38 protein-coding genes, 2 tRNA genes and 1 pseudogene (2 of these 41 cut by a window edge) are annotated in these 57,671 nt (G+C 58.5%); 27 read left to right on the top strand and 14 right to left on the bottom strand.

Annotated elements, in window-relative coordinates:
- From ACUZ9Q_RS07135 to ACUZ9Q_RS07125, 3 genes are all read left to right on the top strand, one after another.
- Positions 1 to 3,269 carry the 3' portion of a UvrD-helicase domain-containing protein gene (locus tag ACUZ9Q_RS07135; RefSeq protein ID WP_449247604.1) on the top strand. It extends 55 nt beyond the left edge of the window, so only the last 3,269 of its 3,324 coding nucleotides appear in the window; the start codon falls outside the window, past its left edge; it ends in the stop codon at positions 3,267 to 3,269.
- Positions 3,266 to 6,253 carry a PD-(D/E)XK nuclease family protein gene (locus ACUZ9Q_RS07130; RefSeq protein WP_449247603.1) on the top strand — a complete coding sequence of 996 codons (2,988 nt, stop codon included), beginning with the start codon at positions 3,266 to 3,268 and terminating at the stop codon, positions 6,251 to 6,253. Before ACUZ9Q_RS07135 ends, ACUZ9Q_RS07130 begins: the two co-directional genes overlap by 4 nt.
- A 142-nt stretch (positions 6,254 to 6,395) precedes the next feature.
- Positions 6,396 to 7,550: an NAD(P)H-dependent flavin oxidoreductase gene (locus ACUZ9Q_RS07125; RefSeq protein WP_192111766.1), complete on the top strand. Its 1,155-nt coding sequence runs from the start codon at positions 6,396 to 6,398 to the stop codon at positions 7,548 to 7,550.
- Between the two features lie 114 nt (positions 7,551 to 7,664).
- On the opposite strand, the gene ACUZ9Q_RS07120 is transcribed toward ACUZ9Q_RS07125, so the two are convergent.
- The 4 genes from ACUZ9Q_RS07120 to ACUZ9Q_RS07105 all read right to left on the bottom strand — a co-directional run bounded on the left by ACUZ9Q_RS07120 (position 7,665) and on the right by ACUZ9Q_RS07105 (position 16,481).
- Positions 7,665 to 8,042, bottom strand: a complete 378-nt coding sequence (locus tag ACUZ9Q_RS07120; RefSeq protein WP_449247602.1) for a pyrimidine dimer DNA glycosylase/endonuclease V — start codon at positions 8,040 to 8,042, stop codon at positions 7,665 to 7,667.
- A gap of 112 nt (positions 8,043 to 8,154) precedes the next feature.
- Positions 8,155 to 11,730 carry a PEP/pyruvate-binding domain-containing protein gene (locus tag ACUZ9Q_RS07115; protein WP_192111764.1) on the bottom strand — a complete coding sequence of 1,192 codons (3,576 nt, stop codon included), beginning with the start codon at positions 11,728 to 11,730 and terminating at the stop codon, positions 8,155 to 8,157.
- 97 nt (positions 11,731 to 11,827) lie between these two features.
- On the bottom strand, positions 11,828 to 15,529 hold the full coding sequence (locus ACUZ9Q_RS07110; protein ID WP_227118339.1) for a pyruvate carboxylase: 3,702 nt from the start codon (positions 15,527 to 15,529) through the stop codon (positions 11,828 to 11,830).
- A gap of 133 nt (positions 15,530 to 15,662) precedes the next feature.
- Positions 15,663 to 16,481 carry a biotin--[acetyl-CoA-carboxylase] ligase gene (locus ACUZ9Q_RS07105; RefSeq protein WP_192111762.1) on the bottom strand — a complete coding sequence of 273 codons (819 nt, stop codon included), beginning with the start codon at positions 16,479 to 16,481 and terminating at the stop codon, positions 15,663 to 15,665.
- On the opposite strand from ACUZ9Q_RS07105, the gene ACUZ9Q_RS07100 reads away from it, so the two are divergent.
- A complete protein-coding gene (locus tag ACUZ9Q_RS07100; protein WP_215647644.1) occupies positions 16,480 to 17,595 on the top strand; it encodes a polynucleotide adenylyltransferase in 1,116 nt (371 codons plus the stop codon). The genes ACUZ9Q_RS07105 and ACUZ9Q_RS07100 overlap by 2 nt on opposite strands.
- A gap of 35 nt (positions 17,596 to 17,630) precedes the next feature.
- Here the strand turns inward: ACUZ9Q_RS07100 and ybeY are convergent, their stop codons facing one another.
- The 3 genes from ybeY to ACUZ9Q_RS07085 are packed head-to-tail and all read right to left on the bottom strand — an operon-like array spanning position 17,631 to position 21,498.
- The gene (gene ybeY, locus ACUZ9Q_RS07095; RefSeq protein ID WP_192111760.1) at positions 17,631 to 18,092 is read right to left on the bottom strand and encodes an rRNA maturation RNase YbeY; all 462 of its coding nucleotides are present in this window, start codon (positions 18,090 to 18,092) and stop codon (positions 17,631 to 17,633) included.
- Positions 18,093 to 18,098: 6 nt separating this feature from the next.
- Positions 18,099 to 20,534: an HD family phosphohydrolase gene (locus ACUZ9Q_RS07090; protein WP_323390444.1), complete on the bottom strand. Its 2,436-nt coding sequence runs from the start codon at positions 20,532 to 20,534 to the stop codon at positions 18,099 to 18,101.
- A complete protein-coding gene (locus ACUZ9Q_RS07085; RefSeq protein WP_192111759.1) occupies positions 20,500 to 21,498 on the bottom strand; it encodes a PhoH family protein in 999 nt (332 codons plus the stop codon). The genes ACUZ9Q_RS07090 and ACUZ9Q_RS07085 overlap by 35 nt, the downstream gene beginning before the upstream one ends.
- Positions 21,499 to 21,681: 183 nt before the next feature.
- Between ACUZ9Q_RS07085 and ACUZ9Q_RS07080 the strand changes: the two genes are divergently transcribed.
- Positions 21,682 to 22,635: a hypothetical protein gene (locus tag ACUZ9Q_RS07080; protein WP_215647645.1), complete on the top strand. Its 954-nt coding sequence runs from the start codon at positions 21,682 to 21,684 to the stop codon at positions 22,633 to 22,635.
- Between the two features lie 159 nt (positions 22,636 to 22,794).
- Here ACUZ9Q_RS07080 and gatB read toward each other — a convergent pair whose 3' ends face one another.
- From gatB to ACUZ9Q_RS07065, 3 genes are all read right to left on the bottom strand, one after another.
- Positions 22,795 to 24,228 (bottom strand): Asp-tRNA(Asn)/Glu-tRNA(Gln) amidotransferase subunit GatB, encoded by a 1,434-nt coding sequence (gene gatB / locus ACUZ9Q_RS07075; RefSeq protein WP_449247601.1) that lies wholly within the window; start codon positions 24,226 to 24,228, stop codon positions 22,795 to 22,797.
- 125 nt (positions 24,229 to 24,353) lie between these two features.
- On the bottom strand, positions 24,354 to 26,096 hold the full coding sequence (locus ACUZ9Q_RS07070) for an ARMT1-like domain-containing protein (protein WP_192111756.1): 1,743 nt from the start codon (positions 26,094 to 26,096) through the stop codon (positions 24,354 to 24,356).
- Positions 26,093 to 26,968, bottom strand: coding sequence for an NAD(+)/NADH kinase (locus tag ACUZ9Q_RS07065; protein ID WP_215647647.1), 876 nt, complete (start codon positions 26,966 to 26,968; stop codon positions 26,093 to 26,095). Before ACUZ9Q_RS07065 ends, ACUZ9Q_RS07070 begins: the two co-directional genes overlap by 4 nt.
- 117 nt (positions 26,969 to 27,085) lie before the next feature.
- Between ACUZ9Q_RS07065 and ACUZ9Q_RS07060 the strand changes: the two genes are divergently transcribed.
- The 18 genes from ACUZ9Q_RS07060 to ACUZ9Q_RS06975 all read left to right on the top strand — a co-directional run bounded on the left by ACUZ9Q_RS07060 (position 27,086) and on the right by ACUZ9Q_RS06975 (position 52,039).
- Positions 27,086 to 27,715: an SIS domain-containing protein gene (locus ACUZ9Q_RS07060; protein ID WP_192111754.1), complete on the top strand. Its 630-nt coding sequence runs from the start codon at positions 27,086 to 27,088 to the stop codon at positions 27,713 to 27,715.
- 2 nt (positions 27,716 to 27,717) lie between these two features.
- Entirely contained in the window at positions 27,718 to 27,951 is a 234-nt protein-coding gene (locus ACUZ9Q_RS07055; protein WP_449247600.1) for an FmdB family zinc ribbon protein, read from the top strand.
- A gap of 9 nt (positions 27,952 to 27,960) precedes the next feature.
- Positions 27,961 to 28,890, top strand: a complete 930-nt coding sequence (hemC, locus tag ACUZ9Q_RS07050) for a hydroxymethylbilane synthase (protein WP_192111752.1) — start codon at positions 27,961 to 27,963, stop codon at positions 28,888 to 28,890.
- A gap of 9 nt (positions 28,891 to 28,899) precedes the next feature.
- Positions 28,900 to 31,332: a Lon protease family protein gene (locus ACUZ9Q_RS07045; RefSeq protein WP_192111751.1), complete on the top strand. Its 2,433-nt coding sequence runs from the start codon at positions 28,900 to 28,902 to the stop codon at positions 31,330 to 31,332.
- 269 nt (positions 31,333 to 31,601) lie between these two features.
- The gene (locus tag ACUZ9Q_RS07040; RefSeq protein WP_192112081.1) at positions 31,602 to 32,177 is read left to right on the top strand and encodes a TetR/AcrR family transcriptional regulator; all 576 of its coding nucleotides are present in this window, start codon (positions 31,602 to 31,604) and stop codon (positions 32,175 to 32,177) included.
- A 335-nt stretch (positions 32,178 to 32,512) separates the two neighbouring features.
- Positions 32,513 to 33,367 (top strand): hypothetical protein, encoded by an 855-nt coding sequence (locus ACUZ9Q_RS07035; RefSeq protein WP_192112080.1) that lies wholly within the window; start codon positions 32,513 to 32,515, stop codon positions 33,365 to 33,367.
- Positions 33,368 to 33,447: 80 nt separating this feature from the next.
- Complete coding sequence (locus tag ACUZ9Q_RS07030) at positions 33,448 to 34,584, top strand: S1C family serine protease (RefSeq protein WP_449247599.1); 1,137 nt, start codon at positions 33,448 to 33,450, stop codon at positions 34,582 to 34,584.
- Entirely contained in the window at positions 34,581 to 35,936 is a 1,356-nt protein-coding gene (locus ACUZ9Q_RS07025; RefSeq protein WP_449247598.1) for an SrfA family protein, read from the top strand. The genes ACUZ9Q_RS07030 and ACUZ9Q_RS07025 overlap by 4 nt, the downstream gene beginning before the upstream one ends.
- 2 nt (positions 35,937 to 35,938) lie before the next feature.
- Entirely contained in the window at positions 35,939 to 39,088 is a 3,150-nt protein-coding gene (locus ACUZ9Q_RS07020; protein ID WP_215647651.1) for a virulence factor SrfB, read from the top strand.
- A 27-nt stretch (positions 39,089 to 39,115) separates the two neighbouring features.
- Positions 39,116 to 41,725, top strand: coding sequence for a virulence factor SrfC family protein (locus tag ACUZ9Q_RS07015; protein WP_252209465.1), 2,610 nt, complete (start codon positions 39,116 to 39,118; stop codon positions 41,723 to 41,725).
- Positions 41,726 to 41,728: 3 nt separating this feature from the next.
- Positions 41,729 to 42,826: a sel1 repeat family protein gene (locus ACUZ9Q_RS07010; RefSeq protein WP_215647653.1), complete on the top strand. Its 1,098-nt coding sequence runs from the start codon at positions 41,729 to 41,731 to the stop codon at positions 42,824 to 42,826.
- A gap of 54 nt (positions 42,827 to 42,880) precedes the next feature.
- The gene (locus tag ACUZ9Q_RS07005) at positions 42,881 to 44,860 is read left to right on the top strand and encodes a vWA domain-containing protein (protein WP_252209466.1); all 1,980 of its coding nucleotides are present in this window, start codon (positions 42,881 to 42,883) and stop codon (positions 44,858 to 44,860) included.
- Positions 44,861 to 45,058: 198 nt separating this feature from the next.
- The gene (locus tag ACUZ9Q_RS07000) at positions 45,059 to 45,874 is read left to right on the top strand and encodes an ABC transporter ATP-binding protein (RefSeq protein ID WP_225529801.1); all 816 of its coding nucleotides are present in this window, start codon (positions 45,059 to 45,061) and stop codon (positions 45,872 to 45,874) included.
- Positions 45,875 to 45,876: 2 nt separating this feature from the next.
- Complete coding sequence (locus ACUZ9Q_RS06995) at positions 45,877 to 47,136, top strand: ABC transporter permease (RefSeq protein WP_449247597.1); 1,260 nt, start codon at positions 45,877 to 45,879, stop codon at positions 47,134 to 47,136.
- Positions 47,126 to 48,841 (top strand): SUMF1/EgtB/PvdO family nonheme iron enzyme, encoded by a 1,716-nt coding sequence (locus ACUZ9Q_RS06990; RefSeq protein ID WP_449247596.1) that lies wholly within the window; start codon positions 47,126 to 47,128, stop codon positions 48,839 to 48,841. The genes ACUZ9Q_RS06995 and ACUZ9Q_RS06990 overlap by 11 nt, the downstream gene beginning before the upstream one ends.
- A gap of 17 nt (positions 48,842 to 48,858) precedes the next feature.
- Complete coding sequence (locus ACUZ9Q_RS06985) at positions 48,859 to 49,764, top strand: NAD(P)-dependent oxidoreductase (protein WP_192111745.1); 906 nt, start codon at positions 48,859 to 48,861, stop codon at positions 49,762 to 49,764.
- A 116-nt stretch (positions 49,765 to 49,880) separates the two neighbouring features.
- Complete coding sequence (locus tag ACUZ9Q_RS06980; protein ID WP_449247595.1) at positions 49,881 to 51,908, top strand: alpha-amylase family glycosyl hydrolase; 2,028 nt, start codon at positions 49,881 to 49,883, stop codon at positions 51,906 to 51,908.
- A 54-nt stretch (positions 51,909 to 51,962) separates the two neighbouring features.
- A tRNA-Pro gene (locus tag ACUZ9Q_RS06975) sits at positions 51,963 to 52,039 on the top strand.
- A gap of 62 nt (positions 52,040 to 52,101) precedes the next feature.
- Here ACUZ9Q_RS06975 and ACUZ9Q_RS06970 read toward each other — a convergent pair.
- The 3 genes from ACUZ9Q_RS06970 to ACUZ9Q_RS06960 all read right to left on the bottom strand — a co-directional run bounded on the left by ACUZ9Q_RS06970 (position 52,102) and on the right by ACUZ9Q_RS06960 (position 54,027).
- Positions 52,102 to 52,569, bottom strand: coding sequence for a hypothetical protein (locus ACUZ9Q_RS06970; RefSeq protein WP_449247594.1), 468 nt, complete (start codon positions 52,567 to 52,569; stop codon positions 52,102 to 52,104).
- Between the two features lie 150 nt (positions 52,570 to 52,719).
- Positions 52,720 to 53,184, bottom strand: a complete 465-nt coding sequence (locus tag ACUZ9Q_RS06965; RefSeq protein WP_449247593.1) for a DinB family protein — start codon at positions 53,182 to 53,184, stop codon at positions 52,720 to 52,722.
- Between the two features lie 162 nt (positions 53,185 to 53,346).
- Entirely contained in the window at positions 53,347 to 54,027 is a 681-nt protein-coding gene (locus ACUZ9Q_RS06960; protein WP_192111742.1) for an outer membrane protein, read from the bottom strand.
- Here ACUZ9Q_RS06960 and ACUZ9Q_RS06955 point away from each other — a divergent pair.
- A complete protein-coding gene (locus ACUZ9Q_RS06955; RefSeq protein WP_192111741.1) occupies positions 54,026 to 54,220 on the top strand; it encodes a hypothetical protein in 195 nt (64 codons plus the stop codon). The genes ACUZ9Q_RS06960 and ACUZ9Q_RS06955 overlap by 2 nt on opposite strands.
- 47 nt (positions 54,221 to 54,267) lie before the next feature.
- On the opposite strand, the gene ACUZ9Q_RS06950 is transcribed toward ACUZ9Q_RS06955, so the two are convergent.
- A tRNA-Pro gene (locus ACUZ9Q_RS06950) sits at positions 54,268 to 54,344 on the bottom strand.
- Between the two features lie 281 nt (positions 54,345 to 54,625).
- Between ACUZ9Q_RS06950 and ACUZ9Q_RS06945 the strand changes: the two are divergent.
- The 3 genes and pseudogenes from ACUZ9Q_RS06945 to ACUZ9Q_RS06935 form a co-directional block, all read left to right on the top strand.
- Positions 54,626 to 54,987 (top strand): annotated as a pseudogene (locus ACUZ9Q_RS06945) (DUF488 domain-containing protein).
- Between the two features lie 277 nt (positions 54,988 to 55,264).
- Positions 55,265 to 55,576 carry an ASKHA domain-containing protein gene (locus ACUZ9Q_RS06940; protein WP_449247592.1) on the top strand — a complete coding sequence of 104 codons (312 nt, stop codon included), beginning with the start codon at positions 55,265 to 55,267 and terminating at the stop codon, positions 55,574 to 55,576.
- Between the two features lie 452 nt (positions 55,577 to 56,028).
- Positions 56,029 to 57,671, top strand: partial view of a methyl-accepting chemotaxis protein gene (locus tag ACUZ9Q_RS06935; RefSeq protein WP_449247591.1) — the 5' portion only. Its footprint extends 778 nt past the window's final position; only the first 1,643 of its 2,421 coding nucleotides appear in the window; the start codon lies at positions 56,029 to 56,031; its stop codon lies beyond the right edge, outside the window.

Raw genomic sequence — 57,671 nt, 5'->3', positions numbered from 1 at the left:
TGACGCATTGTTTTCTGCAAAGGCTGGTGCAGAGCGGGCCGCCCGCGAGCGCGTCCGCTTCCTCGGCCTGCGTGCTTTTGCCGGGCGGCCGCTGCGGCTGGGGCGACATCCTCGCCATCACCTTTACCAATGCCGCTGCAACCGAAATGCGCGACCGCGTCATCCGGCAACTCAAGAGCGCGGCCCTCGGGCAGCCCCTGGGCGGGCTTGCGCTTTCGCCCGAGCAGGCCTCCCGCTGGGTGGATGTGATCATGCGCGATATGGGCGCGCTGAACATCCGCACCATCGACAGCCTGCTGCACCTCATTGTGCGCGCGGCAGCGCTGGAACTTGATCTGCATCCGGATTTTCAGCCTGTCTTTGCCACCGAAGAAGTGCTCACCCCCTACCTTGATGTACTGCTTGAACGCGCATGGCAGGGCGATGAAACCATGCGATCCCTGCTGCGCGAGGTTTATCGGGCCATGGCCTGGCGGGAGAACAGCACGGGCTTTCTTGCGGGCGAAAAACTGCTCAACCAGTTGCGCGGCCTGCTGGATGACGTGCTACTCGGGCGCTTTGAAGATATTTCGTCCACAGAAACCCTGCACAAGCGGCTGAGCGAAGTGGAAAGCTTGGCCGTTACTCATGCCAATATCTTTCTGTCTGCTGCGGCTGCAAGCGGCCTTAGTTTCAGCAAAAACGCCCTCGCGGCTGTGGAGGCCATTGCCGCCGGGCAGTGCAAGACTTCGGCATACCTGAGCAAGGCCAGCGCGTCTGACCTGTTTTTGAAAAAGCCCGTTGTCAGCGACGAAGTGCAAAAAGCCTACGAGGCCTTTGCCCGCGCCGCCGGGGTTCTGGTAGATACCGCTCCCCTGCTGCGTCAGGCCGTGGGGCTTGCCCCTGTGCTCCTTCTGGCGCGTACACTTGTGCAGGCCTTTGTGCAAAACCAGCGGCAGGAAGGCAGCCTGCCGGGTCTGCTGATTCCGCACATGGCGCGGCAGGTGCTTGAAAGCGACAACGGCGTGCCCGAGGCCCTGTGCCGCATGGGCTCGCGCCTCACGCATTTTCTGGTGGATGAATTTCAGGACACCAGCAATGAGCAGTGGTACGCCCTGCGCCCCCTTGTGGAAGAAGCCCTCTCGCGCGGTGGTTCCCTCACATGGGTGGGCGACGTCAAGCAGTCCATTTACGGCTGGCGTGGGGGCGAACCGGAGCTTTTTGACGGCGTGTTTGACGATGCGGGCCTCACAGCCCTCGCACCCGATGGCCAGCGCGACAATCTGCCCTACAACTGGCGCAGCCGCCGCGAAATCGTGCAGCACAACAACGGCATTTTCGGCCCCCTGGCGCAGCCGGACATGGCCGCAAAGGTCATGGCCGCCCTTTTACCCACGGGCACCCCGCCGGAAATCTGCGGACAGGCTGCTCAGGGCCTTGTGCGCGCCTTTGCGGGCACGGAGCAGCAATGCCCTGAAAACGCCCGCGAGGGCGGCCTTGTGCGCGTGGAAACCATCCTTTCCGTGGATGCCGAGGCTCTGGGCGAAGATGTGCTTGAACGCCTCTGCACCCTGCTGCATGAGGATATTGAGCCGCACCATCCATGGGCCGACGTGCTCATTCTGGTGCGCAGCAACGGCAAGGCCACCCTTGTGGCAGACAGGCTGATTCGCGAAAATATCCCCGTGATTACAGAAAACAGCCTGCGGCTCGCCGCGCACCCGCTGGTGGTGCAGGCCGTGGCCCTGCTCTCCTTTCTTGATAATCCTGAGGACGACATCGCCTTTATGAGCCTTGTGTGCGGTAGCATCTTTCGGGAGCATCCAGAAGCTGCGGCCCTTGCGCACGAAGACATTGCGGGCTGGTGCGCGGCATCCAGAGGCGGGCCGCTGTTCCAGCGGTTCAAAAAGCGCTGGCCAGAAATCTGGCAGCGGCTGCTTGCCCCGTTCCACAGTCAGTCAGGCCTCATGACGCCCTATGACATGACGCTTGAATGGTTTGCCCGGCTGGATGTGGAGCGGCGCTACCCCGAGGCGGAGACCTTTTTGCGCCGATTTATGGAAGTGCTGCACAGCGCGGAAGAAAAGGGCCTTGCCACCCTGCCCACATTTCTGGAGCACTGGCGCGCCAAAAGCGGCGAAGAAAAGGTGCCCATGCCCGAAAACATGGATGCCGTGCGCGTTATGACCATCCACAAATCCAAGGGCTTGGAAGCCCCGGTGGTTATTGTGCCGTGGACAGACCTGCGCGCCCGTATGGGCAATGAAACCGTGATGGTCGAGCGCGAAGGCCTGCGCCTTGCCGTGGGCAACAGAAAGCATCTAGGCGCGCCCTATCATCAGGAGCTTGCCCGCCAGTGCCGTGAAAACGTCCACCTGCTTTACGTGGCCTTTACACGCGCACGCGATGCGCTCTATGTGCTGCGCACAAGCACCGTGGGCGGGCGCGGCTCTACCAGTGATGTGCTGGACATGCTTATGGAAGAGGCCGGGTTCACAGCCCCCTACACCGTGGGCGAGGAGCCAGCCACGCACGATGCCGCCCCGGCTGCTAAAGCCGCGAAGGCTTCTGCCGCAGCCCCCTGGGGCAGCAAGGCAGAGGCTGCGGAAAGCCTGGAAGGCGAGGAAGCCGCTGCTTCTGCGGATACCGCGCAGGGCAATGCAATGGCCCCGGATGCTGGGGATTCCGCTGGCTTTGCAGACCCCGCATGGCGGCCCATGCAGTGGCTGCCGCGCCTCAAGATTTTTCGTAATCCACTGGCAGGGTTCAGCTTTCGCGCAGAAGACAGGGGCAGCTTTCTGCACCTGTGCCTTGAGCATCTGCACATAACGGGCAATCCGCAGGCGGACGCGCAGGCTGCGCTGAACTTCGGCCTTGGGCATTTTTCGCTGCCTGTGCCGGACGAGGCCGCATTGCGGGAAAATGCCGCAGCGGCGCTGCAATGGTTCGCGTCGCAACCGCAGGCTGCCCGCTGGCTGCAGACGGGCTGGCCCGAACATTCGCTCATGGATGCCGAGGGCCGCTTGCTGCGCATGGATTTGCTGGTGCATGAGCCATGGGGGCCGCTGGTGCTTGATTATAAAAGCGGTCAGCCCGAAGCCGATCATGTGGCGCAGCTACAGACCTACCTTGCCTGCCTGGAAGCCGGGAACGACTGCGCCCCCGGCAGTGCGCGCGGTCTGCTGGTGTACCTTGATTTGCGGCGGTTTCAGCTTGTGGAAGCGCACGGCGTTTCGGCTCTTGCCGAGCGTTGCAGCGATCTTTTGCCCGCCACGGAGGCTCAGGCATGAGCGCATCGCCGATTCTTGTTTTTCCCTGGCAGCGGCCCTTTCTGCCCGACCTCAAAGCCTTTCTGACCAGCATCGGCAAGGGGCGGGCGGGCGCAACCCTGCTGATCGTGCCCCACAACCGACCCTGGCGTTACCTTACCAAGCTCTATGCGGAAGAAGGCTATCAGGGATTGCTGCCCAAGGTCATGACTCTGGCGGATGTGATCTCGGCCTGGCGGTCGCAAACCAGCGCAGACCCTCTGCACACGGCCAACGTGCTGGACAGGGTCGCCCTGCTGCACGAGTGTGTTATGGGTCTCGCGCAGGATGACGAAGGCCTTGCCGCGCGTTTTGCCCGTATGGACATGGCGCACTTTCTGCCCTGGGGCTTGCGGCTCTCAAACCTGCTGGAAGAAATGCTGGGCCAGCGCGTGGCTGCTGTGGATCTCAGCCATGTGGAGCAGGAGGTTTCCGGCCCTGCGGCTGCCCTGCTGGGCGCTCTGGGGCGCATAGGCAAGGCCTATGTGGCCGCGCTGGAGGCCCGCCGCTGGACGACGCCGGGATTGGACTCCTTTACCGTCAGCGAAGACGGACTTGCCCTGCCCCGCTTTTTTACGCCCGCAGATGACCGACCCGTTGTGATGGCCGGATTTTCATTGCTCACCGGCAGTGAGGAAGCCCTGCTGCACAGGCTGTGGCAGGCTGGCGGGCAGATTTGCCTGCATGCAGATCCGGCGCTGGCTTTTGGCGCCGCGCCGCACTGGGCGTGCGAGGCTCAGGCCGCGTGGCTGCGCCGCTGGAAGGCCACTGCGCGCCTTGCCGTGGAGCCTGCGGACGCCGAGGCCGCGCACAAACCGCGCATATCGTTTTTTGCCGGGTACGATTGCCATTCGCAGCTTAAAGCTTTGCATGAAGAACTGGCGGCACCGAGCGCCAGCAACGGCGGCAGCAATGATTTAGCCGCGCCTGACGGGCTTTCCACGGCGGTCGTGCTCACGGACAGCGCCCTGCTCATGCCAGTGCTGCACCATCTGCCCAACAAGGACGTCAACGTTTCCATGGGCTACCCATTGGAGCGCTCGCCCCTTAACCGCCTGCTTGAGGCTCTGCTGCAATTGCAGGAAAACAGGACGGAAGATGGCCGCTATTACTGGCGCAACCTGCTCCAGTGCCTGCGGCACCCCTATCTGAACCTGCTACGCGTGGATGATGGCAGCGCGACGCCCCTTTATTTGCGCGAGGTCTTGCGCCGCATTGAGGGCATGATCCGCGGCGGGGCGCGGTTTGTGGATATGAACGAGGTTGCGCGGGAGTGCGCCCCGGGCATGCATCCTGCGCTTTTTGAGCTTTTTGAAGCCACGCTCAATGTGCTGGTGCGCCAGCCAGGGCAGGTGGACACTACCGAGGGCATGGCCCTGTGCCTGCAAAACATCTGCGATTTTCTGCTGCGCAACGGCGGCGACATGTGGCGGCATTTTCCGCTGGATGCAGAGGCCATGTACCGGCTTGCCCGCCATGCGGCCCCTGTGTTGCGGCAAAACTGCCTTGCGCAGACGCCCTTTCCCACCAGCGTGTTGCACGGCATAGTGCGCGAAGTGCTGCAACAGGAGCGCGTGCCTTTTGAGGCGGAGCCGCTCACGGGCTTGCAGGTGCTCGGCATGCTTGAAACGCGCCTGCTGCACTTTGACAGGGTGCTTATTGTGGATGCCACGGACGACAAACTGCCCGGCAACCCTGCGCAGGATCCTCTGCTGCCCGATTCATTGCGGCAGGTGCTTGGCCTGCCCGATGCCCGCAGGCGCGAACGGGCGACAGCCCACACGTTGTACCGGCTCTGCGCCGGGGCGCAGGAGGTGCGCTTTTTCTGGCAGGAGGGCATCAGCCGCTCTGCGCTCTTTGACGGCAAAAAAAGCCGCAGCCGCTTTGTTGAGCAACTGCTGTGGGAAGAAGAACAACGCCGTGGCGAGCTGCTTGTGCCCGGTCAGGGGCCGTTGGGCATGGCCCGTTGCGTGGTGCGCAGCACCCCTGCCGCGCCCAAAAGCCTGCCCCGCACAGAGGCCTTGCACGAGGCCATGCTGGCCCTGCTGCAAAAACCGCTTTCGCCCACAAGGCTGGATGTTTACCAGCAGTGCCCTCTGCGCTTTGCCTGGCAATACCTCTGCAGGCTGCAACCGCCGCAGGAGGTCAACGAAGGGGACGACCCCGCAGCCGTGGGCATCTGCATTCACGATACGCTGCACGCGCTGTACGAACCGTATCTCAATAAAGAGGTGCGCCGGGGCGATATCAGCCGTGAGACCATGCTTGCGCGGTTTCATGAGGAGCTTGAAAAGGCCGACCTGCGCCGCATTTTGCCGCCGGACAGTTGCCTCATGCTGGAAGAAGCCGCCCCTGTACGCTTGCAACGATTTCTGGATAACCAGCCCGACAGCACAATCATTGTGGCGCTGGAGGAAGAACTCAAGGCCACGCTGTCGCTGGCAGGCGGCGAATATTCCTTTACGGGCATAATGGATCGCATTGACCGGCGGGATGACCTGCTGCACATCCTTGACTACAAGACCGGCAGCCTTAAATTACATGATGGAAGCCTGTGGGGCGACATTCTTTATTTCAGGCGTATTGAAAGCCTTTTTGCGGCCCTGCGCCAGACGCAAACTGGCGGGGGGTACGAGCCTGACGCCCAGATGCTTGAAGATATGGATGCCCTGTTTGAAGAGTTGCGGCCCCGGCTGCCCAGCCTGCAACTGCCCTGCTATGTGAGCATGGCTGTGGGCAGCGGCCTTGGCCCGGTCGGCGATGCAGCCTTGGTTGAGCTGCGCAACGCTGGCAGGGAGTATCCTCTTTTTGGAGGGCTGGTGGATGAAGACCTGGCGGAGGCCATTGGATACTGCCACGCGGCGCTTTCTCTTGTATTGCTGCACATGCGCCATGCGCCGTCCTTTACGGCGCGTCCGGACCGCCATTGCGACTGGTGCCCCTATGCGTCACTATGCGCAGGATAACGGGCCGGAATACATATATTAAAGATGATTGTTGCGTCTTGTGAAATTACCAGCTATGCTTCCCGGCAAACATAGGCATGTCGTTTGTAATCGAAACGATGCAAAGTGGCATGCTGCTTACGGACAGGACGGAGGTCTTGCAATGTCTTTCCCCGCACTCAAGATAGGTGATCTCACGGCTAAAATCCCTGTAGTTCAGGGTGGCATGGGCGTGGGTATTTCGCTTGCCGGGCTTGCGTCGGCTGTTGCCAATCAGGGTGGTATCGGCGTCATCGCCGGGGCCATGATCGGCATGAAAGAACCCGATGTGGCCAAGGATCCTCTTACAGCCAATCTGCGCGCCCTGCGCAATGAAATATTGAAAGCACGTGAACTCAGCAACGGTATTATCGGCGTCAACCTGATGGTGGCGCTTACCACGTTCAGCCAGATGGTGCGCACCGCCGTTGAAAACAAGGTGGACATCATCTTTTCCGGCGCTGGCCTTCCCCTCGACATGCCGCATCACCTCTTGCAGGTGTGCGAAGAAAAGAAGGAAGAATTCAAAACCAAGCTGGTTCCCATTGTTTCTTCGGCCCGAGCGGCCACGGTAATCGCCAAAAAATGGGCCTCGCGTTTTGGTTACACGCCTGACGCCTTTGTGGTTGAAGGCCCCAAGGCTGGCGGCCACCTCGGTTTCAAGGCCGAAGAATTGCAGGATCCCAACCATTCGCTTGAAGTTCTGGTGCCGCAGGTGGTTGAGGCCGCCAAGGCCATGGAAGACAAGTGCGGTCGCGCGGTGCCTGTTATCGCCGCCGGCGGGGTGTACTCCGGCGCGGACATCATGAAATTCCTCGATCTTGGCGCTTCCGGCGTGCAGATGGGCACCCGCTTTGTGGCTACCCACGAATGCGATGCCGATGACCGCTTCAAGCAGAGCTACCTTTCTGCGCGCGATGAAGACATCACCATTATCAAAAGCCCGGTGGGCATGCCTGGCCGCGCTCTTGGCAATGAATTCATCACGGCATCGCGCGAAGGCAAGAAAAAGCCTTTCAAATGCGTGTTCCACTGCGTACACACCTGCGAACAGGAAAAAACGCCCTACTGCATCGCCCAGGCGCTCATTAACGCCATGAAGGGTAATCTTGAACGCGGCTTTGCCTTTTGCGGCGCCAATGTGGCCCGTGTGAACAAGATTATCTCGGTGCATGAACTCATGGACAGCCTGCAAAAGGAATTTGACGATGCCATGAGCACATTGAGCAAGAGCGTGCAGAACATGCAGAGCAAGCTCAACTTCAGCATCAAGAGCTAACGCTCTACCCTGCCTGAACATGCAAAGCCGGGTCTGGATTTCCAGGCCCGGCTTTTTTTGTGCGCGATAGTCAAATATTGTGTTGATGCTGCGCATGTTATTGTCGCATGGGCATCAGTTTGCATTTGTGGTGCCTGATTGCGCTGTGGTGTTTTTCGCTAACATCAAGTGGGCGCAGTCTGGGCACCTGCGCTGCAATTCAGCAGCATTGGCGGCAATGTTGATGAATGTGCGGCCTGCATAACGGGCAGCCAAAGAAGCACACTCACTCGCATCAATGGGTGATGTGTGTTTGAATCTACGCCGGATCATCTCTGCCACAAGTTCCTCATGCCGGGCAAAGACAAGCTGCGGGTCAACCAATCCGCCGGAAAGAAAGCCATCTATATTTTTGCCGCGCCGCATGCTGCCAAGGAGCATATGCAGTTCCACATGTTCGCCCAGCAAATGTTTGCGGCACATGCCTTCCGGGGGCAACATCCACATGTGCATACGAGTCTCCTGTAAGCAGAAAAAGTTTTTTGCAGCTAACCCGCTCTGTATACGAAAAGGCCCGAATCCTGAGATCCGGGCCTTGGTGTATCAGTCGGTTGACCGGCTTGCGCTAGTCGTTGACCGTGCGGGAGTATTCCAGAGCCTTGGCCTGCTCCTCGAAGTTCTGGAAGCCGGAGTGATGCAGGGCATCCTCAACCGTTTCGTCCCAGTTCCAGGTGGCGTAGATCACAGGCTTGTGGAAGGTGGAGCGGAAGCTCTGCAATTCGGCGCGGTAGAAGGCTTCCTTGGGCGTGTCGAGGTGATCGCGGAACTGTTCGTGCCGACGCTGCAACTCGCCCTCGTACCATTCCTGAATATCCTGCGGTTCCTTGTACTTCTTGAGGATATGACCGTAGCCGGTCTTTTCCATCAGGTCGGCAAGGCGCTTGTGGTGTTGCGCGGCAAGCCATTTGCCGAGGTCAGCGGCAGAATGGTTTTCCCCTTCCACAGAGGCGATATCAAACACGGTCTGGTAGTAGGTATCCGGCACCACAGAGGCGGAGGTGATGCCCGCGATGGCAACCAGCCCGCGCAGGATGATGCTGTTTGACACGCCCTGACCGCAGAAGCCCACCTTTTTGGCGTACTTCTGGCCGGTGAAGATGCTGACAAGGATAGCCCAGACAACCGCCGGATCTTCCTCGTCATAGATATGGGACAGGCGCGAATTGTCGCGGTCTGTCGCCAGCACCATCTGGGTCATGTCGTTGGAGCCGATGGAGAAGCCGTCAAACTCAGTGATGAACTGCTTGGCCAGAATGGCGTTGGAAGGCAGCTCGGACATGAGGATGATCTTCAGGCCGTCCTGACCGCTCTTGAGCTTGTGAACCTGCTCAAGGTAGCTGCGCATGGAGCGGGCTTCTTCCAGAGTGCGCACAAAGGGCAGCATCATGCGCAGGTTGGAGCCGCCGTATACGCCGCGGGCCAGCTTGAAGGCTTCAACTTCCCAGTCATGGATATTACGGGAAACGCCGCGATAGCCAAGCATGGGGTTGTCTTCGGTATGTTCAAAGAGGCTGCCGCCCAGCAGGTTGCGGTATTCGTTGCTCTTGAAGTCGGTTGTGCGGTACGTGATGGGCTTGCCGTAGAAGGCCATGGCAAAGAGGGCAAGGTTCTGGGCCAGGGTCTGAACGTAGTGCTCCTTGCCGGTACGGAAACCGCGGGCCTTGATGATGCCGCGAATTTTGTCCGTCAGGTTGCGCAGGTCGTCCATTTCCTTTTTCAGGCCGGAACGCAGGCTCACTTCTTCACGCAGATGGTTGATGTTGTCCATCAGCTTGGTGACTGCGGGCAGATCCTTGATGCGGCGCACATGTTCTTCAACTGTGGCTTCAATTTCGGCAACGCGCTTGGCGGATTCTGGGTCAGCCGGATTCAGCAACGCCAGAGCGTCGTCATAGCCCATGATGATGCGCACATGATCGGACAGATCATTGGAGGTCTTGAGCACTTCAATGCGGCGCGAGGCCATTTCGAGGTGCTGGTCAACCTTGTGATCCAGTTCGCGCATCTTGCGGTGCTGCATCAGCACTTCTTCCGCATTCAGGCTCTTGCTCGCTTCGGCAAAGGCTTCAACCTCTGCGGCAAGGCCGGTCACTTCGCCCACGTATTCGCGCAGGTTGAAGTTGAATACGATCAGCCCGGCTGCCATCTGCTCGCGCAGCACCTTGGAAAGGCGGTTCTCAAGCTCTTTCAGCTTGCTGTGCACCACATTTTCAAGCTCGCCGTTGTCAAAGGCTTCCAGTGCCTGCGGATGGATGCTGATGTTGCCAAGCATGAATTCCGCACGCAGCAGGCCCACTTCAAACTGGGGGAAGTTGCGCAAACGGGAGAGGAACAGCGCCTGACCCACGTCGGCCAGCACAAGGCCGACCTTGGTTTTGGTAAGGGGCAGCTTGGAGAGATCCATTTCGCCGCCCACAAGGTGCAGGGGCAAAAGGCCGCGGTAGACCTTGCCGCGCGTGCCGTCAACGGTCACTTCCGCGCCATCGAGCGCACGCAGGATGTCGAGACGCTGAATGCCGATAACAGCGGCAATGCCAAGCTCGCGGGAGGTAATGGCCGCGTGGCTCGTGTCGCCGCCCACGTCGGCCATGATGGCCGAGGCTACGCGCATGCCCGGCACCATGTCCGGGTCTGTGCGTTCGGCGGCAAGCACATCGCCCTTGGCGATCTTGTTCAGTTCAAGGGCGGAGCGCAAAAAGCGCACCGTGCCCTGGCCAGCACCGCGTGAAGCGCCGTTGCCTTCCACCAGCACTTCGGCTTCGGCGGCGGCTTTGGCGTCCACCTCGCGGCGGCGCATGAAGATGGTATGGGGGTGCAGCTCAAGGTCGTCGTTCCAGCGGGTTTCGGGCCGTGCCTGGACGAACCAGAGCTTGTCGTTGGCGTCAATGCAGAATTCTGTGTCCATGATGATGCCGCCGTACGCCTTGCTGACGGCGCGTACGCCCTGGGCAACGCGTTCGGCCTGGCTGAGCGAAAGCGCCCAGCGCAGAGCCTCAAGCTCGGACACTTCCACTTCGCGGGTGCCGCCACGTTCGTCATAGACGATCTTCATGTCCTTGCAGCCCATCTGACGGATGACTACTTCGCCACCGTCGTCGCGCTGGAAGACATAAAGTTTGTCAGGCGTCACCTTGCCGCCCACCACAGCCTCGCCGAGGCCGTAGCTGGCATCGATGCTGACCAGTTCGCGGCGGTCCGTGCCGCGGCAACCCGTGGCGGTATCGGCAGAAAAGGCCGTACCGGAAATCACGGGATTGATCATCTGCATCATGCAGACAGAAAGCGAGGTGTGCTCGATGGCCCACTCAAGCTTGGCGTTTTCAGCAATGCTCTCGTCGCCGGTTTCTTCGGCCTTGGCCAGAGCGTCAAGGATGGCCTCGCGGCGGTAGGTCATGGAGCGCAGATTGTAGGCGGAGGAGCAGTCCCAATGGTAGGCCTCCACCACTCTGTCTTCACCCACCATGTTCAGGTAGGTATCCTGCAGACCGGCAAAGGCCTTCTTGCGCGAGTCTTCGCCCGCAGCGGAAGAACGCACGGCCACAGGGGTCATGTCGTCTTCGTTTTCGCGGCAGATGTCGCGGTATGCGCCGCGCACGGCTTCCGCAACGTCGTGCGGCACTTCAACAGACAAAATGGCCGCCTGCACCATGACCGAGCGCTTGCGCAACTGGTCGATGCCCTCGGGGGAGGTGGCGAACCCTTCGACTATATTGTTGATAAAGGTGCGCAGCTTGGTATTGGTCTGCTCGCCTTCCGCCAGCGCGGCCTGATGAATCTGCTTGCCGAGTTGACGCACGAACTTCTGCAAGAAGTCCGGATCCTGGTTGATTTCGGGGTCGTTCCAGTCAATGCGCCCGTATTCACGGTCCACCACGCTGCGTACCACACGCCCATTAACCTTTGTTTCATCAAGCAGATGATGAAAGGCAATGGATGAGATGGCGCGAAAATGGGGCGCCTGAATGCCCTGAATCTGACTGATCAGGGCAGTGTTGTAGTTCTTACCACCAACAAGCAACTCCGCTTCGGGACCAATCTGCACAATTTCGGCGCCATCAAGCACCAGTTTTTTCTGAACTGCCTCGGGCGCTGCGCCCTTGGGTTTGTTCTGCGCAGGTTTGGCGGCGGGAATCTTAGCCATGTCTTCCTCCGGTTTGGGAAACAGAAGCTTAACAACCTTGGAAATTGTATATCGCCATTAAGGAACTGTCCACAAATTCCAGTAGTGAGCGTAGTAATTAACTTACGCGCACACCGCAATAGGGGCAGAATGCGATGTTATCCATAGGAATGGGCTGGCCGCAGGCCTCATTGCCGCACACGCGCGGCACAGGCCCCAGCTCCACAATAAGCTCACCTTCTCTGACCGAAACCATTTGCTTGTTTTCTTTGAAGTCTGCGGTTTTGAGCACACGCTTCACCATGCCGTCAATGGGGGCCAGAACGGCCTTTTCCTGCTTCATGATGGAAACGTTAAAGAGCTCTTCGCCCGCTTTAACCACATCACCGGGATGCACATACATGACCCACAAGTCGCCGTTGCTCGGCGCGGCCACATGATACTTGTTGGCCGTGTCGGCCATAAGCGTGCTCTTTGCGCCGTTGCCCGAAGGCTGCCGAACCTGAACCTCGCAGCTCATGAATTCGGAGTCGAGCACATAACGGCAGATGGAGATGCCCGCATCGTTGGGGGTGGAGATGCTGAGCAGCAAGAGATGATGGGGCTTGCCGCTGCTGTCGTTGAAGTACAGATCCTGGCCGACTTTCAGACCCTCGAACCATACATGCAAAGGCAGGTTGTTGGGATCGCCGAACTTGGACTTGAACTGGATGGTCTTGAGCGCGTCTGCCGGATGGTTAAGGTACAGCACGAACTCTTCATCGTTGGGCTTGCGCTTCAGAATTTCGGCGCAGGCCTTTTCTTCGGCTGCAAGGTTCACTTCTGCCAGCGATTCAAGGGGCGAAGCCTCGGTGCGGGCCGCCATGGCGCTCTTCCAGTCAGAGCCAAAGGCGCTCTGGTAGACCCAGTCAGCAGGGAAGCCGAGCGGCAGTTTGCCGAACTTGCCCTGAAGCAGGTTACGGAAGGCGTCGTTGCAGTCCTGATAGATGTTCAGGCGCGCGCGGCGCATTTCGTCCGTAAGCTCTTTTTCGGGGGTGCGGGTGACCTGACCCAGCACTTCCAGCAGGTAGCGCACTTCGTCTTCGCCGCCCCGCTTCCATGCGCCTGTAACGGCCAGAAACGCCGTGTTCCAGGTGATCTGCGAGCCGGGGGTAACATCGTGATAGCGCACGATCTGGCGGGTGCCTTCAAGGAACTTGAGCATGTAGGGCAGCAGGTGAATGTACCCCTGCTTCATGGCGCCTTCCTGCGAGGAGGAAGTGGCCCCGCCGGGCATGCCGTGGCGCGTAACGTCATAGTCGATGCCCTGGAAGTACGGCGCACAGTAGCGGTCGTAATAAGGCATGATCTGCTTGCAGACGAAGTTGGCGTCGCGGATGGCGTTTTTATCAAGGTTGCACTTGAGGCCCAGTTCGTCTTCAATATAGGCCATGGTGGCAAGCACATCGCCCTGACCATAAGAACGTACCGATGAGCCGAGGCCCACGTCGATGATGTGCGCACCGGCCTTGGCCGCAGCACCGCAGGAGGGCACGAACAGGCCGTCGGTATAGTGCCTGTGGTAGTGCAGCACAAGTTCGGGCCAGGCTTTGCGCAGGGCTTTGACCAGCTCGTCCATGAAGCGCGGCGGGCAAACGCCGGCCATGTCCTTGAGGCCCAGAATGATGTGGCGCGAGGCTTCCTTGGGGCTTGCGCCCATGATGTCGCCCACCATGCGCAGCATGGCTTCGGTAACGCCCAGGTAGTGCTTGACGTCAAAGCCCTTGGCCCACGACATGGAAATGGCGGGCTGGAAGATAACGTCCTTGCGGTCCATGACCACTTCGGCAATGGGGCGCATGTTTTCCACATGGTTTAAAAAGTCGAAGCAACGTACGACCTGGTAGTGGTCGCAAATCATTTCGCCCGTTTTGAGCATGAGGTTGCGCGGCTGCGGCGTATACCCAAGCACGTTGGTGGAGCGCACCAGCAGCTGCTTGAGGGTTTTGGGCGCAAAGCGGTTCCATTCCTTGGCTTCGGTGAAGGGGTAGGTCATGTTGGCCAGCATGGCCACATGGAAGTGCGCCCCGCCGCCGTTTTCGAGCGAGAAAAAGCCCGCATTGTCAAGGTAGGGCCCCATGAGCCTGTCTTCGGCAAGGCGCAGGCGGTTGCCGGAGTTGGACTGCGTGAGGTCTCGGGTTGTGGTGTCGGTAAAGTGCACCAGCCCGGAATCACGGATATAGTCCAGCGTGGACATGCGGTCGCCCTGCGGATAGGGCGAAGGCTGGCGGCGCGCAGCCGTGCTTATGGGCGGCAGCACAGGTTCAAAGGGTCCAAGACAGGGGGTGGAGCTTGAACGGTATTCGCCAAGCTGCACGTAGGGGTTGAAGCCCTTGGCCGAAATTTCGGCCACCAGCTTGGCAAGGCGCTCGCCTTCGGGCGCAAGGTCGGTATAGACCATGAGCTCGGGATGCGTGGCGATGAAGTTGGTATTGATGCCGCCCTGCTTGAACAGGGGGTGCTTGATGACCTGACGGAAGAAAGGAATGGTGGTCTTGATGCCGCCGATCACATATTCGCTCAGGGCGCGTTCCGTGATGCCAAGCACCTTTTCCCAGTCAGTGGCGTACGAAATGAGCAGAGCGCCAGCAGAGTCGTAGTTGGCGGGGAATTCGTAGCCTGCGCTGATATTGGAATCAAGGCGCACGCCGGGGCCGCCGGGCGACACATAACGCGAAATGAGGCCGGAATTGGGGGCGAAGTTGTCCTGCGGGTTTTCGCAGTTGATGCGCACCTGCATGGCCCAGTACGAAGGACGCTGGCTTTCTTCGCGGTAGCGCAGTTCCGCGCCAAAGGCCACGGCGATCTGCTCTTCCACAAGGTCAATGCCGTAGCGGCATTCGGTGATGCCGTGTTCAACCTGCAAACGGGTATTAACTTCAATAAGATACGGCGTACCGTCGGGTGTAACGAGGAATTCGACCGTGGCAAGCGAATGGTAGCCCACGGCGCGCACCAGGCGGCGGGAATAATCCTTGAGCCTGTCGCGCAGGTTCTTGGTCATGCCCGGCCAGGGCGAAGGCGTGATTTCAATGAGCTTCTGGTGGTTGCGCTGCACGGTGCAATCGCGTTCGTCAAAGGCGAACACGTTGCCGTACATGTCGGCAATGACCTGAATTTCAATGTGGCGCACATCGGCAAGGAACTTTTCCACAAACAGGCGCGGATTGCCAAAAGAAGCCTGAGCCATGGTGGAAGCCTTGAAAAAGGCGTCTTCCAGGTCAGCCTCGTTATGGATGGCAAAAATACCGCGTCCGCCGCCGCCGCCTTCTGCCTTGAGCATGATGGGCAGCCCGATCTCGTTGATAAGCTGGCGGGCGGTAGGAATATCCACGGCTCCTTCAGAGCCGGGCACAACAGGAATGCCCAATTTGCGAGCCACTTCTCGAGCCTGAACCTTGTTGCCCAACAGGTTCATGGCCTCGGCTGTCGCGCCGATAAAGGTGATGCCCGCCTCTTTGCAGCGCTGCGGAAAGCGCGTGTCCTCGGAAGCAAACCCCCAGCCGGGGTGAATGCCGACTACGCCACGTTGTTTGGCTTTGTCGATAATGCGGTCAATATCCAGATACGCGCGGGGGTCTGTCCCGAGCAGCATCAGTTCCTGCGCCGTTGAGGCCGCAGGGGCCGTTTTGTCCACATCAGTCGCAGTCATTGCCGCTACCGCGTCAAAACGTTCGCGGATGGAACGACAAATGCGACGGGCCGGAATACCGCGGTTAGCTACCAGTATTACCTTGCCCTTCAAAAAATCCTGAACTTCCGAGAATGTCTTGTTGGCCATGCCTTTCAGCCCTTTTCTACCGGCGCATTTCTGCCCACGCACCGGCGTTAGACGGCGAAAACACGCTTACGTGCTTCGCATTGGGCGGCGATGCCCCCAGGCCCAACCATGCCGGAATGACCATAATCCCGCGTCATTCCCGCGCAGGGCTCAGCCGGAGACTACCGCAAATGAATTCCTCAAGCCGTCCGTTGATGTTAAGACACAGGCCGCCTGACGTTCCTAGGCCCGCCAGCCAGCCGCGTACGATGCGGTCATCGTCACGCAGCTCCACGTTCTCGCCGCGCCAGAGCAAAAGAGACTCCGCACGGGCTCTCCACCCCTCGGGAAAAGAGTGGCAGTTAATATAAGCTGAAAACATGCGCTTTACAAGGGTTTGCCACAAGGCTTCGGCCATTGGAGGTGCAAAAGTGGCGGATTTATACTGGGCGGCAAGGCTGGTTGCCTCCAGAGCGGCATCTGCCCTCATCTGCTCCGCCGGTGGCGACCAGCGAACATTTATGCCAATGCCAGCCAGCAGCACCCCGCCACGCTCCTCCAGCAGGATGCCTGCCAGTTTTCTCGGTTCGGCTTCCGACGTGCACAGCACAAGGTCATTGGGCCATTTCAAACGCACCTGCCAACCGTCCACTGCCAGTGCTTCGGCCAGCAGGGCACCCACTGCCGGTGCCGCCGCCGTACCGTCAAACGGGGGCACAAGCGGCAGGCGCAAGGCCGCGTACACATTGCCCGCAGGCGAATGCCACTGACGCCGCAACTGCCCGCGCCCCGCTGTCTGGCTGACAACCTGAACGCTGTCCCACGGGGCAAGCCAGGCGCGCGCCGCAAGGTTTGCTGCTGTATCAAGGCAGGAGCCTACCTCGCCAAAGCGCCAGATACGCGGAACAAAATTTTTGTCAGCGCCAGTGGGGGAGCTTCCCTCAAACGGTTGGCTGTGACATACTGGGGGCATGGAACTCTACCTCGTCGGCGGCGCAATGCGCGACCTTTTGCTTGGGCGTATGCCCACGGAGCTGGATTTTTCCTTTTCAGGAAGCATGGACGACTTTTTGGCCGCGCACCCAGATGCGGTCTGCGTGGGTAAAAGCGTCAATGTCTGCCTGTGGCACGGGCGCGAATGCATGCCCCTCCGGGGCGGCACCCTGGCGTCTGACCTTGCAGCGCGGGATCTCACCATCAATGCCCTTGCGCTCGACAGCGCAGGGCGACTGCACATGCACCCCAAGGCGGTTGACGACCTGCGCAACAAAATGATGCGCCCGGCTTCGCCCACGGCCTTTGCGGATGATCCCACAAGAATTTTTCGTCTGGCGCGCTTTGCCTCCCGCTGGCCCGACTGGCGCATAGCCCGCGAGGCTTTTGAGCAGATGCGCGCCACGCCCAAGACTTTGCTGGCGGCCATTCCGGCGGAGCGTGTGGCCAAGGAAATGCTCAAGGCTCTGGCCTTGCCGCGCCCGGCGCGATTTTTTCGCGTTCTGGCGCAGGGGGACTGTTTGTCGCCCTGGTTTGAAGAACACGAGCGCGCGCGTTACATCCCGGCAGGCCCGGTAAAGTGGCATGCCAACAGCGTGTTGGGGCACAGCCTGCGACTGATGGACGAACTCGCGGGCGATGCCATGGCCGTGTGGATGGCCTTGTGCCATGACCTCGGGAAAATTGGCACTGACCCTGCCCTGCTGCCCCATCATTATGGGCACGAAGTACGCGGCGTGCCGCTTGCACTGACCCTTGCCAAAAGGCTGCGGCTGCCGGCTGTCTATGCCAGGGCTGGGGCGCTTGCTGCAGAAGAACACATGAAGGCGGGCATGTTTGCTACCCTGCGCACCGGTACACGCCGTGACCTGCTGTGGCGGGTCAACCAGCTCGGGCTTTCGCGCCCTTTCTGGAAGCTGGCGGATGCCGACAGCAATTCACCTGTGAGCAGCATGGCCTACCCCGGCCTGAAGGCCATAAACGCCGTGCGTCTGCCTGAAGAGTGGCACAACCGGGGTGAAGAATCAGCCCGCAAGCTGCGTGAAATGCAATGCATGGCCCTGGCGGCGCTGAGCAGAAAGCGGGCCGCCTAGCCGATTTTGTACAATCAGACCGCGACTTCGGCGCATCAAGCCACTGCTTCGGCGGCGACTACCATAAAATAGTCGCTCACCGCATCCATCTGCTCGCTGTGGTCAAGCCCGCACAGGTGGGCCATTCCGTGGGCCAGCAGGCGTAGCGCGTGTTCGCCCGGCTCCTGCCCGTACAGCAGGCATTCCCTGCGCAGCGTATCCAGTGAAAACAGAAGAGTGCCGGGGCTGTCGCAGCCACCGGGGAAGGAAAGCACATTGGTAGGCCCCTGACAGCCCATACTGCGCCTGTTGGCTGCGCTCATGACGGCATCATCGACCAGATGCAGTTCCACAGCCGGGGGCACAACAGGCACGTTGGCCTGCTCTGCAGCGGCAAGCATGGCCGCAAGGGCAGCGCGCTGCTGCCTGCGGTCAAGCGGCAGAATCCATGCTGTGGCCGGATAGCGGCAGAAAATGCGCACGGTTGCCTGTGGCTGATTACCCCTGACTGCGCCCATGATTTCTTATGCCTGCCCCTTTTCTTCAGGGATGGCAGGTATGCCAGCCTGTTTGGCGCTCTCAGGCTGGCTCGTCAGGGCTTTGACTTCGGGCGATTGCGCCGCAGCGGGTTTGTCTCCGTTGCAAGGCTTGTCGCCGCACGGTTTGCCCTGCCCGGTAGGAGTAAGGGCAGTTGCGCCATGTGTTGCGGGGGCAGAGCCGTTTTTGCCGTTGGGCTTGTTTTCAGCCCGGGCGGCGTCATTGATTCTGGCGTCAGGATAGGCAATGCGCTGATGGAAAATACCCGTCAGAATGCGCTGGAAGTTTTCGCTCAGGAAGTGCAGATCCTTAAATGTCAGTTCCGATTCGTCCAGCTGCCCTTCCGAGAAGATGCCCTTGATGATGGTGTCAATGTGCGACTTGATGCGCGCGGGCGTAGGATCGTTGAGCGTGCGGCTGGATGCCTCAACGGAGTCGGCCAGCATGAGGATGGCGGCTTCCTTGGTTTGCGGGCGCGGTCCCACATAGCTGAAATCGGATTCACGCGGCTTTTCGCCCTGATTCAGGGCCTTCTGGTAGAAAAAGCGTATGAGCCTTGTGCCGTGGTGCTGGCTGATAATGTCGGCAATATCCTGCCCGAGCTTGTACCGCTCGGCCAGTTCCGTGCCTTTTTTGACATGCGAAAGCAGGATGAGCGCACTCATGGACGGGGCCAGCTTGTCGTGCTTGTTGGGCCCGCCAAACTGATTTTCAATGAAATATTCGGGATACGAGAGCTTGCCCACGTCATGATACAGTGCCGCCACCTTGCACAACAGGCTGTTGGCGCCAATGGCCTTGGCCCCGGCTTCAACCATGTTGGCGACCACAAGGGAGTGATGGTAGGTGCCGGGCACAGTTACCATGAGCTCCTGCATGAGGGGTTGCTCAAGGCTCATAAGTTCCATGAGGCGGAAGCGCGTACTGTACCCAAAACTGATTTCAAGCACAGGGCTCACGGCAAAGAGCAGAATGAGCGAAAGCACGCTGTTGATAAAGACGGCCAGCAACTGCGTGGGCATGACGCCGGGGGCGCTTTGGGCCAGCAGGGTTGCGCCAAACCAGATGATGGACTGGCCGATGGTCAGCGGCACAATGCTCCATACCACGTCCTGCCGGCTCTGGGCATTGGTTACAAGCCATGTGGCCAGCATGCCGCCGAGAAAATGGAGCAGGAACAGCGAAAACTGCGCCTGAAACATGAGCATGGTAAAGAACGAGATCAGCAGGGCCATGGTGCAATAGCGCCGGGCCGCAAAAACCATGGCGACCAGCCCCACTGCCCCGGCCACAGGGTAGCCCACGGCAAGCGTATTGATGAACGAATGACTGTCGATGCGCATGCCAAGCACGTACACAGCCTTTGCCCCGGCGCTGAATAGCAGCAGAAGCAAGGAAATGAGCAGCATGTCCTTGCAGCGCAGGGGGGTGCCGGGTTTGCCGCTGGGGGCTACAAAAAAGCCGATGGAGAGCACCAGCGAGCACAAAAAGGCGCCAGCGGCAATATCCCAGTGCATGGGGTCGGAAGCGGATTTATAAAGCGTTTGCAGCTTGATCTGCTGCTCGCGGCTGACCCTCTCGCCCTTGCGCAACACAATTTCGCCCTTCTGTATCTGATAATACACGGGCTCAACCATGGACATGACGGCAGAGCTGCGCTTTTGGGTAGATTCCCGGTTCAGCGTCAGCGAGGAAGGCATGGTTGCGGAAAGTAGAATGTTGATGGCGCGCCGCGACTGCGGGTTCAGGGTGGAAACCTGCCGTATCTGGGCAGAAATTTCCGCCAGATACGATTGCACATCGGGCAGATTGACCACATCCGGGCGCAATATTTCTGTATTCGTATCCAGATTGCGCACAATAACGCCAGAGCGGTCAACCCTGGCCGAGCGTATGTCGCCCACAAGGCCTTCTGCCATATGGTCGCGAATCTGGGGCAGCAGAACCTTGAGCAGATATGTCTGCGCCTCGGGCTGGGCGAGTTCCGGCAAGATTTCGTCAGCAACAGTGGGTGTCAGTTCTTCCACCAGCCTGTGCAGCGGGCCTTCGACCCCAACATGGTAATCAATACCGTTGTTCAGGCTGCGCATGATCTCCACAATACGGTTCTGAAAAGCCGTAAAGGGTTCAAGACTCAGATCATAGACCGGCGGTTGCAGAAGCTGCACCTGTTTGCGCCGGGCCTTGGTGGCCTGCACATCTTCAACAAGGATGTCGCGGTCGGCAATGACGTCAGAATCCGCCACTTGCCCGGCAACGTACACGCGAGGCACAGCCTCAAAATTGGCCCCTGCAAGCAGGCTGATGAAAAGCAGGGTGAGCACAAGTACCGAAAGCCCCAGACCACAATGGTGGCGGGCCCGCAACATGCGAAAGAGTGCGAGGATGCTAGCTGGACGTGTCGCTTTTTTCTGCATTATCATAGGCGTTTACGATTGCTCCCACCAAGGGGTGCCGCACTACGTCGGCCTTGGTGAAGTGATGCACTGCGATGGTTGGAACTTTGGCAAGGATATTCAGCGCGTGGATAAGGCCCGAGCGTGGGCGCTGGCCGCCGGGCTGCATGGGCAGGTCGATCTGGGTGGTGTCGCCCGTTACAACCATGCGCGAGCCAAAGCCCATGCGGGTGAGGAACATCTTCATCTGTTCCTGCGTGGTATTCTGCGCTTCGTCAAGAATGATAAAGGCATCGTTAAGGGTGCGCCCGCGCATGAAGGCCAAGGGCGCAACTTCAATGGAGCCCACTTCAAGCATGGACGCCACCTTGGGCTGGGGCATCATGTCGTGCAGGGCGTCATAGAGCGGGCGCAAATAAGGATTGACCTTGTCGGCCAGATCGCCGGGCAGAAAGCCAAGGCGTTCGCCCGCTTCCACCGCCGGGCGCGTCAGCACAATGCGTTTAACCCTGTGCTGCTGAAACATGGACAGCGCCATGGCGACAGCGAGATAGGTTTTGCCAGTACCGGCCGGCCCAACCGCAAAAACAAGCTCATTGCGCCGCAGCAAGTCAAGGTAGGTGCGCTGGGCAACATTGCGTGCTGTGACCGTTTTGCGCGGAGTGTTGACGAAAACAGCATCCTTGAAAATTTTTTCCAGATTCAGGCCAGGATCCGTGCGCAGCATCTCGTAACTGCGGGCGATATCCTGCTGGCTCAGCGACAATCCGCCGCGCAACAGCTCGTACAACTGCACAAAAACATTGCACAGAACCTGCCGCGTGTTCATGTCTGGGCTTTCAATAAGAATGCTGGCGCCACGGCTGCCTATGGAGGCCCCGCTGGCTGCGGCCAACAGCTCAAGATGCGCATTGTGAGGGCCAAATAGCTGATTGGCTAAGGCGGGATCGTCGAATTCGACGGTCTCAAGCATGGAGGAATGTACTGCCATAGCCGCTCTCTAGCCTATTTCAGTTAGCCTGTCCATTACTGGATTCGGAACCTGTATATTTTTTATGGGTGGGCCGACCCCGTCAGAACCACAATAAAAATATAGCTGGCCTGGAATATGCATTAATGAGCAGTACGGCACCCCCAAGCCCCCAGAAAGGGAAAAAACTGCCGAGGAGTCATCATGAGCAACGTATCGGGTGTAAACAGCTACACAAGCGGGCTGTACCAGTGGCAGAACCAGAAGCTGAGTACCTCCACTTCCGGCAGCTCATCGTCTTCGGGTTCCAAAAGCTCTTCAAGCTCATTGAACCAGATGCTCAGTGGCAATAGTATTTCCAGCCAGCTTTCCAGCATGGTGGAACTTACAAAGTACGCCATGGACGCCATGGGCCTTGAAAGCGGCAGCCGTGTCACGTTCAGCCAGATCACCAAGTACCGCGACCAGTTGAACAATGAATTCAACACTGCCGTCAAGGATGGCCTGTCAAAGCTTGGGGTTACCGATCCTTCAAGTGTCACTTTTACTTTAGCTGCGGACGGCTCCCTCACGGCTACCAGCGCCAATGCCACGGATCAGGCCAATGTGCAGGCCTGGCTTAAGAGCAACACGACCATCGGCAAGGATCTGCGTTCGTCCCTTACCGCTGCTGGCGTCAGTTCCAGTACTTCTGTGTCCATGACTGTTGACAGCAGCGGCAAGCTGACCGCTGCCAGCAGCACGGACAGCGCCAACAAGGCTGCCATTCAGGCCGTGCTGGATAATTCCAAACTCGGTCAGACGCTGAACAGCGGCATGAGCAGCCTTGCTGTGAGCAGCGATGCAAAATTTACCCTGCAAACCAAGTCTGATGGCAGCATTGTGGTTGAAAGCAGCGATGCCGCCACCAAGGCAGCCGTGCAGAAGTTCTTTGACAACAATCCCGCTTTGGTCAAAAAGTTCGGCCAGATTCAGGCCCTTTCCGGCCTTGATGACGCGCGCAAGTCATTGCAGGTTTCGCCTTCTGACCTGCGCAAGCGCATCGAGGTGGAATCCATGGCCGCATGGTGGTCCGGCTCGGGCAACGCCACAAATTCTTTTGGCAGTTATTCCGACAGCAGTCTTTCCATGCTTTCTGGCCTGAACATGAGCGTCTAGCTTTTACGCATATGCTGTGCTGATGTGTCAGCACCTTAGGGGCCGCGAGGCCCCTTATGCGTTTAAAATCCGAAATGCAACCTGTCTTGAACAGTATAAAAAGCGGGGATCCCGGCATGACCGGAATCCCCGCTTGGGCGTTTGTTTACTGACGAGAGTTTACAGCTTTTTGGCAAGCAGTTCGTTCACCAGAGCAGGATTGGCCTTGCCCTTGGTGGCGCGCATGATCTGCCCCACAAAGAAACTGATCAGTTTGGTCTTGCCGCCGCGATAGGCCTCCACCTCTGCGGGATTGGCCGCAATGACTTCATCCACGGCGGCTTCGAGCGCCGAAGTGTCGGAAATCTGCACAAGGCCTTTTTCCTTCACGTAGGCTTCGGGCATGACGCCCTGCTCAAAGATGTCGCCAAAAATATCGTTGGCGATCTTGGCGCTGATGGTGCCGCCGTCAACCAGCCGCACCAGTTCTGCCAGAGCCTCGGGCTTCATGGCCCAGGCGGAGGGGTCAGCGGCGGAAAGCCCACGGGCGTTGCATTCGCGCAGCAGCGGCCCAAGCACAAAGTTGGCAACCTTCTTGGGGTCGGCCTTGGCAGTGGCTGCTTCAAAAAAGTCGGCCAGTCCCCTGCTCTGCACAAGCACTTCCGCCTCGGCTTCGGGCAGACCCGCCATAGCCACAAAACGGGCCATGCGAACATGGGGCAGCTCCGGCATTTCGGCGCGCCAGCGGGTCATTTCTTCTTCCGTAATATCTACGGGCAGAATGTCCGGGTCGGGGAAGTAGCGGTAATCGTGCGCTTCTTCCTTGCTGCGCATGGAGGCCGTGGTATTTTTAACGGCATCGTACAGGCGGGTTTCCTGCACGACCTTGTCGCCATCGTCCAGCACGTCCTGCTGGCGGGCAATTTCATACTCAATGGCGCGCTGCACATTGCGGAAGGAGTTGAGGTTCTTCAACTCGGTGCGGGTGCCGAAAGGTTCGGTTCCCACAGGGCGCAACGAGACGTTGGCGTCGCACCTGAAGCTGCCCTCTTCCATGTTGCCGTCGCACACGCCAAGATAGGTCACAATATTGTAGAGGGCCTTGAGGTAGGCCACAGCCTCGGCGGCTGAACGCATATCCGGCTCGGAAACTATTTCCACCAGGGGCGTGCCCGCGCGGTTGAGGTCCACATAGCTCAGGTTTTCGCCCTGGGCGTGAATGTTCTTGCCAGCATCGTTTTCCATGTGGATGCGCGTAATGCCCACGCGCTTGCGCCGCCCGTCCACATCCACTTCAAGGTGCCCGTGTTCGCAGATGGGCAGCTCGAACTGAGAAATCTGATAGCCGGAGGGCAGATCAGGATAAAAATAGTTTTTGCGGGCAAAAATGGAACGGGTATTTATGGCGCAATTGGTAGCAAGGCCAACCAGAGCGGCAAAGTGAACAGCCTGACGGTTGGGCACGGGCAAAGCACCGGGCATGCCGGAGCACACTTCGCACACATTGGCGTTGGCAGGCTGCCCAAAGGTCGTGGGGCAGGAACAGAACAGTTTGGAGGCCGTGGCAAGTTGCACATGCACTTCAAGGCCAATCACGGCTTCATAGGCGGCCATAGATCAGATTACTCCCTCAACGGGGTTCACCCCGTAGTTGCGCGGCAAAAGCGCCGCTTTGCGCATAAGCGCCCGCAAAACCTGGCATCCGGCGGGTTACCGCCGCCCATTTTGACGCAAAAGCATCAATGGGGGATGCTGGCATCGAAATATTTGCCCACACCGTACTCTCCCCTGCGGAAAAACCGCCGAGGGTCGGGGCCGATGATCTGCATTTCCCTGTTTTTGGCCTGCACGTCCAGCGCGATACGCATTTCCTTGGTGCAGCCGGTGGAAAAGGTGGAATCCTTGCCCGACCATTGCGGCGGTACCTTGCGGCCAAGCAGGGCAAAGCTTTCCTCAATGTCTTCAACGGTCTGAAACCGCCACACATCAATAAAACCGCTGCGCTGCACCTGCTCCCACATATACATGAGGTCGTCGCCGTCCATGCCTTCAATAAAATGCTCGGCAGGATTAATTATCAGAATATTATCCATTTTTTTACGCAGATTGTCTACAAAGGCGCGCACAATCTCGATAGCGGTACCCGTCTCGCCGGGGATGCTGCCGATCACGCAACTGTAGAACATGACCGTGCGGCCCTGCATGCGGGCCTCGCGCATGCCTGCGATAATATTTGCCGACTGGGCGGCAATGTCGTTCTCGCTGAATTTATGGGCGCTCTCGGCATGCTGGCGCAGTTTGATGTGAAAGCCCTGATCATCATGCCAGTAGCAGACCACATCCCTCGTATACTGGTGGCTGCTGCCCATGAGCACATCGGCCACGCGCCAGCCCTTGCCCAGAATAAGGTCGGCTTCCTTCCATGCGCGGGAGAACGTCACCGAGACCCTGTACAGATTGAGCCGCTCCCGCGTTCCATCGCCAATAACCATCAGGCGGTACTCGCGCAGGTGGCGCAACAGTTCGTTCTTGCTCATGCGCGGCTCGTGCTGCACTGTGCCGCCGCCGATCATCTGCCGGATGGAGGGGTCAATCTCCATGTCTTCCAGCGTGGGCGAATAAAAGAAAAAGCCTGATTTGACCGCAAAAATGACCTTATGCCCCATGCGGATGAGGCTGTTGGCAACAGCCAGATCAAACACAACGCCGCCGTCAGCGTCGCACAAAAAAAGCACCGTGCCCGATCTGACCGCGCTGGCCTCAAAATAGTGCCGCAAGTGGGCGCAGGTTTCGCGCGCGGTATCCATGGCCTGACGCACGGTTTCGGCGTCTGGCGGCGTCTCCACCCAGGGGCGGGACATGGCCGAAAGGCACAGCAGGCGCGAAAGTTCCACGTAGTTGAGCATACGCCTGACAGAAGCGATGGAATTTGCCGCCAAGGCATCCGCAGGCACTGCGGCAAGATTGTCGCGCACCGGGGCTTCATCCAGCATTTCAAGCTGGCGTTTGGTGGAAATTCTGCGCAATTGCCGCCAGGGGTCGTCCAGCTGGTTGCCCTGGGCGAGCACAAGATCAGTCATGCGCTTGACCAGCCGTGAAGGTATCAGGGTATGCTGGGCAACATACTGCTTGAAGCGGAACCGGCAGAACTGCAAAATGCGCCTGCGTTTCTGGCCTTCGGGCGTGAAGGAGCGCACAAGACGCATGATGATGCGCCAGGAGCGGTTATACTGGCGGCGAAGTTCTTCGGGAGCGGTCTGCTGGCACAGCAGCTTGAACGTATCGTCAGAACAGGGCAAATACACCTGATCGCGCGCAAGGCTGACCATAAAGGCCATCTGTTCCTGACTGGCCACAATGTCGGGGTTCATGCCGTAGGCTATGTTGTTGTCCATCAGCATGCTGTAAAGCCATGCGTCAAAGCGGACACTCTCCCCAAAATGAAACTCGCGAACAGAATCCACAGAAATCGCGTTGCTCATGCGTTTTCCCCGCACCTGATGCATTCAGTGCCTTGCAGGGCAAAGCCGCGCGAACGCAAACGCTCAAAGAAAGTTGTTCCTTTGCCAAGAAAATGCACGGCATCGGGCAAACCATTGACGGTCACGGTGTCGCCCAGCTCCAGCTGTTGCCCTTCCTGCCCATCGACAGTAAGGTAGCAATCTGTGGAACCCTGCAAAATCTGGAACCGGCACTCGGTATCGCCGGGGAAAACCATGGGCGAAATTGTATTAAGGAAAGGACAGATGGGCGTGATGGCTACGGCTTCCATTGAAGGATGCAGCAGCGAGCCGCCAGCGGAAACACTGTAGCCGGAGCTGCCCACGGGCGTGGCAATGATCATTCCATCGCCGCGTAATGAGCCAAGGCGCTCGCCGGCAATATAGACATCAAACAGAACAAGGCGCGACAAGGACCCCCGGCTCAGGACAACATCGTTGACCGCACAGCCGCTGGCAATCTGCTCGCCCTTGCGGGTGAGCGTCCACTGCAAGGCCATACAGGAGCGCACAGGTTCCATGCCGGTGAGGGATTCTTCGAGTTTTTCGCGCCACTGCTCCGGCTGGGCATCTGTCAAAAAACCGATCCGGCCAAAATTGATGCCCAGCACAGGCACATTGCGCCCCACCAGGCGGCGGGCCACGCCGAGCATGGTACCGTCGCCGCCAAAAACAACCACAAAGTCAAGGGGAGTAGTTGCGTAGGCCGGGGTGTCCGTGCCAGCGCAGATCACACCCGCAACGTCGTGCCCATCTTGGCGCAGCCATTGGGCGGCTTCTTGGGCAAGAGCCGCAGCCTTTTCGTGCCGGGCCTTGTAAACCAGAAGTATGTGTCGGCTTGTTGCGTTTTGCATACCTGCGCAAGTTACGTTATCAAGTCTGTTACCGCAAGCCTGAGGGCGCTTGTCAGTTGCAGGGCTTTGCCTTAAATAAGAAGGCTTCCATGTCACGTTTCGGCAATTGTGAGCGCCATGCACGATACAGCCCTTGATATTATTGAACAGCACGCCAGCGAAGGCGCGCGCCTGCGCGAAGATTTTTTTCGCTCGCAGGCAGATTTTCTTCGTCAGGCGGCCTTGCGCGCGGCCACGTGCCTTGCCGGCGGCGGCAAAATACTGCTCTGCGGCAATGGCGGCAGTGCTGCTCTGGCCCAGCACATGGCTGCCGAGTTTGTGAACAGGTTTTTTATGGACAGGCCCGCCCTGCCCGCTCTGGCGCTGTCTGCCGATGCAACTTCGCTTACGGCCATTGGCAGCGACCTTGATTTCAGCCAGATATTTTCGCGCCAGATTGAAGCTCTGGGGCGGCCAGGCGACATGCTGGTGGCGATTTTTTCCACCGGCAGCAGCGCCAATATCATCGCCGCTCTTGAGGCGGCACGTCGCGGAGGGCAGTTTGCCGTGTGCCTGTGCGGGCACGGCGGCGAAATGGCCCGATACAGCGACATGGTTCTTGAAACGCCGCAGGCTGAACCCGCGCTTGTTCAGGAACTGCACCTTGCAGCCGGGCACCTATTTTGCCGGCTGACGGATTATTATCTTTTTGAAAATGCTGTCGCACTGACCCCCTATTTGCAAGGGCGACACACAACCGAGGTTTGACCATGCCCATCTACGAGTATTCTTGCCAGAAATGCGGTCGGGATTTTGAAGAACTGGTGTTTGACGAAACCCCGCCCACTTGCCCGTATTGCGGCTCCAACGATACCCATAAGCTCATGTCCTGCTGCGCCCGGCGCAAAAACGGCGCAGAAGGCGGCGATTACGCTGCTTCAACTGGCGGTGGCGGCGGCTGCGCCGGATGTTCTGGCGGCAACTGCGCGAGCTGCGGACATTAGGCGGCAGGCATGCGTAAATCCTTAGTTATCGCTACCCGTGGCAGTCAGTTGGCCCTCTGGCAGGCAGAACACGTCAAAAGCCGTTTGCAGTCGCTTGACCCGGAACTGGCCGTTGATCTTGTCATCATCAAGACCAAGGGCGACATCATTCAGGATGTTCCCCTGGCCCAGGTGGGCGGCAAGGGCCTTTTTGTAAAAGAAATTGAAGAAGCCCTGCTTGATAACCGGGCCGACCTTGCCGTGCACAGCATCAAGGACGTGCCCATGGAATTGCCCGACGGGCTCATACTGGGTTGCATTCCCAAGCGCGAAGCGCCTACGGATTGCATGCTTTCGTGCAAGTATGCCGACCTTGCGGCCCTGCCCCAGGGCGCATGCGTTGGCACCAGCAGCCTGCGGCGTCAGGCCCAGTTGCTGGCCCTGCGCCCCGATCTGCGCATTGAAAGCCTGCGCGGCAATGTGGACACGCGCCTGCGCAAACTGCGTGAAGGCGTGTACGATGCCATTATTCTTGCATCCGCAGGCATGAACCGCCTTGGCTTGAGCGCGCCCTACATGCATGCTCTTGATCCGCAGACCTTTTTGCCCGCTGTGGGCCAGGGCGCCATCGGCATTGAATGCCGCGAAGACGATTACGATCTTTTTGCCCTGCTTGCAGAGATTGAAGACACCCCCACCCGCGTATGCGTAGAAGCCGAACGGGGCTTTCTTGCCGGGCTTGAGGGCGGGTGCCAGGTGCCCATTGCCGGGCATGCCCGCCTTGAGGATGACGAAACATTCGTACTCGAAGGCCTGGTGGCCGAGATTGATGGCAGCCTGATTCTGCGCGAGGCGCAGCGGGGCCATACCTCCAAGGCCCGCCAGATTGGGCTTGAGCTGGCTGAAAAACTTCTTGCCAGAGGCGGCCGCGCCATTCTGGAAAAACTTTACCAACAATAACGATTCCCTATGCCAACTATCGCTCCCCTGCCCGCGTCCCGCCTGCACGCCACGTTAGATCCTGCCCGTATTCCATGGGAAACGAGCAGGGACATCCCGCTGCCGCGCAACGGTCGCCAGAATCCATTCCAGCCCCGTGCCATGCAGGCGCTGGACCTTGCCCTGCAAATCAAAAATCAGGGCTACAATGTCTACCTGTCTGGCGAGGCCGATCTTGGCCGCAGCCACATGCTGCTGAGCTACCTTGGCCCTCAGGCCAAAAAGGCCCAGACGCCTGACGATCTGGTATACGTGCATAATTTTGCCGATCCTGACCGGCCCTGCCTTTTTGCCCTGCCCACAGGCATGGGCAAGAAGTTAAAGCAGAACCTTAAGGAACTGATCGAGCATATCCGCGATGAGCTGCCGCGCCGTTTTGAGGCCAGCACCTACGTAAAGCGCCGCGCCAAGATTGTGGACAACTTCCAGAACGCGCGCATGGGCCTGCTGCGCAAGATGAATTCCGTTGCCGTAGACAAGGGATTCAACCTTGATATGGACGAAAGCGGCGGTCTGACCCTGTATCCGCTGGTGGAAGGCAAGCGCCTGAGCGAGGAAGAGTTCGACAGGCTGGACACAACCCTGCGCCTCAGCCTCAAAAGCCGGGGCGACAACCTCGTGCAGGCCATGTCGGGCTACATGCGGCAACTGAACAAGGCTGAAGAAAGCTTTCAGGACGACGAGCGCGGCCTGGAACGCGAAGCCATGACCCAGGTGCTGACCACCTTCTTCAACCCCATTGAGCAGCGCATGCTCAAGGCCTGCCCGGTCAAGGGGCTGGATGCCTACTTTACGGCCCTGCGCGAAGACATCCTTAAAAATACCGATGCCTTTCTGCAAAGGGACGGCGGCCCTCTGGGCGACCCGCACGGCGCGCCGGTGGAGGCTGTGCTCTACCGCTACGAGGTTAACCTGCTGGTGGACAGCAGCGGCCTTGATGGCGCCCCCATCATTGTGGAAGACCACCCCACAGCCGTGAACCTGCTCGGCTGCGTGGAGCGCGAATCTGAAATGGGCGCGCTGGTCACGGATTTCACCCTTATCCGCGCGGGCAGCATCCACAAGGCCAACGGTGGTTTTCTGGTGCTGCATATTGAGGATCTTCTGCAACACCCCAATGCCTGGGAGGGCCTGTTGCGCGCCCTGCGCTCCAATATGGCCCGCATTGAAGATTCCGGCGAAGGCCCGGATACGCCCATCCGCACCAAGGGCATCAATCCCGAGCCTCTGCCCCTGAACCTCAAGGTTGTGCTGATCGGCGATGAAGAACTGTACGAAGGTCTGCTCGTCAATGACGACAGGTTCTCCAAGCTCTTCCGCATCAAGGCCCACATGGCCGACACCACAGAGCGCAATGCCGCCAATGTGCGCGCCTACCTCGGGCACATTGCCACCATCATCAAGGAAACAGAACTCCCCTGTTTTGACCGCACGGCTCTGGCGTGGCTCATCGACCTCGGGTCGCACATCTGCGAAGACCAGCGCCGCCTTTCTCTGCGTTTCCCCGAACTGCGAGAGCTGATGATCGAGGCTTCGGCCCTGACACGCATGCGCAAGCAGGATGTGGTCACCGCGCCAGTGCTGGAAGAAGCTCACGCTGCGCGCATCTACCGGGCCAATCTGGTAGAAGAAATCTATATGGAAGAATACGACCGCAACATGATCAAGGTGCAGACCTCGGGTCAGGCCATTGGTCAGGTTAACGGTCTTTCCGTCACGTGGCACGGCGACTTTGAATTCGGTCTGCCGCACAGGATTTCATGTACTGTGGGCGTGGGGCACGAGGGCATCATCGACCTTGAGCGCGAGGCCGAGCTGGGTGGCCCCATCCACACCAAGGCCATGATGATCCTGAAGAGCTACCTCACGGATCTTTTTGCGCGCAAAAAGCCCCTGGTGCTCTCCGGCTCGCTCTACTTTGAGCAAAGCTACGCAGGAATTGAGGGCGACAGCGCCTCTGGCGCGGAACTGGCCGCCCTGCTCTCGGCCCTTGCCGACGTGCCGGTGCGCCTTGATCTGGCTTTTACCGGGGCTGTAAGCCAGACGGGGCAGATCATGGCCGTTGGCGGCGTTACCCGCAAGATCGAAGGTTTTTATAATGTTTGCGCCAGTCAGGGCCTCACGGGCACGCAAGGGGTTATCATGCCCTTTGACAACGTGGATCACCTCATGCTCGCGCCCAATGTTATTGAAGCGGTAGAGAAAGGCCAGTTCTCCATTTACCCTGTGCGGCGCATAGAAGAAGCCCTCGCCCTCTTGACTGGTCTTTCAATCGGTCGCAGACTGAAACAGGGCGGCTTTACGAAAAACAGCCTGTACGACATGGTTGACCGCAGGCTGGAGCGTCTGGGCGATTACGCGCAGAATGCCTTTCGCCGCACCAGAAAATCCAAAGAGGGATAATAGGCGCTGCCCGTGGCAGCGACATAATACCCACTGAGTATTTTCACATTAAAATGTTTGCCTTAAGGCGGCGCAAACTTGCCGCAAAGGCGCTTTGGGGTGCGGTTTTTTTACAAAAATCCGCGTTGGGCAGGCAAACAGTTTACTGCCTTTCTGCTCACGAGAACAAGCAATAACCTCACGCATACCTTGACTTTACGGGTTTTATGTGTAATGGGGTCAACGCAAGGAAAAACCTTATGCCTCACTCTAACCCAGCAAAAGCCGTGATGAACAAAAACAAGAAAGAAGCGTTGCTTCAGGCCGCCAAAGAACTTTTTGGCGAATGCGGGTATGTGGAAACCACATTCAAAAAAATATCCGACAAAGCAGGTGTTGCCCTAGGGTTGCTGACCCACCACTATGGCAACAAGGAAAAGCTGTTTCTTGCCTCGGGGCTTGATGTTCTGGAGCGCTTTCTCGTAAGACTGCGCGCAGCCACCGCCGAAGCCACCTGTGGTTACGATGGCGTCATGCGTTTTTGCAAGGCATACCTTGACTTTTCAATCGACAAGGATTCCAACTGGCTGGTACTTGTGCGCTGTTCGCCTTACAGCGACATGAAAACCAAGACCGACCGCGATATTATGGATTCCATGTTTTCGCAGGTACACAGCGAGCTTGAGCGCGTTATCGCCAAGGGCGTGGAAGACGGCAGCATTGTGAAGGTCGACAGCAAAAGCACCGCCCAGGTGATCATTTCCCTCATGGTCGGTTCCAACCGTACTAGGGTGCTGACCCCCTATGCGATGCCCACGCTGTACGAAGATGTTCTTGACTTCATTTCCCGCTCCATCAAGGCATAGAGCTTGTTTACAACACACAGTCGGGCCGTCGGTCGTAAAGATCGGCGGCTTTTTTGCATCTTTTGTTGCCCTGTCGGCCTGAGCAGCAATGGAAAACATGAACGTTCTGCGCCCTGACCCGCATTTGCGCGACAATCTTGTGCATGCTTGATGCTCCAGCAGAGCAATAGGGCTTGCCGAGCCGCAGCGCTTTGAAGTAAATTCAAAATGTTCAGGGTGCATTATCGCGAGTGAACAGTCCTATCCGCTCCATTATTTTGTGCGGATTGCCGGGAGCTCTGGGCAGACATGCCGTGGCGCTCGTAGACTCAACCCTTATTGAGGAGACGGTTTTTATGCAAAGGCTTGCCAGCATACCCTTGTGCCTTTTTCTTGCTGCAGGATTGTTGATCTCGGGCTGCACCAGTAAGTATGGCGACCAGAAAACCAAGGTCAATTATTATCCGCAGTGCTATCAGCCTGTTAACCAGTTGCGGCAGGACGAAAACAGCACGGGTAAAAGCACTGCCGCTGGCGCGGTTGGCGGCGCTCTGCTTGGCGCGCTCATTGGCGGTCTTGCCACGGGCAAGGCCAGCGGCGCTGTGGCGGGCGCTGTGGCAGGCGGCGCTGCGGGCGCTGTGGCGGGCAACGTCTACGGCAAGTCCAAAGCTCAGGATCGCGATGCCGCATATCTGCACCAGTACAGCCAGCAGCTTGGCAGCGAGGCTGCCAGCATGAACCGCTCCACCGCAGCAGCCAAGGTTGCGGCCAAGTGCTATGACGAACAGTTCAAGCTTGCCGCCGGGCAGTTCAAGGCCGGGCAGATCACCCGCATGGAATTTCAGGACAGATATAATGAAATCCGCAGCGGCCTTGAAGAAACCTCGTTTATCCTGAATGATACCGCTACCACCATGGCCAAGAAGGACAGCGAATATCAGCAGGCTCTGGCCGAACCGTACACCTCTGCGCAGCCCACCACTGCTGCGGCTTCGTCTTCCAGCTCTGGCGCTACCAAGTTCAAAAAGGGCGCTGCTGCTCAGCCCAAGAGCACCCCTGCGGCCAGCGCTTCGCGTACGCCGGAACAGAACAATGTTGCAGCGCAGGCCGCGGAGTGGAAATCTTCGCGCGAAGATCTTGAAAACACGCGCCGCGATGTGAACGCGCGCATGTCCAGCTACGAAGAAACCGTCAATAACCTGCTGGGATAACTCTGCTGCCGCGCAGCCGCTACTCCAGTGGCGGTTGCGCGGTTTTTTTACTGCGCCGCAAATACCGCGCGGAGCCATAGATGAACGAAAGCCAACACCCTGTACCGCCTGAAACACCGCCAAGCGCCGCTCCTGCCGAAGGTGCCGCGCCTGCTGGAGCGGTTGCCCTGCCCTGGTATCGCCGCCCTCTTTTCTGGGGCGTGTTGCTGTTTCTGGGGCTTTTGTTGCTGGCCGCATGGCTGTTCTGGAAAGAATGGCAGCAGGCCGAGGCTTCCAAGGCTGCTGTTGCCGCGCAGACAGAGCAGTGGCGCGAGCACAATGCGGCGCTTGAAACATTCATGCAGCAATTGCGCGCCCTGCTTGCCAAGGAGCCTTGCGAAGTAAAGCAGGGGCTTGGACTCATCACCCCGCCTGCGGGTGTCATGTGGCCTCCTTTGGGTTCAGGCTCTGGCGCTGCGAGTCCCAATTCTGCCCGCGCGGATGCAGCCACCCTGCCGCCCACGGCAGACGCCAAAACGCAGGTGCCGCCCACTCCCATGCAGCAGCAGACGCCCAAAAATGTTTCCGAGCTGATGGAACAGGGCACAGTGCTTGTGCTTGCCATGCGGGAAGAAGGCCTTTCCATGGGGTCCGGCTTTTTTGTGGCCCCGGGCTACGTGGTTACCAATGCCCATGTGGTTGGTAACGCTACGCAGGCGGTCGTTGTGAACAAAGCCCTGGGCAGACCTTTTGAGGCAACCGTGCGTCAGGTAACCCACGACAACGGGCAGGATTTTGCCGTGCTTGGCGTTAACGGCGCATCGGGTGTTGTGCCGCTCAAGTTTGCATCAGGCGTAAGCCGTACCGAGCGCGTGAGCGCCTGGGGCTTCCCCGGCGCCGTCACTACTGACGATCCCAAATTTGCGGCCCTGCTCAAGGGCGATGAAGCCGCAGCACCCGAAGTGGTGTACACTGAGGGCGTTGTGAGCGTTATCCTTGAGCGCAAGCCGCCGCTTATTGTGCACACGGCCACAGTTTCGCAGGGCAACAGCGGCGGGCCGCTGGTCAACGACAAGGGCGATGTGGTGGGCATCAACACCTTTATCAAATTGGACGATGCCTCCTACAGACAATCCAGCCTGGCCATTGTCAGCATGAGCCTGGCAGCGTTTTTACGCTCGGCGGGCGTTCCCGTCACCATGGCCCAGAGCAGTGAATCCGCCGGAGGCAAGCCATGAGTACCCGCATTGCGGTCAGTCTGCGCGGTCAGATGCGCGCGCTTGCCAGCCAGGGCATATTTGCCACCGACTGCTATGAACAGTTGAAATCCATCCTGCTGCAAAAGCTCGGGCCGGATCATGCCGCCCTGCTCGCCGAGCCGCAGCACAATGCCGAGGGCAACAGCGTTGACTGGTATGCCGAAGGCAACGGCCCGGCGGTTCCTCTTGCGGAACTTTCGGAACAGGATGCGCAGGCCCTTCGCGCCCGTGCGGGCACGTTGGCCTCTGATATTGCCGGATTGTCCAGCGACCTCACAGCAGATGCGCAGGCGCGGCAGGCCCTTTCGGGCCAGTTGCTGCGGCTTGCCCTGCAACACCCGGCGGACGAAGACATCTGGTCTGTGGATGGTCGCCCTGTTCTTATTAACTGGGGTTTTGCCCCCGGCAGCGTTGGCGCGCAACCGCAGGATCTCACCCGGCTTGGCGGCGTGCTGCCGCCTCCCCCGCCGCCTGCGCCTGTAACTGCTGTACCTGTGGCTGTACCGCCGCGCAGCGGGTGCCTGCCATGGCTGCTGCCGCTCCTGCTCTTGCTGCCCCTGCTCTGGCTTTTGGGCGCGGCGCTGGGGCTTTTGCCTTCTCCTCTGCCTTCGGGCTGCATGCCCGTTGACCGCAGCGCTCTGGAGGCCGAAAAACAGAAGGCCGCCGCCAACGAAGATCAGCTTGCCCTCCTGTGGCGTCAGTTGCAGGAGCGGGCGGCCCTGTGCAAGCCTGTTGCGCCGCCGGTAATGCCCCCCAAGGTTGAGGAAAAGAAGGAAGAACCCAAGCCCGATCCGGAAGTGGTGGAACCCTTCCTTGGCGAAACGCCCGTGGAGCCGCCCAAGGTGGCGGAAGCTCCCAAGCCCAAGCCGAAGCCTGAACCCAAACAGGAACCCAAGCCCCTGCCCAAGGAAGAACCCAAACCGCAGGAGCCGCCCAAGCCTGCGCCCAAGAAGAATGACAACCTTGCCATTCCTGAAGATGCGGCCAAAAAGAACGATCTGAGCTTCCTTGAGGGCTGCTGGACAAGCGAAACCGGCCTGTATTCGCACCCCTCCAACGAGCCGATCATTGCAGAATACTGCTTTGACAAGAGCGGCAAGGGACGCCGCCTTGTGCGCGAGCGTAATGGCCAGGTGTGCAGTGGTTCGGCTTCGGCGCGCTTTCAGGGCAACCAGTTGCAGTTTGATTCCAGTCAGGCCCGTTGCCCGCGTGGCGGCACCTATGTTCCGCAAAAGGTTGAATGTACCGGACAGGAAAACACCACCCAGTGCAAGGGCCGAGAGCTTGGCGGGGCCAATCTCAAGTGGGATGCCCGTTTCAAAAGGAAATAATGATGGATGTCATACCCCGTTACCTTTCGCCGGTCAGCATTATTCCCGGCGGCTGCCCGCAGTTTCTTGATTTCTCCATGCCCGAAGATGCCGTCAAAAGACTGCGGCGGTATTTTCGCGAAGAAAAAAAGAAAGAATCCGACGAGCAGACGCGCTACACCCACTATCTGCGCTGCCTGACAGAAACGGAAAACGGCTTTATCGACCAGTTGAGCGGCCTGCCCTGCGATGAGGACTACAGCATCGAAGCCCGGCGCGCGCTGGATGCCTGGGAAGGACACTGGCTGCCCATTCCCTTTTTGCGCACGCTCGACCAGCCCTGGCCGGACGGCGGCAAGCGCTTTGAATGTGGCCCCTCCAACTGGGCACGGGCGCGGGTCATGCGGTCAGAAAGGCACCCCGGCCAGCTCCGCGTGGTGCTCATGTTTGACACAAATGTGGAAGACCGCCCCGCTCAGGGCGAGCAGTACCATGCGCTTTCTCCGCAGGATGTGACGGCCCACGGGCATTTTATGCTGGCCCACCTTGTGCGCGACAATTCGTGGTTTCTCAACGCGGCCTGGGTGGATGAATGGCTCAACGGCCTCTATGATGCGTGGAAGCAGTCGCAGCACCGTGGACGCGGCGCATGGCACGATGGTTACCCCTACGTGCTGGAGCATCTGGCCTCCTACCTCACATGGCTTGACGTTGTGCGCCTTGCGCTCAACGATCTGGCGGCTCAGGTCATCAATCCCGACCGCGACACCCCTGTGGATGTTGATCTGGTGCTGGATATCGGCAATTCGCGCACCACGGGCATCTTGGTGGAAACCCTGCCCCAGCGCATCACCAACCTCAACGACAGTTACCTGCTTGAACTGCGCGACCTGAGCCAGCCGGAACACATCTATTCCGACCCCTTTGAAACGCGTGTGGAATTTGTGGATGCGGCCTTTGGCAACGATGCGCTTTCGCGCCGTTCGGGCCGCCAGACTCCGGCCTTTGCCTGGCCTTCTGCCGTGCGCATCGGGCCGGAAGCCGCCCGCCTTGCCACGCAGGCCGTGTGCGCAGAGGGCACGACAGGCATGTCCAGCCCCAAGCGCTACCTGTGGGACGAACGCCCCTGGCAGCAGAGCTGGCGCTACAACACTGGCGGCAAGTCAGAACCCATGGTCAGCCGTGGGCTGTTTCCGCGCCAGTTGAACCCGCAGGGCACGCCGCTTTCGTGCTTTGACGACCCCATGTTCAAAAAGAGCCCTGCCCTGCAAAAGCAGCAGCCTGAGCCAATTTTTGAATCGCTGTTTACGCGCTCGTCGCTCATGCTCTTCATGCTGGGCGAAATCCTGACTCAGGCCCTTGTGACCATCAATTCGCCTGCCACGCGCGCCCGTCGGGAGCTGCCCAACCTGCCCCGCAGGCTCAGAAGGCTCATTTTTACGGTGCCTACGGCCATGCCCGTTGCGGAAAAACGTATTTTCCGCCGCTGGGTCACGTGGGCCGTGCGCGTGGTGTGGGACGCCCTTGGCTGGAGCCAGTGGTACGCACCCCGGCTACAGACCCGCACTCTCACGGGCGATTACCGCCAAAGCCCGCAGGTGCGCTGCGACTGGGACGAAGCCAGTTGCTCGCAGCTTGTGCTGCTCTACAACGAGCTTGCGGTCAAGCAGCACGGCGACGCGCACCATCTGTTCCGCCTCATGGGCAAGCCGCGCGAGGCCTGCGCCAACCATCCGTGCATCCGCATGGCTTCCATTGATATTGGCGGCGGCACAACCGACCTTTCCATCACCACCTTCGAACTTGCCAGCGGCGAGGGCGACACTGCGCGCATCAAGCCGCATACGGAATTCAGGGACGGCTTCAACATTGCGGGCGATGAAGTGCTTCGCGAGGTTGTGGCCAACCATGTGATCCCGGCCATTGGTCAGGCGCTGGCGCGCGAAGGCCTTGCAGAACCGAGGTCGCTTCTGGGGCAGCTTTTTGGGCGCGATTCAATCGGCATGTCGCAGGAAGACCGCAACACAAGGGTGCGGCTGGTGCGGCAGATTGCCGTACCCGTTGCCCTGGGGCTGCTGGCAACCTGCGAAAATCCCGACCTGCGCGGCAGCGTCTTTAACTGTACACTGGGCGACTTTTTTGAGCCTGACCCGGTGGGCAGCGGAGAAACGGCTGATGCTGCGGCAGACACGGCGGCGGACGCCGCACCATCTGCGGCAAAGCCCGCAGCGGATTCGCCCCGCTTCAGCCCGGCAGCACTCGCGCCACGGCCTCAGCCTGCAACACTGCGGGATGTTAAGGCAATGGTGCGGCGCTCCGCATCCTTCATCCAGAACTTTAACATTCTTGATGTGCCCATCAGCGTCAATCAGGCCGCAGTGGAAGAAACCATCCGCAGCACGCTTGGCTCGACGCTTTCCGCCCTGTGCGAAGTGGTGCACATGTACGATTGCGATGTGCTGCTGCTCACCGGGCGGCCCAGTTCGTGGAACGGCGTTATCGCCACTGTTCTTGCCAAGCTGCCCGTGCCGCCAGACAGGATCATTCCCATGCGGCGCTATCACGCTGGCTCGTGGTATCCCTTTGCCGATGCGCAGGGCCGCATTACCGACCCCAAAACCACGGTTGTGGTGGGGGCCATCCTCTGTGCGCTGGCCGATGGGCACCTTGAAGGATTCTCCTTTGATTCCGGCGCGCTCAAGCTTACGTCCACCGCGCGCTATATCGGCGAGATGGACATCAACAGCCAGCTCAAGCGCCCCAAGGTCTGGTTTACCGTGGATGTGGACAGCAAGGACGGTACGGACAAAACCCGGGCCGTGGCCTTCAGCGGGCCGCTTTCCATCGGCTACAGACAGCTGGATGCCGAACGCTGGCCCACCACCCGCTACCATCTGCTGACCTTTGCCACGGAGGAAGCCCGCTCCCGCGCTTCGGGCCGGCTGCCCTACCGGGTTGAGGTCAGCCTGAGCGTTGCCGATGCCCTGGATGAGGAAGATATCCGCAGCGAGACGGACAAGGATCGCCGCAGCGAGGGCGAGTTCCGCATTGATTCCATCGTGGATTGCCAGGAGCGCAGCGTTGACCGCCGCGATCTTGAAATCCGCCTGCAAACCCTGAAACTGGACGAAGGCTACTGGCTGGATACGGGCATTGTCACCGACGCCGGATAATTGAGGATGGTTATGCAGCAGCAGGATATGGATTTAGCGCGGCACTGCCGCGAACTGGCGGAGACTTCGCGTTCCGCAGGGGCATGGCTTCAGGACAATGCCGAACTTGTGGGCAACGAACGCGCGGCCCTGCAAAAGGATCTGCGCCATGCGGCCCGCTTTTTCGGCAAGTGCGAGCAGGCTGCCCGCCGCAAGATGTGCGTGGGCGTGTTTGGCCCCAGCCAGTCGGGCAAGTCCTACCTTATCTCGGCCCTTGCCAGCGATGCGGACAAGGTGCTTCTGGCCGATTTTTGCGGTCAGACCTTCAATTTCATCAAGGATATCAACCCCGAGGGCGGCAAGGAATCCACGGGGCTGGTTACGCGCTTTACCACCACGCCACCCGAGGGCGTTACAGAGGCCTACCCCATCCGCCTGCGTCTGCTTTCAGAAACTGACGTGGCCCGCGTGCTCGCCAATACCTACTATGCGGACTGCGACCACAAGGACGCCCCCAATGCCGAGGCCCTCGCCAAGGAGCTGGAGAGCCTCCAGGGCCGCGCCCAGTCTACGCCCGTACCCGGCGGCATGAGCGTGGACGATGTGGAAGAGCTGCGCGATTATGTGAACAAAAACTTCATTTCGCGCCCCAGAGTGCAGATGCTCCAGAACGGCTACTGGGTGCGGGCCATGGAACTGGCCCCCCGTCTGGAGCTGGAAGACCGTGCCCGCCTTGTGGGCCTGATCTGGGACAGCGTGCCGGAATTTCAGGCAGTGTATATTCAGCTTGGCGCGGCCCTGCGCCAGCTTGGCAACGCTGCCGAAGCATGCTGCGCCATTGACGCGCTCATCCCCCGCAGCAACAGCATTATTGACGTGGCGCGGTTGCAGGGCCTCAACGAGCCGCCCACAGACATGCTGACCCTTGTGGGCGCGGAGGGCCGCAAGGCTGACCTGCCGCGCGCGCTGGTGACGGCCCTCACGGCAGAAATCACCATTTACATGCGTGAAAAGCCCGATGATTTCTTTGACCACACCGACCTGCTGGACTTTCCCGGCTACCGCGCGCGCTACAAATTCAGCGATCTGCGCGCCGCGCTGGACAGTCGCAAGGACATGCTCAAGGAACTCTTTTTGCGCGGCAAGGTGGCCTATCTTTTTGAGCGCTACCGCGAGGAAAAAGAGCTCACCAGCATGCTGCTCTGCATCGGACCCAGCACCCAGGAAGTGCAGGATCTGCCGCAGGCCGTGTATGAATGGATATGCTCCACCCACGGCGAAACGCCTGAAATGCGCGCCAGCAAAGCACCAGCGCTCTTTTTTGTGCTCACCAAGATGGACATGGAATTTGAAAAAAAGGCCGGATCGCCCTCAGTGGAAACCCGCTGGACAACCCGGCTGGAATCCTCGCTGGTGAACTTTTTTGGTCAGGTGCACGACTGGCCGCAAAACTGGGACGGCACGCACCCCTTCAATAATGTCTTTTTGCTGCGCAATCCCAACTTCTTGTGCGAAGCCATTTTCGATTACGACGACAGGCGTGAAACCGGCATCCGGCAGGAACAACAGGCCTTTGTGGAAGAAGTGCGCCAGTCCTTCATGCAATCGCCACTGGTGCAGAAGCATGTGGCTGACCCGGAACGGGCCTGGCAGGCAGCCATGACGCTCAACGACGGCGGCGTTGGGCTGCTGCGCCAGAGCCTGCGGCCCCTGTGTAATCCAGAACTCAAGCGGCAGCAGATCAGCGGCAGCCTTGCCGAAAAATGCGAGCGTCTGCGCACCGGGCTTGCGCCCTTCTACCGCACGGACGACAGGGAAGAACTGCGCAGACAAAAGGAGCAGCTCTCGCGCCTGCTGGTCTCGCAGATGGCCAAGGTTGCGGAAAGGCAGCTCTTTGGCGAGTTTTTGCGCCGCCTTCAGGTGCGCGACTTTGACCTCTACGAAATCTGCCTCAACGCCCGCCAAAGCCCGGATGAAGGGCAGAACGCAGCGCCTGCTCAGGTTGTGGGCGCGCGTGTTTCCGCCAACGACATTTTGGGCGACATCTTTGGCGACGACGCTCCCGTGTCCGCGCCAGCGGCAGACGCCGCCGATGCGGAAGCAAAGGACAGCGCCCAGGTCTTTGCCGGAATGGTCATGGACCACTGGACAGGGCGGCTGCGTGACCTCTGCAACGATGTGGAAGTCAGGGGCCAGCTTGGCCTGCCAGCCAAGGAACTTGACCAGTTCTGCCATGAGCTTGTGCAGGCCGCAGCGCGCTGCAAGCTGCGCGAAAATCTGGAGGCTGAGCTGCGCCGTTCTTCGGCATTCAGCAATATGGCCCGCGAGCGCCTCGTGTGGAAGCAGGTGAGCCTTGCTGCGGACGCCATCAACGCCTTTGTGGACTGGTGGGGCTTTGACCCACGGTTTAAGGATCAGACGCGGCGTACCGTTGTTTTTGGCGGCAAAAGCGTGCCCCTGTTTAACCCACCGCAGGAAATCAAGGGAGAACCCCGCATCGGCGAGGAAGAATCGCCCTATGACCGCCTGTGGTATACTGACTGGCTGCGCGCCATGGCCTATAGCGTTATGGCCAATGTGGATTTTGACGGCCAGCAGAGCGTCAACCCTGAACAGAACAACCGCCTGCGCGAACTTTTGCAGGCCTTCAAAGGATAACCCATGCGCGCCAGCATTTCAGCCGATACCGGGCGCGGCCCCGGCAACGGCATCATCGAGATTTTTGACGCAGGTGATGTGAGCGAGCCCGGCTTTACCCTGCTGCGGGCATCTGACGGCAAATGCCTTGGCCCCCGTGGCTGGCAGGAGAGCGAAACCCTGCTCACCCCCGATGCCTGGGATAATGACGGCGGCAGCCTGCGCCTGGCCGTTGGCCCTGCGGTGGTGGACGAGGTGGACAACCTCGATGCCTACCGTATCAGCCTGCGCGGCGTGGGCAGTTGCGCTCTTGCCGTGAAATCGCTCGTATATTCCAACATTGCGGGCGGGCATGGCATGGGCGCTGGCGCTCCGCAAACTCCCCCGCCTGTCGCGCCGTCCGCTCCCGAACCGGAGCCGGAACCAGTGCTGGAATCGCCGGAGCCGCCTCTGGCTTTTGAGGAGCCGCAAGCGCCCCAGCAGCATGAAGCTCCGCTTGAAATGGCAAGCAAGGAAGAAGGCAAATCCGGCGGCAAGGCCGGACTTGTGCTCCTGCTCGTGCTTGCTGCCATTGCTGCAGGCGTTGCCGCGTGGTGGTTTTTGCTGCGCGAGCCGGAAAAAGCCCCCCTGCCTACGCCCCCTGAGCAGACGCAGAATGCGGACAAGCCCCAAAGCGCTGATCAGGCCCAGCCCAAGCCCGGAGACGCCGGACAGCAAGGGGCGGATGCCGCCAAGCAGCCGCTTTCTCCCTTGGCCTCAGCGCGCGAACAGTTGCGCGGGCAGGCACTGCCCGGCGTGAGCCTTGCCATGGCAAAGCCTTTGCGCAAGGCCGACGCCAAGCCGGAAGAAAGCGACGCCGCATTTTTGCTGCTGGAAGACGCCGCGCAGAAAGGCGATGCCGAAGCCATGTTCCTTGTGGGTCAGTTTTACGACCCCGCCAGCACCCTGCCGCGCGGCAGCATCCCCGCCGACCTCACGCAGGCCAAGCGCTGGTACGATCAAGCCCTGCAAAAGGGCCAGCCTCAGGCCAAGGCGGCACTGGATACGCTGAAAGAACACGCCCGCGCCCTTGAGGCCAAGGGTGATGCCGAGGCGCGCTCCCTGCTGCAAAACTGGCAATAAACGCGGCCCCGAGCAGTTTGACCTGGAATTGTTGTATTCCGCGAGGAGTTCACTATGCACTGCATGCCCCTGTTTCGCCGTTGCTGCTTTGTAGCCCTGCTGGTGCTGGGCCTTGGCGTCTGCCTTGCTGGCACTGTCTCCACCGCTTCTGCCGCGCCCCTGTTGCAGCAGGGCAAAAAAACGCTGTTCCAGCGGGTGGTCAGCCATCCCGGCGCGGCCCTGCTGGCCGAGCCAAAGGCCGATGGCGCAGTGGTGCGCAAAAGCGTGGTGCCCTTTACGGTTATGTACGTCTATGACCGCAAGGATGCGTACATTCAGGTTGGCGCTTCCACCGCGCAGCCCGAGGGCTGGATGGAAGCCGCCAAGGCTACGGACTGGAACCAGTCGCTCACCCTGCTGTTCACGCCCCGCACCGGGCGCGATCCTGTGCTGTTTTTCAAGACGGAAACCGGGCTGAACGAACTGTGCGCCGCGCCAGACATGGAAAAAAGGCTCGATGCCCTTGAAGCGCAGGCAGCAAGCCTGCGGCAGAGCAACCAGCCCGCGCCGGAAACCATGCCCATCCTTGCCAGCGAGCCGTCGGACGCGCAGGGCGCAGTGTCAGAAAAGCGCTTTTACCTCATGCCCATACTGGACATGAAAGACCCCTTTGACGGCGTCAAGTTTCTGCGGGTGGCCTCCATAGACCCCGGCAACGGCAAGAACAAGGACGGCAAGAACGGCCCGCCCAAGACCGGCATTGCCCTTGTCATCGACACCACCATTTCCATGAAGCCCTATATCGACCAGAGCCTGAACGTGGTTCGGCAGATATACGACAAGATTGAAAAAGACCACATGACCGACAACGTGGGCTTTGCCGTTGTGGCCTTTCGCAGCAGCACCAAGGCAACGCCCGGTCTGGAATACACCACCGAGGTTGTCAGCGATTTTGCCACGGCAAAAGACCGCAAAAGCCTTGAAGACAAGCTCTCAAAAGTGCAGGAAGCCAAGGTTTCCAGCCACGATTTCAACGAGGATTCGCTGGCCGGCGTGTACAAGGCTGTGGAAGGTCTGAACTGGGGCGACTATTCCTCGCGCCTTATCCTGCTGATCACCGATGCAGGCCCGCTCAAGAGCGGCGACAAGTTCGCCTCTGTTGCCATGGGCCCGAGCGAAGTCAACGACTTTGCCCGCCAGAAGGGCATCTGGATTACCGCCCTGCACCTCAAAAGCCCCGGCGGCAACGCCAACCACGCCTATGCGGAGCAGAGCTACCGCGCGCTGAGCAAGCTTTCGGGCAACCGCTCCAACTATCTGGTGGTGTCCGCACCCACGCCCGCCAAGGGCGCGGAGCAGTTTGCCGCCATCACCAAGACCCTCGCCACCGGCATGCTCGATATGGTCAAGAACACCGCCGAAGGCAAGATCATGACCAAGCCCAAGGACGAGAAACCGCAGACAGCCTCGGCGGAGGATCAGGCCGCCAATCTGGCAGCGACCCTCGGCTATGCCATGCAGCTTGAATACCTCGGCAAGGCGCGTGAAAACGCCGCGCCTTCCGTGGTTAATTCCTGGATTGCAGACATGGATCTGAACCAGCTTGCCAAGAGCAGGCAGACCCCTTGCGTTGACGTGGCCGTGCTGCTGACCAAGAACCAGCTCAACGACCTGAGCGCCCAGCTCAAGGCCATTATCGACAATGCCGAGCGCACCAAAAAGACTGACGCGCGCGACTTTTTCCAGGGTGTGCTTTCTGCCTCAACCCGCATGGCCCGCGACCCCAACATGCCCACGCAGGGCAAAAATCTGGCCGAGCTTGGCGTGCTTTCCGAATTTCTGGACGGTCTGCCCTACAAGAGCGACGTCATGCTGCTGCGCGAGGAAGACTGGTACCGCATGAGCGTGGGCGAGCAGACGGCCTTTATAAACCGCCTCAAATCCCGGCTTGCCCGCTATGAGGAATATGACCGCGACCGCGCCAACTGGGAAAGCTTCGGTCAGGCCAACCCCGGCGACTGGGTTTACCGTGTGCCGCTGAGCATGCTCCCCTAGGTCTTTGTGTCCCCTGCCTGCGCCAGATAGCCTTTTTATTCAGGTTGAGTACCAGAAGCGTACACGCCCTTGATAAAAGGCTCCCTTCCCCAGGCAGGAAACAGAATTTTTCATGGTCTTGGCCCAAACGGGCACGCAATGGGGCCGCAGACGGGCAACAGCAAAAGTCTGCGGCCCGCCGCAATGCTTGGAGTTTTAATGTCCGACATGGTTTTCAGCCTGCGCAATATTGGCAAAACCCGGCCCGGAGACGAAGGCTTTCGCCTGCGCATAGAGCAGCTTGACGTGCCGCGAGGCAGTCTGCTGGCTCTGGTTGGCCCCAGCGGTTGCGGCAAAAGCACCGCGCTGGATATGCTGGCCTGCGCCCTCAGCCCGGATATGACGCCCGAGGGCTTTGCCCTGCCGCACAAACCCACCGGATCAGGGCAAGGCGACCTACCCCATCCCGCCAGTGCCGCCGCCAGTTTTGCGTTCAGCCCGCAGGCCGGGGCCTCCACGGATATTCTGGCCGCGTGGCGTAGCGGCGGCACCGACGCCCTGGCCCTGCTGCGCCTGCACCACCTTGGCTATGTGCTGCAAACAGGCGGTCTGCTGCCCTTCCTGAGCGCGCGGGAAAATATCGTGCTTCGCTGCAAGAGCCTTGGCACCCTTGCCAAGCGGCAGGAGGCCATCACAACCATTGTTGATCGGCTTGGCATTGGGCATTTACTGGGGCATTACCCGGCAACGCTCTCCGTAGGCGAACGCCAGCGGGTCGCCATAGCCTCGGCGCTGGCGCACGGGCCATCGGTCGTACTGGCGGACGAACCCACAGCCGCGCTTGATCCCGGCCATGCAGCCAACGTGCTGCGACTTTTTGCGGAGCTGGCGCGCCAGTTGAGCATCACTGTGGTCATGGTCACGCACAACCTTGAGCAGGCGCGTCAGGCTGGCTTTGTGCTCGCGCCGGTACGTGTGGAACAGGACAAGGGTGGCAGCGCGTCTATCCTCCACTGGACAGGGAGGGCGGCCTGATTATGACGGCGAATACCTGGACAACCATGCTGCGGCTAGCCTGCAAGGACTACTGGCACGAATTTTTGCTCTCGGCCTGCGCCGTGCTCGGGCTGGCAGCGGTGCTTACTCCCCTGCTGGTGCTCTACGGCGTAAAATTCGGCGTGGTGCAAACCCTCACCGAGCGCCTGCGCAACGATCCCCGCAATCTTGAAATTTCCCCCGTCATAAGCGGCAGATACACGCCAGAATATCTTGCCAAACTGGCAGCCCACCCGGATGTGGCCTTTGTGCTGCCGCGCACGCGTTCCATTGCCGCCACCATGGATCTGAGCGCGGGCAATGGCGATGCGCGCTCCGTGCTGGTGGCCTCGCTGGAGCCAACAGCCGAGGGCGACCCCCTGTTGCTGCGCTTTGGCGCTGCGGTGCCAAACATGCCGCAATCGCCAGACACAGAAGCCATTGGCGTAACCCTGTCTTCGTCTGCGGCGGAAAAGCTGCACCTCAAACAGGGCGACACCCTTAATGGAAAGGTTGAACGGCGCTTTCAGGGCAAGGTGCAGACAGCCCGCGTGGCCCTGCGTGTGGCGGCAGTGCTGCCGCTGGCGGCTCAACAGAAGGATGTGGCCTACGTGCCGTTGCCTCTCATGGAAGCCACGGAAGACTACCGCGATGGGCGCGCTGTGCCCGAACTGGGCGCGCAGAACGGCTGGACAGGCGAACCCCGCCCGCAGGGCGAGCGCGTTTACCCCGGATTCCGCCTGTACGCCCGCAGTCTGGACCATGTGATGCAACTGAGGGAGGCCTTTGCCGCCCAAAAGCTTGATGTGTACACCCATGCGGAAGAAATCGAGCAGGTTACGGCGCTTGCCCGCGCCCTCAATCTGATATTTGCCCTCATCTGCGCGGCAACGGCCATTGGCTTTCTGGCCTCCACCGCCAGCAGCGTTCTGGCTGGCATCAAACGCAAGGAGCGCGTCCTCGGCCTGCTGCGGCTTCACGGCTTCACCACTGGCAAGCTGATGCTGTTTCCGCTGGTGCAATCGTTGCTCACAGCCCTTGCGGGCACGGCGCTGGCTTCCGGCGTGTACGGGGTGGCGGCCTTTGCCATCAACAAACTTTTCAGCGCCAGCGTTACCGGCATGGAGCAGGTATGCCTCCTGCTGCCAGAGCATTTTGTGCTGGCCTTTGCCGCAGTTTCCGGGCTTGCCCTGCTGGCCGCCCTTGCCCCTGCCTTGCGGGCTGCCCGCGTTGAACCCTCGGAGGTTATCCGTGAAATCTGATCTGCGCATCCGCAATTTCGCGCCCTTGCAGTGGGGCTTTGCCGCCGCTGTGTGTTGCGCCCTGCTCCTTGCCCCCTGCGCCTCGCAATCCGCTCTGGCGGCTCTGGCCCGCAAGGCCGATGTGAGCACGGCTGACGCCTATAATCCCAAACCGGCGGATAATGACATCATCCTGCCCATGCCCTGCGGCCTGAGCATGGTTTTCAAGCTGGTGGCAGTTCCCGCCAAGGGCCTGCTGTGGGATATGCCCATGCGCCCCGGTGTGGACGACAGCGCCCATCAGGACAGGGCCTTCTACGACCGGCGCTACAACACCGCGCTTTCCGGCGCTTTTACCCTTGAAGACCTGCCCGCCGCGTGGCGCAAACAGGCTCCGCAGGGGCAGAACTACTTTTACCTTGTGGCAAAGTACGAAGTCAGCAACCTGCAATGGCATGCCGTGATGGACAATGCCTGCCCTGATACTGCGAACCCCGGCGCAGACGCGGCCCGTCCGGCTACGGACATGAGCTGGTACGATGCCGTGGACTTTACCCGCCGTTACACCACATGGCTTTTGCAGAACGCGCCAGATTCGCTGCCGCGCTTTGCAGGCGACCAGCGCAACGTGGGCTTTGTGCGCCTGCCCACAGAAACGGAATGGGAATACGCCGCGCGCGGCGGGCAGACTGCTGGCAGCCAGCTGCTGTTGCAGGAGGATTTTTTTGCCCTGCCCAACGGGGAGAGCAAGGCCGACTACGCCGTTTACAGGCCGGAACAGGGTGCACGGGCCGAGGGCATGGCAAACATAGGCTCGCGCAAGCCCAATCCGCTTGGTATTTACGACACCGCTGGCAACGCGGCGGAAATGGTGCTGGATGCCTTTCGCTTTTCAATGGCTGGCCGTTTGCACGGCTCTGCTGGCGGCTTTGTGCGCAAGGGCGGCTCCTTCCTCTCTGGCGATGCGGAGATTCTGCCGGGCCGCAGGGAAGAAATGCCCTTCTTTCTCACAGACGGCCCCGCACACGCCCGCGATCTGGGCTTTCGCCCCGTAATATCGGGTATCAACACCCCCGGCGGCGGGCGTCCGCAGGAACTGACCGCGGAATGGAACAAGGCTGGCGAAAAGCTGGCCCCGCTGGCGCAGGACGGTCAGACCGCCCGTAATCCTCTTGATGAACTCGACCGCCTGCTGGCAGCCGCGCCGGATGAGGCATCCCGCAAAAATCTTCAGGATCTGCGCAATACCATCAAGGAAAACAATATCATGCTGGAACGCCAGAAACAGCTTGAAGCGCAATCGCTGCTGCGTACCGGCGTATATATGATCGAAACCCTAAGAAATTACTCCAGCAGACGTAACAGTTTGAAAACGCAAATTGAAAGTATGGAGCGTGAAAAGGCTTCCGCCAAGGGTGCGGCCCTTGAAAAGCTCAAGCAGATATTGGATACTGCCAACAGGGGCCTTGTGATGCTTGATACGAGCATTGATAAGTCCCTCACCTTTTACCGCAGCAAGGTAGAAGAAAGCGCGTTGCTTGCTCCAGAAGTTCTTGCCGCCGCAGATGCATCCCTTGCAAAGGATTTCAGCGGCAATGACCCCTTCAACGAGAACATGCATCGAAACCTTGAACTGTATCGGCTCCACGTGGACGCGGTGCGCAAAAACAAAACCGTTTCGCGCGAGGCCATGCAGAAAGCAATCCTTGAACGCCGTTTTCAGTAGACAAAAGGAGAGAATCAATGGCTGACAAAATGCGTATTGGCTGGATTGGCACGGGTGTTATGGGCCTTTCGATGGCTGGGCACCTTCAGGCAGCCGGCTGGCCGCTGACCGTATATAACCGCACCAAAGCCAAGACCGAACCTCTGCTCGCCAAGGGCGCCAAGTGGGCCGATACCCCCCGCGCCGTGGCCGAAGCCTCTGACGTGGTCTTTACCATTGTGGGCTATCCCCACGATGTGGAAGAAGTGACGCTGGGCGAAAACGGCGTGCTGCGCGGCCTGGCCGCTGGCGGCATTGTGTGCGACATGAGCACCTCCAGCCCCGTGCTGGCCGAGCGCATTGCCGCTGCCGCCAAAAAGCAGGGCTGCGAATCGCTGGACGCCCCGGTTACCGGCGGCGACGTGGGCGCGCGCGATGCCAAGCTCTCCATCTTTGTGGGCGGCGACAACGCGGCTTACGAGCGCGTACTGCCCTGCTTCAACAAGATGGGCACCAACATTCTGCACTGCGGCGGCGCTGGCTTTGGCCAGAAGGGCAAACTTGCCAATCAGGCCGCCATTGCTGGCGTGATGATCAGCACCTGCGAATCCTTCCTCTTTGCGCAGGAAGCAGGCCTTGACGTTGCCAAGTGGATGGAGCTTGTGGTTGCCGGTTCCGGCGGCAGCTTTGCCATGAATACCCTTGGTCGCCGCATGCTCAAGGGCGACTTTGCCCCCGGCTTCTTCATCGACCACTTCATCAAGGATCTGGGCCTCTGCCTTGACGAATGCCGCCGCATGAAGCTTGTGCTGCCCGGCATCACCCTGGCTGACCAGCTTTACCGCATCATGCAGGCCAAGGGCCAGGGCAGCAAGGGCACTCAGGCTCTTGTGGAATGCCTTGCCGAACTTTCGGCCAAGGATTGGCGCGCCTGCTGCAAATAACTGACGCTTCCGGGCCAGCAATGGCCCTTGTGCCCGTCCGGCTTCCGGGCCGGACGGGCAATGCATGACGAGCCTGCGCCCGCCGCTTTCGGGCAACCATAAACAGGAGATCCGCCATGCTTTCCGCTTCTCCCGGCAGTCCGTTGGATGACCCTGCCCTGGAGCAGTACCGCCCCTTCATTCAACGCCGCACCAAGGCCTATACGGCTGAAATTGAGCGCATACGCACCCGCTACGGCTCGTTGCGCGCCTACGCTGGTCAGCATCTCACCTTTGGCGCGCATCGCCTCACAACACCCGCAGGCGACATCTGGCGCTGGCGCGAATACATGCCCAATGCCGAAAGCCTGTGGCTCACCACCGACAAACTGAACTTTCAGCGCCACGCCAAATTCCGCTTTGAGCGCCGTGCAGACGGCATTTTTGAGCTGGAACTGCCCGGCGATGCCTTGCAACACGGCACTTATGTGGAATTGCGACTGGTTCCCGCGCAAGCGCAGGACGCGCAGCACCCCGGCAAGGCCCTCAAGCGCGTGCCAGCCTTTGCCAACTGGGTGGAACAGAACGCGGCAGTGCCGGAGCAATGGTGCGCCCGCCTGTGGTTGCCGGATGAACCCTACCGCTTCAGGCATCGCCGCCCTGCCCGGCAGGCCTTTCCCCGTATTTACGAGGCCCATGTGGGCATGGCGCAATCCGCGCAGGCGCACAAGGGCGACAGCGTGGGCAGCTATGCGGATTTTTGCCGCGACATCCTGCCCCGCATCAAGGCTTGCGGCTATACGGCGGTGCAACTCATGGGCATACTGGAGCATCCGCTGTACAAATCCTTTGGCTATCAGGTGAGCAGCTATTTTGCGCCGTCCTCTCGCTACGGCACACCGGACGGCTTCAAGGAACTTGTGGACACCGCGCACGGCCTGGGGCTTGCGGTTATACTTGATGTGCCCCACGGCCACGCCAGCGCCAATACGGAGCAAGGGCTGGCGCAGTATGATGGCAGCAGGTACTTTTTTACCGGGCAGCAAAACCAGTGGGGAACGCCATCCTTTGATTTCAGTCAGAAGGCAACGCGGCGTTTTCTGCTCTCCAACTGCCGCTACTGGCTGGAAGAATTCCGCGTGGACGGCTTTCGCTTTGATGCCGTGGGCAACATGCTCTATGCGGATTTTGGCGAGGATGACGACTTTTCGCACGTGGGGCGCTGCTTTTACGGCAAAAACGGCCTGCCCCGCGCAGATGTGAACGGAGAACTGTATCTCAACCTTGCCAATGCCCTCACGCATGAGCTTGCCCCATCAGCCATGACCATTGCCGAAGAATTTTCCGGCATGCCGGGGCTGACCTGCCCGCCGGAGCAAGGCGGCCTTGGCTTTGATTACCGCTTTGCCATGGGTATTCCCGATTACTGGGCCAAATGCATTGAAGAGCCGCGCGACATGGGTAGCCTGTGGTATGAAATGACCAACCATCGGCCCTACGACCGCACCATCAGCTATGTGGAATGCCACGACCAGCACATCAACGGCAGCGATGCCATGATCTGGCGGTTGCTGGGCGATGCCATGTACGGGCATATGGGCAACAAGGCCGAAAGCTGGAACATATCGCGCGGGCTGGCCTTCTATCGGCTCATGCGGCTTATAACGCTGGCAACGGCGGATGCGGGCTACCTGAACTTTATGGGTTGCGAATTCGGGCATCCCGAATGGCTGGATGCGGAAAAACACGCGCACCGCCAATGGCGGCTGGCTGACGACCCGGGGCTGAAATATCACGCTCTGGCCTCATGGGATAGGCAGATGCTCGCGCTTGTGCAAAGCCACCTTGAGGATTTTGCCCAGCCGCCCATGTTCCGCTTTATACATGAAGAAAAGCGGCTGCTGGCCTTTGAGCGCGGGCAACTGCTCTTTGCCTTCAACTTTCACGAGCTTGAGGCGCAAAAGAGCCTGCGCTTTGCCGTAAGCCCCGGCAAGTATGCGGAGCTGCTTTCGTCTGACGAAATCCGCTTTGCCGGGCATGGAAATCTGGCGGTAAAAAGCCCGCCAGCAGAGCATTTTACTGCTCCCCTGCCGGGTCGGTATGAGGGGGATATCACCCTGTATCTTCCGCCGCTTGTGGGATTAGTCTTAAAAAATGCAAAATAATGTTGCAAAAATGTTGACAGACCGGGCTGTTCCGCGTAGTTACTCTTTTCGCGTCGGGATGTAGCGCAGCCTGGGAGCGCACTTGAATGGGGTTCAAGGGGTCGAAGGTTCAAATCCTTTCATCCCGACCAGAAAGTTTAAAGGGAATTCATGGAAACATGGATTCCCTTTTCTCGTTTGTGGCGATGAAGCTCTATTCAAAATATGTAGCTCCATAAATTTTTAAGCGAATCCATAGTCTTTTAACAGGATTAACATTCAGCCCAAATGCTAGTTTCGGAAAATTCTGAGTAGATCCTATTGCAAAAGCACCTACAAGACGCCCCGCTATGCGGCATTTAATTTCGCAAATTTGATTATACTCCATATTCTCTAATGTGCCTCTTCTTTCAATATCATAGTTGTCGCATTCTGACGCGCATTCACCAATCCAAGGGATTGACTCCAACTGTCCATCCTCTTTTATAAAGCCATAGTTTCTTATTGAGATAGGTCGAAAGCTTTTACTAACTATAAACATTGCATCTCTATCATCCATTTCTGGACGATAAGAATCAAACTTAATGATAAATTTGTCTCGTTTTTCAAAAACTTTTTCATATATAACAATTACACCACCTATAGCAGAAATAAGAATTCCAAAATCCGACAGATTCATCATAGGTAATACCTGCAAGGGAAATAGTGAGCTTTTGAATATTCAACTCAGTTCATTCCTGTCTGCGATTGTAATGAACTTCATGCCTTCATGAACTTTATTAAATTTTAGAACCAGATGCAAAATTTGATATTTTACCGCTAATTCCTGCTTCTAACCCAAAATATGAGTCGTTACCAGCTGCATGCGCTCGCAATACTGGCCTGTGTGCATCTCTATATGCTCAAAATAGCCTTCAACAAGAGTCCGTAGCGACTTTGCCCCATCCGGGCGCTGCCACATATTCTCAAGGGCAGTGGCTGGTATTGCCCGCATTATGTGCATGAGCATCCAGTTATATTGCCGCCAGAACTTTGCCATTTCTGCAAAATCACAGCCGTCATACTGCTGAACAGTCACAAATATTTCCGCGTCATATGGGGGAAACTGTTCAAGGTTGCCCGATATCAAGCGGGCAAACCGCTGATGGTTGTTGGCAGCAGAATCCACAAGATGGCCGACAATTTCCGTAAGCGTCCATGCGTCTGCCGCCACCCGCACATGCGCGAGGGCTGGATCTGTAGACTGTAACAGCGCATCAAAGACATCAATTATGTTTTGTCCTTTCTTCAGGTCCATAACATCTCCAGTGACAGGGTTGCGACAAGATACTTTATATTATTTATCCATCGATGTGGTCAACCGAAGACAAGCGCGGTTATTGCGGCAACAACACATAAAAAAAGGGCCGGAGAAATTCCCGGCCCACTAATCTAGCTGACAGTTTGTCGTTTCCTATGCCTAGAACGTAAAGCGCAGGCCAAGGCTGAATTCATTGGCATACGGAGTATTGCCGATGGAAACCTTGTTGTCGTCAACACGCTTGCTGATGTCGGTATAGCCCAGCCCCACAAAGCGGTAGGCCAGATCTGCCGAGATGTTTTCCGTAAAGGCGTAGGAACAGCCCGCGCCGAGATTCCATGCAAAAACGGTATCATACTGCGTCAGGCTGCCGGAATCCCCATCGCCGTCAACGTCCGCAGTGTACTTGGTCTTGATGAATCCCATGCCAAGGCCGCCGCCTAGGTAGGGAGTAAAGGCCGTGGAGTTGTGGAAGTCCCAATATGCGTTGGCAAACAGCGTTTGCACGCCCCACTCGCCCTTAAACGATGCCGTGCTGCCATTAATCTGCTGATCCCAGGTTTTGGTCATATTGCTTCGTATGGCATATTCCAGTTCTGTGCGCATGGGCACCTGAAAATGCGGATAAAAGTCGTACCCCACAAAAATACCGCCCCCAACGGTGTTTTGCGAATACTGGCCAACGCCAAAACCCTTCACATCCCCGCTCAGAGAGAACGGGCCAGTGCTTTGAATGGAATCAATAAATTTCAAGCCGCCATAAACGCCGGTGTTTTCCGCAGCCGCAGGAGCAGCGAGTGCCAGGGACAGAACCAATGCAAGCATGAGACGCTTAAACATGATGACCCTCCTTGGTTTTGCCAAAAAAACAGGTTTGTTTTCTGCATATTCCTTTTTTTTCTTGACGACAACAGTCAGACAACTGTTTTTGGCACAAATTATGCGTGGTGAGGTAAAAAAAGACAGATTTTTTAAACTTACAGGCAGAGGAATCTGGCTTTTTGTCGGTAGGAAGCGGAAAAACAGCCGTTAGAAACGAGAAAAGGGAATCCATGTTTCCATGAATTCCCTTTAAATCTCTGGTCGGGATGAAAGGATTTGAACCTTCGACCCCTTGAACCCCATTCAAGTGCGCTCCCAGGCTGCGCTACATCCCGACGCGAAAGGTGTATCTACGCGGAACCGTCTGGCCTGTCAACTTATATAATCATTCCAAGATTTTTCATTTAACTGCGGCGCAAAGCGCCGCAAGTCCACGGCACACCACCATAATCTCCCGACTATACTCCCAATGCGGGCCGCCTTGCTCAAACCTCCTTCCATCCATCCGCTTGCGGGCGAAGGAATCTACCGAGTAAGTCACTGGCTATTTTGACTTGCATTGTCCCTCACGCTGCGCAATTTTATAAAAGCCGTCACTCCAACAGGATTACCTGACATGGATATTATTTTACGCCGCGTATACGCACACGATGTCGAACCAGCAGGAATACGGGTTCTTGTGGACAGGCTGTGGCCCCGGGGGATTTCCAAAAGCGCCGCCCTGTGGATGTGTGGCTTAAAGATATCGCCCCATCAGACAACCTGCGCAAGTGGTTCGCCCACGATGAAGCCAAATGGCCAGAATTCAAGGAGCGCTATTTCGCCGAGCTTGATGCCGCCCCGGCTGCTGTTGCGCAACTGCAAACCATCCTTCGCCAGAATCCGACCGTGATACTGCTCTACGCCGCCAAAGATACAGAGATGAACAATGCCGCGGCGCTGAGAGGTTATATTGAGGAGAAGGCAAGAGAGAATTAACCCTTTGGGGCTTTGCTCCCAAGAGTATGGCGCTCTGTTTGCCGCCAACAAGGACAATTCTGTTGGCGCATCTCCACCATCTGAACAGCCATCGCTTCAGGGCAATTTCTATAAAAATAGAGAGTGTACTAGCTATCTACTAAAGACACCCTAGTTTTATAGCACAATCATTTGCGTTCGTACCCTTAGTACTGTCGGCTGATTGCCGGATTTTCTTGTTGCGTACACATCCCGCTGTGCAGCCTTAAAACCATTGTGATAAACCGCCGGTAGGCGCTTGCTACAGAGGTATTCTGGCTGCCATTCGGGATCTGCTGCGCGCAGCCTCACGGCCTGCGGCATCAGCCCTCAATGTCTTGAAGACCATGTGGGCTTTCTGGGCAATACTTTGCGCTCATGTGTCTGCATGGCGTTTGTGTCGCAGCATGCGCGCAAAGCAATGAAAGGTATTTTCCGCAAAATTGACTATGTTGAACTGAGCACAAGACCAGGCTACACAGGCTGTTTGCAGCCAGTATACGTTTTTCATAAACACACGCAGTCATTACGTCATAACAATACCAATCGCATCATAACCTGTTGCCAATAAATATATAATTTTTTGAAAAAATATTCAAGAATATGATCTTACCGCGCAACACTTCATGCTACTACATTTGATCAAAAATACGCCAGAACACTACTACTTGCAGAACATATACAACTTGGGATAAAAGAATACAGCAAGTTTATATGCGATTTGCCATTCCAGAGCTCCTCCCCCCGGAGTTGGGTGAACTTTATTGGACCAGATGCGGCGGTGTGCATAATTATAAGTGTTACAGTGCGCCAGAGTGTCTGCCCCAAAAAGTCGTTCTCTGCTCCTCCCCCCTTTCAGGGCAGATTAAAGAACAGTTCAAAAAATGCTGTGCAACAAGATAAGATCGTGCTCAATGTGCGATTCTTTCTGTTCCGCTTTTTTTGCACTTGATGCCCAACCATTCTACCAGTGCTTATCCACAGGCAGAATGGTGTGGTACTTTACTCTGGAGCACCGTTATCATGGCTTTACGAAACATCAAACTTTCCGGAAAGTTGACGTCTATTGGAATAGCCTTTGTATTGCCGCTGGGCGTTTTGCTTTACATTTCTGTATCCAACATCAACTCACAAATCTCTTTCAGCAGTCTGGAAACCCAGGGCAACTCTTTCCAACGCCCACTGGAAAAGCTGCTGGAGTATCTGCCAAAAGCAACACAGCCAGACGGCCGGCGCAAGGTTGATCAGGCATTTGCCGAACTTGGGGCGGCAAACAGGCTTCATGGATCAGACCTGCAATTCACCGCTGATGGCCTAAAAATTCGTGGTCGCTCCCACCTTTTTCCGGGTGATGTTGCAGCCCGGTGGGAAAAGCTGAAAAGCAGGCAGAATGATGCCGCCGCGTTCAAAGAGGGGCTTGCACAGTTGCTGGAAGATATTTCTGGCATGATTACTCACTGCGGCGACACCTCGAACCTGATTCTTGATCCTGATTTGGACAGTTACTACACAATGGATATGACCCTGCTCACGCTGCCCCAGACCCAACGCAGAATCGCGTCAATCCTTGATTTTGGCAACACGGCCCTGCTCGAGTCCAAACTTGGAGAAACCGAACGGCGCGAGTTCCACACGCTGGCTGCAATGCTCCAGGAGTCCGACTATTCCCGCATTCTGGCTGATACCCAGACGGCCTTGAACGAAGACCCAAATTTCTATGGCGTCAGCCCTTCGCTTGCGCCCAAGCTTAAGGCCGCGCTTGAAAGCTACAAGGCGGCCACAGAACCTTTTATTGTCATGCTCAACAGTATTTCGTCTGGAGCAGCAATATCTCAGAATGAATTTATGGTCACAGGTGAAAAGGCACTTGATGCAGCCTTTCGCTACTGGGAAGCGTGCGCCGCTGAACTGGATGTATTACTGGCTGTGCGTATCGGTGATTATAAAACAAAACGCGCAACAATGCTCCTGGCAACGGGGCTTGCGCTGGTACTGGCCTCGCTGCTGTCATATCTGGTGGGGCGCGGCGTCACGCGCACCATCAGAGGCATGGTGGCGTATAGCAACGCAGTTGCGGCGGGCAACCTCCACGCTATTCTTGGGGCTGACGGCAGCACAGCCGAACTTAATCAACTGAAAAAAGACCTCGAAGCGATGGTGACGGCACTCAAGGAAAAGCTTGGATTTGTGCAGGGAATACTCGGCGGCGTTGCCACCCCCTGCCTGGTGGTTAACCAGGAAGGCCGCATCACATATCTGAATCAGCTCTTGTGTGATTTTCTGGCTATGGAACAAAGGGCCGATACGCACTTTGAAGCTCATGTAACAAGTATTTTTCGCTACAATCCAGAAGTATCAGACGTAATACTCGCCGCGCTCAAAGACAAACAGTCAACCCCTGGCCGCACACTTGAAGGGCGCGATACAAAAGGCAAAGCATTTTTCATAAAACTTGATGCCACCCCCATATATGATCCGGCAGCAACTTTTATTGGTTGTTTTGTCCAGTTTACAGTCCTTACAGAACTCCGGGAACAGGAGGAAAAACTGATCACCTCAAACAGGCTTATTTACGAAACTGCTGAACAGGCCGGATCCATTGCCGGGCAGGTTTCAACGGCAGCAGCGGAGCTTTCAACGGTTGTGGAGCAAACGAGCAAGGGCAT

Source organism: Desulfovibrio desulfopostgatei (genome assembly GCF_053570645.1).
This window is presented reverse-complemented; position numbering and strand designations above follow the sequence as displayed.

What these genes read in the sequence shown, in the direction of transcription:
- ACUZ9Q_RS07040 (WP_192112081.1), top strand. Translation starts at nt 31,602, where the DNA reads ATGAACAAAAACAAGAAAGAAGCGTTGCTTCAGGCCGCCAAAGAACTT.
- ACUZ9Q_RS06970 (WP_449247594.1), bottom strand. Translation starts at nt 52,569, where the DNA reads ATGATGAATCTGTCGGATTTTGGAATTCTTATTTCTGCTATAGGTGGT.
- ACUZ9Q_RS07080 (WP_215647645.1), top strand. Translation starts at nt 21,682, where the DNA reads ATGAGCAACGTATCGGGTGTAAACAGCTACACAAGCGGGCTGTACCAG.
- ACUZ9Q_RS06965 (WP_449247593.1), bottom strand. Translation starts at nt 53,184, where the DNA reads ATGGACCTGAAGAAAGGACAAAACATAATTGATGTCTTTGATGCGCTG.
- ACUZ9Q_RS06995 (WP_449247597.1), top strand. Translation starts at nt 45,877, where the DNA reads ATGACGGCGAATACCTGGACAACCATGCTGCGGCTAGCCTGCAAGGAC.
- ACUZ9Q_RS07010 (WP_215647653.1), top strand. Translation starts at nt 41,729, where the DNA reads ATGCGCGCCAGCATTTCAGCCGATACCGGGCGCGGCCCCGGCAACGGC.
- ACUZ9Q_RS07125 (WP_192111766.1), top strand. Translation starts at nt 6,396, where the DNA reads ATGTCTTTCCCCGCACTCAAGATAGGTGATCTCACGGCTAAAATCCCT.
- ybeY (WP_192111760.1), bottom strand. Translation starts at nt 18,092, where the DNA reads ATGGGCGCAGTCAGGGGTAATCAGCCACAGGCAACCGTGCGCATTTTC.
- ACUZ9Q_RS07065 (WP_215647647.1), bottom strand. Translation starts at nt 26,968, where the DNA reads ATGCAAAACGCAACAAGCCGACACATACTTCTGGTTTACAAGGCCCGG.
- ACUZ9Q_RS07025 (WP_449247598.1), top strand. Translation starts at nt 34,581, where the DNA reads ATGAGTACCCGCATTGCGGTCAGTCTGCGCGGTCAGATGCGCGCGCTT.
- ACUZ9Q_RS06985 (WP_192111745.1), top strand. Translation starts at nt 48,859, where the DNA reads ATGGCTGACAAAATGCGTATTGGCTGGATTGGCACGGGTGTTATGGGC.
- ACUZ9Q_RS07055 (WP_449247600.1), top strand. Translation starts at nt 27,718, where the DNA reads ATGCCCATCTACGAGTATTCTTGCCAGAAATGCGGTCGGGATTTTGAA.
- hemC (WP_192111752.1), top strand. Translation starts at nt 27,961, where the DNA reads ATGCGTAAATCCTTAGTTATCGCTACCCGTGGCAGTCAGTTGGCCCTC.
- ACUZ9Q_RS07110 (WP_227118339.1), bottom strand. Translation starts at nt 15,529, where the DNA reads ATGGCCAACAAGACATTCTCGGAAGTTCAGGATTTTTTGAAGGGCAAG.
- ACUZ9Q_RS07020 (WP_215647651.1), top strand. Translation starts at nt 35,939, where the DNA reads ATGGATGTCATACCCCGTTACCTTTCGCCGGTCAGCATTATTCCCGGC.
- ACUZ9Q_RS07035 (WP_192112080.1), top strand. Translation starts at nt 32,513, where the DNA reads ATGCAAAGGCTTGCCAGCATACCCTTGTGCCTTTTTCTTGCTGCAGGA.
- ACUZ9Q_RS06960 (WP_192111742.1), bottom strand. Translation starts at nt 54,027, where the DNA reads ATGTTTAAGCGTCTCATGCTTGCATTGGTTCTGTCCCTGGCACTCGCT.
- ACUZ9Q_RS07000 (WP_225529801.1), top strand. Translation starts at nt 45,059, where the DNA reads ATGTCCGACATGGTTTTCAGCCTGCGCAATATTGGCAAAACCCGGCCC.
- ACUZ9Q_RS07005 (WP_252209466.1), top strand. Translation starts at nt 42,881, where the DNA reads ATGCACTGCATGCCCCTGTTTCGCCGTTGCTGCTTTGTAGCCCTGCTG.
- ACUZ9Q_RS07085 (WP_192111759.1), bottom strand. Translation starts at nt 21,498, where the DNA reads ATGGCAGTACATTCCTCCATGCTTGAGACCGTCGAATTCGACGATCCC.
- ACUZ9Q_RS07100 (WP_215647644.1), top strand. Translation starts at nt 16,480, where the DNA reads ATGGAACTCTACCTCGTCGGCGGCGCAATGCGCGACCTTTTGCTTGGG.
- ACUZ9Q_RS07090 (WP_323390444.1), bottom strand. Translation starts at nt 20,534, where the DNA reads ATGATAATGCAGAAAAAAGCGACACGTCCAGCTAGCATCCTCGCACTC.
- ACUZ9Q_RS07130 (WP_449247603.1), top strand. Translation starts at nt 3,266, where the DNA reads ATGAGCGCATCGCCGATTCTTGTTTTTCCCTGGCAGCGGCCCTTTCTG.
- ACUZ9Q_RS07030 (WP_449247599.1), top strand. Translation starts at nt 33,448, where the DNA reads ATGAACGAAAGCCAACACCCTGTACCGCCTGAAACACCGCCAAGCGCC.
- ACUZ9Q_RS07120 (WP_449247602.1), bottom strand. Translation starts at nt 8,042, where the DNA reads ATGCACATGTGGATGTTGCCCCCGGAAGGCATGTGCCGCAAACATTTG.
- ACUZ9Q_RS07115 (WP_192111764.1), bottom strand. Translation starts at nt 11,730, where the DNA reads ATGGCTAAGATTCCCGCCGCCAAACCTGCGCAGAACAAACCCAAGGGC.
- ACUZ9Q_RS06980 (WP_449247595.1), top strand. Translation starts at nt 49,881, where the DNA reads ATGCTTTCCGCTTCTCCCGGCAGTCCGTTGGATGACCCTGCCCTGGAG.
- ACUZ9Q_RS07070 (WP_192111756.1), bottom strand. Translation starts at nt 26,096, where the DNA reads ATGAGCAACGCGATTTCTGTGGATTCTGTTCGCGAGTTTCATTTTGGG.
- gatB (WP_449247601.1), bottom strand. Translation starts at nt 24,228, where the DNA reads ATGGCCGCCTATGAAGCCGTGATTGGCCTTGAAGTGCATGTGCAACTT.
- ACUZ9Q_RS07105 (WP_192111762.1), bottom strand. Translation starts at nt 16,481, where the DNA reads ATGCCCCCAGTATGTCACAGCCAACCGTTTGAGGGAAGCTCCCCCACT.
- ACUZ9Q_RS07015 (WP_252209465.1), top strand. Translation starts at nt 39,116, where the DNA reads ATGGATTTAGCGCGGCACTGCCGCGAACTGGCGGAGACTTCGCGTTCC.
- ACUZ9Q_RS07060 (WP_192111754.1), top strand. Translation starts at nt 27,086, where the DNA reads ATGCACGATACAGCCCTTGATATTATTGAACAGCACGCCAGCGAAGGC.
- ACUZ9Q_RS06955 (WP_192111741.1), top strand. Translation starts at nt 54,026, where the DNA reads ATGATGACCCTCCTTGGTTTTGCCAAAAAAACAGGTTTGTTTTCTGCA.
- ACUZ9Q_RS07045 (WP_192111751.1), top strand. Translation starts at nt 28,900, where the DNA reads ATGCCAACTATCGCTCCCCTGCCCGCGTCCCGCCTGCACGCCACGTTA.